Raw genomic sequence first — 56,557 nt, 5'->3', positions numbered from 1 at the left:
GCGCTTGCGGCGGAGACGCCCGCATCGTCCGATTATGATCTCAATCCCGAGGTCACCCTGCCTGCGGGGCGCGTTCTGCGTCCCGCGGGCGTTTTGGTTCCGGTGATCGAGGCTGATGGCGCGTTGCAGGTCATCCTGACCAAGCGCTCCTCAAAGCTCAAGCATCATCCGGGCCAGATCGCCTTCCCAGGTGGCAAGGTCGATGAGGGCGATGCGGGCACGGAGGCCGCGGCTTTGCGCGAAGCGCGCGAAGAGATTGGCCTGCCCTCGGACCAGGTCGACATTCTGGGCCCGCTTCCTCCGCACGAGACGGTCACGGGCTTCACGATGGAGCCGCATGTGGGGATCGTCACCGCACCCTTCCGCTATCGGCCCGAACCGGGCGAGGTTGCAGAGATCTTCACCGTGCCACTGAGCCATGTCTGCGACGTGTCGCGCTACGCGGTGCAATACCGGCGCTGGCGGGGCACGCGGCGGCATTATTACGCGGTTCCCTTCGGCCCCTATTACATCTGGGGAGCCACCGCGCGGGTGCTGCGCGGCCTCGCGGACCGAATGGTCTCCGCATGAGGCATATCTCGGGCCCATGGCTGAGCAACCGGGACGCGCAGGCGGTCTTCGATGCGCTGGAAGCCGCCGGGCACGCGGCCTACGCGGTGGGCGGATGCGTGCGTAATGCGCTGCTCGGACAGCCGGTCAGCGATCTTGACATCGCAACCGATGCTACGCCGGAGGCGACGACACGCGCGGCGGAAGCGGCGGGTCTGCGCGCGGTTCCGACCGGGGCCGATCACGGGACGATCACCATCGTCTCGGGCGGCGAAGGCTTCGAGGTCACGACCTTCCGCGCGGATGTCGAAACCGATGGCCGCCGGGCGGTCGTGCGCTTTTCTGCGGATATCACCGAGGATGCACGGCGGCGCGATTTCACCATGAATGCGCTTTATGCCGACAGGTCCGGCACCGTCATCGATCCGCTTGGCGGGCTGGGCGACCTTGAGGCACGGCATGTGCGCTTTGTGGGCAATGCAAGCGACCGCATCCGCGAGGATTATCTGCGCGCGCTGCGGTTCTTCCGCTTTTCCGCGTGGTACGGCGATCCCGAACGGGGCTTCGATCCGGACGCGCTCGATGCCATTGCGCGCAATCTCGACGGTCTGGACGGTCTGTCGCGCGAACGCGTCGGTGCGGAGATGCTCAAGCTTCTCGGCGCGCCCGATCCCGGACCCGCCCTTGCCGCGATGCAGGCCACGGGCGCGCTTGGCAGGCTTCTGGCGGGCGCTGATCCGCGCGCTTTGGCGCCCCTTGTCCATATCGAGCAGTCGGTTGGCCTGACCGCCGATGGGCTTCGCCGCCTGGCCGTGCTGGGCGACATCGACGGCAAGGGTTTGCGCCTGTCCAAGGCGCAAATCCGCAGGCTGGAGATGCTGCGCGCCGGTGTCTCCGCAATGGATGGGCCTGCCGCCTTGGGCTACCGGCATGGGGCGGAGGCGGCGCGCGACATTCTCGTCTTGCGTGCTGCGCTGTTCGAACAGCCGCTGTCGCCCGAAAGCCTGGTCGTGGCGGAAAAGGGCGCGGACCAGACCCTGCCGATCTCGGCGCAGGACCTCATGCCTGCGCTTTCCGGCCCGGCGCTGGGCGCGGCCCTCAAGTCGCTGGAGGCGGATTGGATCGCGTCGGACTTTAGGCTGACCCGTGCCGACCTCCTGGCGCGGGCACCAAAAGCGTGACTCGCGCAGCAAATCCCGCTATCCAGACAGGGCACAAGATCGGAGCCACTTGATGGATCGCGAAAAGACCCCCGCCAGACACGTCTGACCGGCCCATTCGCACGCGCGGACCGGCTGTTCGGACCCCGCACCTCATCCATCCCGAGTCCTATCCAAGGCCGCTCCGCTCATGTTCCGTTTTTTCGAGAATCTCGTCGATCCCTTTGCCCCCTACACCGAAGCGGATCATCCGCCGCAGCGGCTTTGGCCCTTCCTGTGGGATTATACCCGGCCGTTTCACAAGGTCTTCATCTGGGCGACGCTGCTTTCGATCATCGTGGCCGGCGTCGAGGTGGTGCTCATCTGGGCGATGGGCTGGGTGGTCGATATCCTTGCGAAAGGCCCGGAACAGGTCTGGCAGGAGCACGGCGTCGCCCTGATCGCGCTCGGGTTCTTCATCCTGATCCTGAGGCCGCTTCTGCAGGCGCTCGACGTGCTGCTCTTGAACAACACGATGATGCCGCAGCTTGGCACCGTGGTGCGCTGGCGCGCGCATAAACACGTCCTGCGCCAATCCGTGGGCTGGTTCGAGAACGATTTCGCGGGCCGGATCGCCAACCGCATCATGCAGACGCCCTCCGCCGTGAACGAGGCGATGTTCCAGATCTTCGACGCGCTGACTTATTCGAGTGCCTATATTGTCGGGTCGCTGGCCCTTCTGGGCATCGCCGATCCCTGGCTGATGGTGCCGCTTCTGATCTGGCTCGTACTCTATGCCACGCTGATGCGCTGGGTCGTGCTGCGCATCCGGATCGCCTCGCGCAACGCGTCGAATGCGCGCTCGCAGCTGACGGGCCGGGTGGTGGACAGCTACACCAACATCCACGCCATCAAGATGTTCGCGCATCACGACCGGGAACTCGACTACGCCCGCGAAGCCATCGAGCACACGCGCGAGACCTTCCAGGCCGAGATGCGGCTCTACACGATCATGGATGTGGCGCTTGCCGTGCTGAACGGTCTGCTGATCGTCGGGGTGACGGGGCTCGCGCTGTGGTTCTGGGGTATCGGCATCGCCACGGTGGGCACTGTCGCCGCCGCCGTCGCACTGACACTCCGGATCAACGCCATGACCGGCTGGATCATGTGGGCACTGACGAACTTCTTCCAGCAGCTCGGCATCGTGCAGGAAGGGATGGAGACCATCGCCCAGCCCGTTACCCTCGTGGATGATCCGAAGGCAAAGCCGCTGGACCTCAAGGCGGGCGAAATCACGCTCGACGGGCTCACGCATCATTACGGGCGCGGGCAGGGCGGTCTTGACCGCATCGACCTCACCATCGCGCCGGGCGAGAAGATCGGCCTCGTCGGGCGCTCGGGGGCTGGCAAGTCGACGCTCGTGAAGCTGCTGCTGCGCTTTTATGACGCCGAGGGCGGCCGCCTACTGATCGACGGTCAGGATATCGCGCGGGTGACGCAGGCGAGCCTGCGCGCCCAGATCGGCATGGTCCAGCAGGACAGCGCGCTTTTGCATCGTTCGATCCGGGACAACATCCTCTATGGACGCCCCGATGCGGGCGAAGAGGCCATGATCGCCGCCGCCAAACAGGCACAGGCGCATGATTTCATCCTCGATCTGGAGGATTCGGAGGGCCGTCGCGGCTATGACGCCCATGTGGGTGAGCGGGGTGTGAAGCTCTCGGGCGGGCAACGTCAGCGCATTGCGCTTGCGCGGGTCATCCTCAAGGACGCGCCCATCCTTGTTCTGGATGAGGCGACATCCGCGCTCGACAGCGAGGTTGAGGCCGCCATCCAGGACACGCTTTATGGCATGATGGAGGGCAAAACGGTGATCGCCATCGCCCACCGTCTGAGCACCATCGCCCATATGGACCGCATTCTCGTCCTCGACGAGGGCCGGATCGTGGAACAGGGCAGCCATTCCGCGCTTTTGCAGAAAGGCGGGCTATATGCCGGGTTCTGGACGCGCCAATCGGGCGGGTTCCTGAGTTTCGATCCGGATGAGGAGGCTGCGGAATGAGCGATCCATACCACCGGCCCTTCCCGTGGCGCAGGCCCACGGAATGGATCGATGCGTTCCGCCCGGCCTCTGGCCCACCGCCCCGCTCGATCATGGCGTTCTTCGGCTGGACGCTTGAAGGCGCGTGGCCCGTCCTCGGCGCCGCCGCGCTGCTGTCCATTGTGGCCGGGGTCATCGAGGTTTTCGCGGCGCTCATGCTGGGCCAGGTGGTCGACGCGGCGCTTGCCTCCGATGCGGGCACGGTCTTCACCGCGCAGGCCGGTGTCCTGATCGGCGCGCTGGTGTTTTTCGTGCTCGCCCGGCCCGTGATCCTTGGCATCAACACCTTCTTTCAGTCCATCGTGGTGCAGCCGAACCTTCTGAACCTCGTGCTGTCCCGGCTGCATCGGTATACGCTGGGCCAGTCGGTGACCTTCTTCGACAACGACTTTGCGGGCCGCATTTCCCAAAAGGAGATGCAGACGTCACGCGCCCTGACGGATGTGGTGATCGAATCCATTCACACGGTGCTTTTCGCTCTCGCTTCGGTCATCGGTGCGGTGCTTCTGCTCGGCACGGTCGATGCGCGCATCGCGCTGGGGCTGATGCTGTGGATCGTCGTCTATGCGGTCTTCATCCGGGCCTTCATGCCGCGCATCCGCAAACGCTCCAAGGCGCGGGCGGCGGCGCGGGCGACAGTCACGGGGCAGGTCGTTGACACGATCACCAATATCAAGACCGTGAAGCTGTTCGCCCATGCCGATCACGAGGATCGCGCGGCGCTGAACGCGATGAGCGCATACCGTGAACGCGCGCTGGAATTCGGCTGGGTGTCGGTGACGTTCCGCTTCTGGCTGATGGCGCTGGCCGGGCTGTTGCCCGTGCTGCTGGTCGGTGGCTCGCTGTGGTACTGGAGCCTCGGGCTCGTCTCCGCGGGCGATATCGCCGCGACGGGTGCCGTTTCGCTGCGGCTTGCGCAGATGACCGGCTGGGTCAGTTTCACGCTCATGTCGCTCTATTCCAACCTGGGCGAGGTCGAGGACGGCATGCGCACCCTGTCGCCGCCGCACACGCTGCGCGATCAGCCCGGTGCCACCGAGCTTGAGGTGCATGAAGGGCGCGTGACCCTCGACAATCTGACCTTCCGCTATGGGCGTGACACGGGCGGGATCGACCATATCGACCTGAAGGTCGCGCCCGGCGAGAAGCTCGGTATCGTCGGTGCGTCGGGGGCCGGAAAATCGACGCTCGTGGCGCTGCTTCTGCGGCTTTACGATGCCGAGGAGGGCGAGATTCGCATCGACGGGCAAAGCATCGCGGGCGTCACGCAGGAAAGCCTGCGCCGCAAGATAGGCATGGTCACGCAGGAAACCGCGATGTTCAATCGCTCCGCGCTCGACAATATCCGCTACGGCAAGCCCGATGCGAGTTTCGATGAGGTGGTGGCGGCAGCCAGGAAAGCCGAAGCGCATGACTTCATCACCGGCATGAAGGATCACAACGGGCGCGAAGGGTATGACGCGCATCTGGGTGAGCGGGGCGTGAAGCTTTCGGGCGGTCAGCGGCAACGCATCGCGCTGGCGCGCGCCATCCTCAAGGACGCGCCGATCCTCATTCTCGACGAGGCGACCTCGGCGCTCGACAGCGAGGTCGAAGCCTCGATCCAAGACGCGCTCACGCGGGTGATGGAGGGCAAGACCGTGCTCGCCATCGCGCACAGGCTGTCGACCATCTCGGACATGGACCGGATCGTGGTTCTGGACGACGGCCGCATCGCCGAGGAAGGCACGCATGAGGCGCTTCTGGCCAAGGGCGGGCTTTATGCGCGCTATTGGGAGCGGCAATCGGGCGGGTTCGAGCCGCGCGCGGCGGCGGAGTAGGGCGCGCGCCAATCCCCCTCGACCCGGCCCGCATTTCCGGGCATGAGAGCGGCCATGCAACCTGTGATCATCGAACGGCTCGGACATCTTGGCGACGGCATCGCGCCGGGGCCGGTCTATGCGCCGGGTACGCTACCGGGCGAGGTGCTCGATGGCGATATCGACAATGGCTACATGCCGAACCCGCGCATCGTCACACCGTCGCCCGACCGGGTTGCGCCGCCCTGCGTGCATGGGAAAAGCTGTGGCGGCTGTCAGCTCCAGCACGCCTCCGAGGCGTTCACCGCCAACTGGAAGACCGAGATCGTGCGCACCGCGCTGGCAGCCCAGGGCCTCGAGACCGAGTTTCGTCCGATCGTGACCTCGCCACCGCAGACGCGGCGCCGCGCGAGTTTCTCGGCCCGGCGCACCAAGAAAGGCGCGTTGGCGGGCTTTCACAAGAAACGCTCCGACGTGATCGTGCCGGTGCCGAATTGCCTGCTGGTCCATCCCGACCTCGCGGGCGCCTTGCCGCTGGTGGAGGCGCTGGCCGTGCTGGGCGGCAGCCGCAAGGGCGAACTGTCGGTGCTGGTCACGACGACCGAGACCGGCCTTGATGTGTCGGTCACGGGCGGCAAACCGCTGGACAGCGAGCTGCGCGCGTCCCTCGCCGATATCGCGCGGGACTACGATCTTTCCCGTATCGCCTGGGGTGACGAGGAGACGCTGCAACGCCGCCCGCCGGTGCTGCATTTCGGCCCCGCGGCCGTGACGCCGCCGCCTGGCGCGTTCCTGCAGGCCACACCCGAGGGCGAGGCTGCCCTGCGCGATGCGGTTCTGGAAATCACCAAGGGGGCGAAGCGCAGCGCGGACCTGTTCGCGGGCTGCGGCACCTTTGCCTTGCCCATGGCGCAGCATTCCGAGGTTCTGGCCATCGAGGGCGCGCGCGCCATGACCGACGCGCTCGATCACGGCTGGCGGATGTCGCGCGGGCTGAAAGCGGTCACGACGCAGACCCGCGATCTCTTTCGTGACCCCCTGATCGCCGAAGACATGGCCAAGCTCGACGCCGTCGCCATCGACCCGCCTCGCGCGGGCGCCGAGGCGCAAATCGCGGAATTGGCACAAGCCAAGCCCGCCAAGATAGCTCATGTCTCCTGCAATCCGGTGACCTTCGCCCGTGATGCGGCCACGCTGGTGCGCGCGGGCTATGACCTCGACTGGCTGCAGGTGGTGGACCAATTCCGCTGGTCCACCCATATCGAGCTTGTCGCTTCCTTTACCCTTCGGTGAGTGCCCTGATGTCCTTCCGTTCCCGCCTGTCCGACATCCTCGACCGTGATGTCACGCGCAACGCGATCACCGGCGTGATCCTGTTCAACGCCTTCGTTCTGGGGCTTGAGACGTCCGAGACGATCATGGCCGAGGCGGGCACGCTGATCCGTGCGCTCGACATTGCGTGCCTGTCGATCTTCGTGATCGAGATCATCGCGAAGCTCATCGCCCATGGCGGGCGGTTCTTCCGTTCGGGCTGGAACATCTTCGACTTCGTCATTGTCGGGCTGTCGCTCGTACCCGGCTCGCAGACACTGTCGGTGCTGCGGGCGCTCAGGATCCTGCGGGTCTTGCGCGTGGTCTCGGTGATGCCCCGTCTGCGCCGCGTGGTCGAAGGCTTTCTGACCGCGCTGCCGGGCATGGCGTCGGTCTTTCTGCTGATGACGCTGATCTTCTATATCGGGGCCGTCATGGCAACAAAGCTCTTCGGGATGGGCTGTCCGCCCTGCACGCCCGAACAGGCCGCCCAATTCGAGGAATGGTTTGGCACGCTCGGCCGGTCGGCCTATTCGCTATTCCAGATCATGACGCTCGAATCCTGGTCCATGGGCATCGTTCGCCCGGTGATGGAGGTCTATCCCTATGCCTGGGCGTTCTTCGTGCCGTTCATCCTGGTCACGACCTTCGCGGTGGTGAACCTTGTCGTGGGTCTCATCGTCAACTCGATGCAGGACGCCCATGCGGAGGAGGCCAATGCCGCCACCGACAGCTACCGCGATCAGGTGCTGCAACGGCTCGAAGCGATCGAAGCACGGCTCACCGAGCGGGAGTCACCGCCGCGTGATCGCCCGTAAACAGGCCCTTCGCGGATCCGTGAACATGGGCTAATCTGCCAAGAAAAGAACGGGCAGAACAGTGACACTCATCAGGCTTATCGGCGTCTGCATCCTGGCTTTCGGGCTCCAGGGATGCAGCAGCAAATTCAGGACATATAGCGGTCCCGAGGTGACGCAGGTCATCGTGGACAAAAGCGACCGGCGGATGCATCTGCTGCATCACAGCAAGGTGCTGAAGACCTATCCGGTCGGGCTCGGCTTCGCGCCCGTGGGCGACAAGCAGATCGAAGGCGACGGGAAAACGCCCGAGGGCGTCTACACCATCGACAAGCGCAATCCGAATTCGCGGTTTCACCTGTCGCTCGGGATTTCCTACCCGAACGAGCGCGATATCGCGGAGGCGCTGGCGCTGGGCGAATCGCCGGGCGGCGACATCTTCATTCATGGCGGCCCGCCCAAGGGCAGCAAGGCACATCCCCGCTCCGACTGGACCTGGGGCTGCATCGCCGTGAAGAATCGCGAGATGGAAGACGTCTACGCCATGGTGAAGGATGGCACGCCCATCGTGATCCTGCCTTAAGATCTTTGGGGAAGACGCCGCCCCGGCATCGAGCCGGGACGGCGCCTGCGAGAGACGCTGTCTCTCGCGCTCTCTGGAGGTATTTCCGGTCCGGTCGTGACAGGGCCACGGCGCGCCTGTCCGAGGCAAGGCGCATCGCGGCAGATGTCGGAGCTCAGAGCGTGTCGGCCGCGTCGAGCGTACCGGAGGAGGACAGGACCGGGGCCGCGCTGTCCACGCTCTCGGGGCCGCCGGTGATCAGGGTCCACCAGATCTTGCCATTGTTTTCCTGGAACCACGAAAAGCCCATATCGCGGGCCTCGGGCGACAGGATCACGCCGCGTGTTGCGGGGTCGTCCATCCAGGCGGCAAGGGTCTGCAACTCGGTCTCGTAGGTTTCCGAGATCGCCTCGCCCTTCAGCTCGCCGCTATAGCCGACGCGGCGCACGCGATCGACCGGCGAGGAGCCGTCCGAGCCGAAATGCCAGGGGCGATTCTGCACCGACATATCGCGGGAATGAGTGGCCGCGGCAGCATTCAGCGCCGAATTGTACTGCAATTGCGGCACACCTGCTTCTGCGCGCAGGGCGTTGACCGAGTCGAGCATGCGGATCTCGATGCGGTTCTGATCGCCTGCATTGATTCGGTACAGGGTCGGCAAGGGCAGTCCATCGGGACCCAATTGCGGCTCGGCCGGCGGCGGCGGAGGCCCGCAAGCGGCCAAAGCGCCGAGCGCGAGAACGGCCATCAGATGCGTAACGCGGATCATCACAAGTCCCTATCCTTCAAAAAGAGCCAGAAAACGCTTAGATTAAGCGGCGTGGCTAATCAAACCCACATCGGCGTGTGTTTGCCGCCCCACGCGGGTTTGATTTGTGACTGCGGCATCCGCGCCATATTTGCAACGTAACTGATTATCCGCTGACGGAGTTACCCTATGAAAAACCCTACGAAGCATCGCACCTCCCGCCGCGCCTTCGTTCTCGGCGGCGTCGCCACGACGCTGGCTGCCCCGGCCCTTGCCCAAAGCGTGAACGGCGCAGGCACCACCGAGGTGGAGCGCGACCTGTCCACCGTGGTTCGCCGCAACGTCTCGAGCTTCCGCACGCTCGACTGGCAGCCCTACTTCTCGAACCTGAACAACGGCGCCATCCTCGTCGATATCCAGAGCCGGGCGCTGCATTACTGGTCCGAGGACGAGTCGGTCTACAAGCTCTACCCGACCTCCGTGCCGCTGACCGAAGATCTGACGCGTCGCGGCCGGACCCGCGTCACGCTGAAGGATCCCGAGCCCGATTGGCGCCCCACGCCTTCGATGAAGCAGCGTAGTCCCGAATGGCCAGACTATGTCGGCCCCGGCCCGGACAACCCGCTTGGAACGCGCGCGCTGCATCTCAGCTGGACCTATTACCGGATCCACGGCACCCACGATACCCGCAAGATCGGTCGCCGTTCCTCCAATGGTTGTATCGGCCTTTATAACCAGCACATCGAAGAGCTTTACGAGATGGCCAATGTGGGCACGCAGGTGTTGCTAATTTGACGACATTCGGTCAGTTGGCCTTTTCCGTCGTCTACGTTGCATTTGCATTCCCATTATGAAGCTGCTTAGAACGACTCACGAGGTTTAGTCTTGGGTGCCCCGTGTCTTTTTCGCGTGGGCAGTTATCTGGAGGATAATTATGAAGAAACTCGCACTCGCCGCCGCCATCGCCGCTGCTGGCACGTCCGCAATGGCCGGTTCCTACGCAAAAGACGACGTGGTCATGGAGCCCGTCGTGATCGTCGAAGAGACTGAGCAGCAGTCCTCCTCGGCAGCCATCATCGTTCCGCTGATCCTGCTCGCGCTCGTCGCAGCAGCTGTCGCGCACAACGACTGATAGCTTCGATACTGTTACGGGAAAGGCGGTGCTTCGGCGCCGCCTTTTCTTTTGCGCAAAGGGCATCACCGCGGTGAAGAGGGATTCGCCGCCGGGTGATCAGCCCATTCCACGGCATGATGATCGAAGCCCCGCGCAAGGTGCGGTTTCACGATCTCGAAATATGGCGAGATGTCGAAGTCCCGCGGCGCAAACAGGCTGTGATGGCGAATATGCAGGATTTCCCGCGCCGCATGCGTGCCTTCCAGCGTCTCGATCCGTGGCAGGATCGGATATTGCACGGACTGGAACGCCTGGGCGATGAGCGACGAACAGATCGCCCGCGTCGGATCGCCTGATCCCAGGGACAGCATGCGCCGCCGCCATGGCACCGGGACCGGTGGGGTCGGGATGAAGTAGCGCATCAGATCGAAGATATTGCGCAGATCGTAGGACAGGCCAATCTTGCCGATCATGAAGTCGACAACGCGCTGCCGTTCCTCGCTGTTCAGCCCGACAGGTCGGCAAATCCGCGTGTGGTAATCGCGATATTTCGACAGGGGCACCGAGATGCAGCCCGCCTCGACCACCGCTTCCACCAGCTCGTGCGCGGTGCCGTCAGGATCCATGCGTCCGGGGATGGGCCCGGTATACAGCGCGGCATGTGACCAGGTGGATTGAGTGAGGTACTTGATCGCGGTGGAAACGCGGGCCTGACCCTCGACCAAGAGGACATCGCCGGGGCGCAGGGTCTGGCGCAGAAGCGCGAAGTCGGACGGGACAGACCAATCCTGCTCGCGCTGCTGCTCAGCCAGCCATTGCGCGAAACGCTTGCCGATCTTGGGAAGAATGCTGTCCACGGGCGGCCTCCTTACCCTTTCAAGGTAAAGAGGCGGAGCGCCCGCTTCCAAGCTTTATGACCGAAACTTGATGAGCGTGTCGGTCAGCGGCCGGGCGGCAGATTTGCATCCGCCGCCGGGCGCCCTGATCTCAGCCCGCGTGCGCTTTCGCGTCGGCAGGCTCCATCACCCAGCCTGCGAGATTTTCGTTGATCACGGTGCAGAGCGCGTCGATATGCGCATCGTCATCGTTGAGGCAGGGGATGTAGGTGAAATGCTCGCCACCCGCCTCCTCGAAGCTTTCCTTGATCTCTTCGTTGATCTCTTCGAGCGTTTCGATGCAGTCGGCCGAGAAGGCGGGCGCGCAGACGGCGATGTTCTTCTTGCCGTCTTCCTCGGCCAGGCGCGCGACTTCTTCCACGGTGTAGGGCTTCAGCCATTCCTCCGGCCCGAAGCGGGACTGGAAGGTCGTGGTGATCTCCGTGTCGTCCCAGCCCAGCCGTTCCTTCAGCATGCGCGTGGTCTTGGCGCATTGGCAATGGTAGGGATCCCCCTCCATCAGGTAGCGCTTCGGCACGCCGTGATAGGAACAGACGAGGATGTCGGGCCGCGTCTCCATCTTGGCATAGGCGCGCTCGATCGACTGGGCCAAGGCCTCGATGTATTTCGGATGCTCGTAATAGGGATCGACCGTGCGCGCGGTCGGCTGCCACTTCTCCTCCATCAATGCGCGGAAGAACTGGTCATTGGCCGTGGCCGAGGTGGCGCCCGCGTAATGCGGATAAAGCGGGAAGAACAGGATCTGGCGGCAGCCGGCATCGACCATCTCGCGGACCTTGGACTTCGTGGAAGGATTGCCGTAGCGCATGCAGAAATCGACCATGACGCGGTCGCCATACTGGGCCTGCATCTGCGCGCGGATCTTGGCGGTCTGATCCTTGGTGATGGTCATCAGCGGGCTTTCGCCCTGCTCTTCGTTCCAGATCGACTTGTAGGCCTCGCCCGACGAGAAGGGCCGCTTGGTCAGGATGATGAGCTGCAGGAGCGGCTGCCAGAGCCAAGGCGAATAGTCGATCACCCGTCGGTCCGAGAGGAATTCGTTCAGATACCGGCGCATCGACCAGTAATCGTAATTGTCGGGCGTGCCGAGATTGGAGACCAGAATCCCAACCTTGTAGGCAGGAACCTTCGGGTGATCCGCCGGTGAATGCGGCGGGCGCACCGCGGACTTCGTCGCATCGAGCATGAGCAGACCCTTCGATTTAGAACGGTTGTAATTTTTGGTCTAAGTAACCTCTCCCGCGCAGGGGTCAATCTTTGAGCTTGGTTTCCGACGTTCCAAGCGCATCGGCAAGCCGGGTTGTCGCGGAGCCGGGGCGCAGGGGTTGCGGCTGGCTGTCATCGGGCGACCAGCCCGTCAGCGTGACCAATTCATAGGTCGCAAGGACGCGCCCGTCCTCCGTTGTGCTGGTCTGTGCATATAGCTCGGCGGCGCGCAGGAAGATCGCGCGTCGGCTGAAATGCCGCACCCGGCCCTCAAGCGCATTCGTCTCGCCCATGGCGCGCAGGTCGCGCATCAGGTGCAGCGCGCTTTCGTAGCTGACACGCAGGGGGGCCGCGTCTGCCACCGGAAGAGCAAGACCCGCCCGCTGCAAGAGCGCGCCCAGATCGCGGATATCGGCCATCGGCGCCACACGCGGGCTGAGCCCGCCCGTCACCTCGATCTCGGCCTGCCCGAGCGCCGCGCGCAATTCCGTCAGGGTCTGGCCGCCAAAGGCCACACCGAGGAACAGCCCGTCGGGCTTCAAGGCCCGCCGACACTGGATGAGCTGACCCACCGGATCATCGGCCCAATGCAGCGCAAGCGCGTGGATCAACAGGTCATGCGCGCCCTCTTCCAGTTGCAGGACAGGCGCGTCGGGAACGCAGGTCGCGCCGGGGATGCGGCTTTGCCAGAGCGCGGGCTCGGTCGTCACGATGGCGGGCGCGGTAAACGTCCTGTTAACCACGGCGAGACGATCCTTGATATCGTCGGCTGCGGCCTCCTGCAGGAACAATGCGGGGTTCCGGCGGGCGCGCGCGCGATGCGCCTCGAGCGCGGTACGGTCGGTCAATTTGGGTGTCTCGGACATGGAAGGCGAGATAGGGTGCAGACAGGGCTGATGCAAACGCTGCTCGATGCGGTTTATCCGCCCTCCTGCCTGACCTGCGGTGGTCTCGTTGCCGAAAACGGCGCCCTCTGCGGGCCCTGCTGGCGCGAGACGCCCTTCATCACCGGGCTTGGCTGCGATGCCTGCGGCGCGCCGCTTTCGGGTGATGTGCAGGACGGCGCCTCGCTCTGCGATACATGCCTGACCATCGCACGGCCCTGGGCAAAGGGACGCGCGGCGCTTCTTTATTCCGGGCGTGCGCGCGATCTGGTCCTGAAGCTGAAACACGCGGACCGGCACGATATCGCGGGCCCTGCCGCGATATGGCTCGCGCGTGCGGCGCAGGGGCTGATTGTGCCCGAGACGCTGATCGTGCCGGTGCCCTTGCATTGGACGCGACGGCTCAAGCGGCGGTACAACCAGGCGGGACTTCTGGCCGCGGCGCTGGGCCGCACGGTGAACCGGCCCGTCTGCCATGACGCGCTGGTGCGGACCCGCCGGACGCCCAGCCTTGACGGTGCGCGTCGCGAGGCCCGGTTCGAGACGTTATGCGGTGCCATCGCGCCCAATCCGCGCCGCGCGGGCGTTCTGGAAGGCAAACCGGTGCTGATCGTCGACGATGTGATGACCTCGGGCGCGACGCTGGCCGCGGCGACCGAGGCCGCGCATGTGGCGGGCGCACAGCAGGTCTGCGTTCCCGCGCTGGCACGCGTGGCAAAGCCTGCTTAAGTTCAGGGCAAACGGAATTCAGGAGAAGATCCATGCCCGCAATCGAAATCTACACATCGCCGCTCTGCGGCTTCTGCCATGCCGCCAAACGGCTTTTGACCCAAAAGAACGCCAGCTTCACCGAGATCGACGTGATGGTGCATCCCGATCGCAAACCCGAGATGATCAAGCGCGCCAATGGCGGCCGCACCGTGCCGCAGATCTTCATCGGTGACACCCATGTGGGCGGCTGCGATGAGCTTTTCGCGCTCGACCGGGCGGGCAAGCTCGATCCCATGCTGGCACAGTGAAGGCGGCGCTGCTTCAGATCTGCGCGTCGGACGATCCGGCGGAGAACCTCGCGACCGTGCAGCGCATGGTCGCGCAGGCGGCCGGGCAGGGCGCCGACATGGTCTTCACGCCCGAAGTGACGAATTGCGTCTCCGCCAGCCGGACGCACCAAAACCAGGTGTTGCAAACCGAAGCGGACGATCCGACCCTGTCCGGCCTGCGCGAGGCTGCCGCGCAGCATGGCGTCTGGGTCAATGCAGGCTCTCTCGCGCTGAAATCCGACCCGCCCGAGACGCGTTTCGCCAACCGCTCCTTCGTGATCGATACGACCGGCGATATTCGCGCGCGCTACGACAAGATGCACATGTTCGACGTGCAGGTATCCGAGGCGGAGACGTATCGCGAAAGTGCCGGCTATGCGCCGGGCGACGCCGCCGTGCTGGCCGAGACGCCCTTCGGCACGCTGGGTCTGTCGATCTGTTACGATCTGCGCTTTGCCTATCTCTATCGAACGCTGGCGCAGGCCGGTGCCGAGATTCTGACCGTGCCCTCCGCCTTCTCGACAGCCACCGGCCCCATGCATTGGGAGCCGCTTCTGCGCGCCCGCGCAATCGAGACTGGGTGCTTCGTGATCGCCGCCGCGCAGATGGGCACGCATCCCACGTCACACGGCAAGCAGCGCAAGACCTACGGGCATTCCATGGTCGTGGCCCCTTGGGGCGAGGTGCTGCTCGATGCGGGCGAGGAGGAGGGCGTGTTCCTCGTCGATCTCGACCTCCCGGCTGTCGCGGAGGCGCGCCGCAAGGTGCCTTCGCTGACCCATGACCGGGAGTTTTCCGGGCCGCGCTTCAGCCCGGTTTGATCGCCGCGACCGCGTAATTGACCGCAAGGTCGCGATCCGACAAGGACCAGTCCCACCGGATCGGATCGAAGACCATGCCCTTGCGATCTACCGTTTCGAGGCCGGTCGCGTCGATCATCGCCGTCAATTCGTCGGGCGTGATGAATTTCGACCAGTCATGCGTGCCTTTGGGCAGCCAGCGCATCACCCATTCCGCCCCGACTATCGCCGCGGCAAAGGATTTCGGCGTCCGGTTCAGTGTGGAGCACAGAAACAGCCCGCCCGGACGCACGAGCGACGCGCAGACGCCCAGAAAGCCTGCCGGATCGGCCACATGCTCCACCACTTCGAGCGACAGAACCACGTCGAAACTCGCGCCTTCGGCGACCAGCGCTTCGGCGCTCATGTGGCGGTAATCGATGGTCAGGCCCTGACCCTCGGCATGGGCGCGGGCCACTGGGATGTTTCCACCGCCCGCATCGATGCCCGTGACCTCCGCACCGAGACGCGCCATCGGTTCCGAAAGAAGCCCGCCGCCACAGCCGATATCGAGCACGCGGAGCCCCGCAAAAGGCGCAGGGCCCGACAGGTCGCGATCGAACTCGCCCGCGATCTGGGTCGTGAGGTAGTCCAGCCTGCAGGGATTCATCTCGTGCAGGGGCTGGAACTTGCCGTTCGGATCCCACCATTCGGCGGCCATCGCCTCGAATTTGGCGATCTCGGAGGGATCGACGCTGGCTTGGTCCGCGGGAGCATTCATCGGCAAAATCTCATGGTCTTTCGGCGTTCTTCTCTCATATAGGTGGGGTATGGATAAAGACCTGGGTCAAAAGCGCGCCGTCCAGTACCTATACCCGCCGATCGACGCGTTCGACCAGCGGATGTTGAGCGTGTCGGGCGGTCACACGATCTATGTGGAGCAATCCGGCAAACCCGATGGCGTGCCGGTCATCGTGCTGCATGGCGGTCCGGGCGGTGGCTGCAGTCCGGCGATGCGGCGCTATTTCGATCCGGACGTGTACCGCGTCGTCCTGTTCGATCAGCGCGGCTGCGGGCGGTCGCGGCCCCATGCCAGCGTGAACGACAACACCACCTGGGACCTCGTCCGAGATATCGAGGTGATCCGCGCGGAGCTGGGCATCCCGAAATTCATCGTCTTCGGCGGCTCCTGGGGCGCGACACTGGCGTTGATCTACGCGATCTCTCATCCCGAGGCCGTGCGCCATCTCGTGCTGCGCGGCGTCTTCCTGATGACGCAGGTCGAGCTGGACTGGTTCTATGGCGGGGGCGCCGGGCAGTTCTGGCCGGAGACCTGGGCGCGGTTCCGCGACCTCGTGCCGCCGGACGAGCAGGATGACCTCATCGGTGCGTATCATCGGAGGCTCTTTTCCGGCGATCTCAGGATCGAGACGCAATTCGCACGCGCCTGGTCCGCGTGGGAGAACGCGCTCGCCTCCATTCATTCGAACGGGTCGGGCGGCGAGGCGCCGGGCGAGTATGCGCGCGCCTTCGCCCGGCTCGAGAACCATTACTTCACCAATCGTGGATTCCTGCCCGAAGACGGCTGGATCCTGAAGAATATCGACCGCATCCAGGACATCCCCGGCGTGATCGTGCAGGGCCGCTACGACATGATCTGCCCGCCCATGCGCGCCTGGCAACTGGCCCGCCATTGGCGCGGCGCGGACCTTCGGATGATCCGCAATGCGGGCCACGCCCTGTCCGAGCCCGGCATCAGCGCGGAGCTGGTGCGCGCCATGGACGACCTCGCCCGGTAGCGCGACCGGAGGGCGCAGAGGGGCCCACAAGGGTTTACATCACTCAGTATAACGTTACGTTTGCGGTAACGTCCGCGACAGGAAATTACCCGGATCTGTGTCAAGCCTCGTAAAAATCATCGCGCAGCGCCTCGCATTGGGTGTGCTGACCCTCTTCATCGTCTCCATTATCATCTTCACCGCCGTGAACATGCTGCCCGGCGATTTCGCCGAGGCGATCCTCGGGCAGGGTGCGACACCTGAAGCCGTGGCCTCCATCCGGCGGGATCTGGGCCTCGATCAGCCGCCGCTGGTGCGCTACTGGGAATGGCTGTCGAGCACGCTTCAGGGCGATCTCGGAAGATCCTTCGCACAGGCCAATTTCGCGAGCTTCACCGGAACTGATACCGGCAGCAGCGCCACGGTGATGTCGCAGATCGCGCCGCGGTTCGAGAACACGCTGTTTCTTGCCGGCGTGACGGCATTGATCGCGGTGCCGCTCTCCGTGGGTCTCGGTATTCTGGCTGCCCTCTTCCGCAACTCGGCGTTCGACAAGGGCTCGAACATGTTCGCGCTGACGTCGATCTCGAGCCCGGAATTCTTCGTGGCCTATATCCTTATCCTGTTTCTGGCGGTGCTGAATCCGATCCTGCCGTCGCTGTCCAATATCTACGAGGGCATGGGCTTCGGTGAGCGGCTGCAGAAAACGATGCTGCCCGCGCTGACCCTGACGCTCGTGGTGATCGCGCATATGATGCGGATGACGCGGGCTGCGATCATCAACCTGCTGGCCAGCCCCTATATCGAGATGGCGCGCCTCAAGGGCATGAAGCCCATGCGCGTCATCGTGCATCACGCGTTGCCCAACGCGCTGGCACCGATCATCAACGTGATCGCGCTGAACCTCGCCTATCTCATCACCGGCGTGGTCGTGGTGGAGGTCGTCTTCGTCTATCCCGGGATCGGGCAGCTCTTCGTCGACAGCGTGAAGATCCGCGACATCCCCGTTGTGCAGGCCTGCTGCCTGATCTTCGCCGCTGCCTACATCCTTCTGAACCTGATGGCGGATATCATGTCGATCATATCGAACCCGCGCCTGAGGCATCCGAAATGAGTACGCTTCTCTGGTTCGCCGTTCTTCTGGCTGGCTTGCTGGCGGGAGGCTGGGTCTTCCGGTTCGCAGGCCAGACCGCAACAGGCAACAAGCCCTATTTCCGCGACATGCCATTCGCGGTCGCCTTCGGGTATGTCGTGGCGACGGCCGCGGTTCTGGGCGGTATCTGGCTCTGGTTCCAGCCGGGGGCGGTGTTCTTCCGCTGGGCGGTGCAGGGCTTCGTCATCGCGGCAATCTCGGCCTTCCTGTTCCGCATCGCGGGACGCCACATCGGCACCGAGGGCACGCGCAAGGCGTTCCGGTCGATGCCGCTGACAGCAGCGTTCGGCATCCTCGTGATCCTGATCTATGCCATCCTCGCGATCTTCGCGGGCGCCCTCGCACCCTACGGACAGGCGGAGGTCTTCGATGGCGTCAATGTCCTGCCCGGTGGCAACCCGGCGACGGGCGGCGATCCCGCGCATCCGCTGGGCACTGACCAGATCGGGCGCGACCTACTGACCCGCCTGATCTACGGCGCGCAGAACACGGTGGGGATCGCCTTCGCGACCACCTGCCTGGCCTTCTTCCTGGGCGGCTCCTTCGGATTTCTGGCCGCGGTGATCGGAGGGTGGCTCGATAACGTGCTGAGCCGCATGGTCGATGTCCTGATGGCCATCCCGTCCCTGATCTTCGCGCTCCTGCTGATGACGATCGCGTCTGCCTGGGCGGGGTCGCAGCAATGGCTCCTGACCGTCTACATGGTCATCATCATCGCCGTGATCGATTCGACGCGCGTCTTCCGGCTGGCCCGCGCCGTGGGGCAGAACATCGTCGTCATGGATTACATCGAGGCTGCGAAGCTGCGCGGCGAAGGGTTGTCCTACCTGATCTTCAAGGAGATCCTGCCCAATGCCACAGCCCCCCTGCTGGCCGAGTTCGGGCTGCGCTTCTGCTTCGTGTTCCTGACGATTGCAGCTTTGTCCTTCCTCGGCGTCGGCATCCAGCCGCCGCTGGCCGATTGGGGCACGATGGTGCGTGACCTGTCGCAATTCATCAACTTCGCGCAATTCTCGCCGCTGGCAGCCGCGCTGCCGCTGATGGCCGCGGGCGCCATCGCGCTGCTGACCGTCGCGGTCAATTTCGTGGTGGACTGGATGTTGCACCGGTCCTCGGGCTTGAAGGATTGAGCCGATGAGCGATGTGCTTCTGAAAATCCGCGATCTGAAGATCGAAGGCCGCTCCGACGAGGAATGGATGCCGATCATCAACGGCGTCGACCTCACGCTGCACAAGGGCGAGGTTCTGGGCCTCATTGGGGAGTCCGGCGCCGGAAAGTCGACCGTTGGCCTCGCTGCGATGGGCTTCACACGGGACGGCGTGCGCATCTCCGGCGGGTCGGTGGAATTCGACGGTGTCGATCTGGTGAACGCGCCATTGATGAAGAAGCGCGCACTTCTCGGCAAACGCATTGCCTATGTCGCGCAATCGGCAGCGGCGAGCTTCAATCCCGCGCACAAGATCATCGACCAGCACACGGAAGGCCCGGTGCGGCACGGCGTGATGAGCGAGGGCGAAAGCGCGCGTGACGCCATGGATCTCTACGAGCGGTTGCGCCTGCCCAACCCCGAAGAGATCGGCTTTCGCTATCCGCATCAGGTCTCGGGAGGGCAGCTGCAGCGGGCGATGACGGCGATGGCGATGTCCTGTCGACCGGACCTCATCATCTTCGATGAGCCGACGACCGCGCTCGATGTGACCACACAGATCGAGGTGCTGGCTGCGATCCGCGACATCGTCGACCAGTTCGGCACGGCGGCAATCTACATCACCCATGACCTCGCGGTCGTGGCGCAGATGGCTGACCGCATCAAGGTGCTGCTGCGCGGTGATGAGGTCGAGGAGGCCCCGACGCGCGAGATGCTCGATGCGCCGAAGGAAGACTATACCAGGTCGCTCTGGGCGGTGCGCAGCTTCAAGCGGCCCGCGAAGCCCGCACCGGCCACCGACGCGACACCTGTCATCTCCGTGCAGAATGTCGACGCCGCCTACGGCAAGATCCCGGTCCTGTTCGATGTCAGCTTCGACATCCACGAAGGGCGCACTGTTGCCGTTGTCGGCGAATCGGGATCGGGCAAGTCGACCACGGCGCGCTGCATCACCGGGCTGTTGCCGCCCACATCGGGGCTGATCCAGCTCGACGGTCAGGACCTTCCCGCCGATTACCGCAAGCGTAACAAGGATCAGCTGCGGCAGGTCCAGATGATCTACCAGATGGCCGATACGGCGCTGAACCCGCAGAAAACCATCGGCGAGATCATCGGACGCCCCGTGGAATTTTACATGGGTCTCAAGGGCAAGGCGAAGCGCGACCGTGTGGCCGAGCTCCTAAACCAGATCGAGCTGCCGCCCGAGCAATATATCGATCGTCTGCCCTCCGAGCTTTCCGGCGGGCAGAAGCAACGCATCGGGATCGCGCGGGCGCTGGCCGCGGAGCCCAAGTTCATCATCTGTGATGAGGTCACCTCCGCGCTCGATCAACTTGTCGCGGAAGGCATCCTGAAACTCTTGGCAAGACTGCAGGATGACCTCAAACTGTCATACATGTTCATTACCCACGATCTTGCGACAGTGCGCGCTATCTCGGACGAGGTGGTGGTGATGAAGGATGGCGAGGTGGTCGAGCAGGGTCCGAAGGACGCCATGTTCAAGCCGCCGCACCATCCCTACACCGACCTTTTGCTGAGTTCGGTGCCCGAGATGGACCCCGATTGGTTGACGAACCTTCTTGAGGAACGCGGCCGCGAAAATCTCGGGGATGCCGCCGTCGAGAAAATGAACGACTAAAAATGCCTCGAACGAGGCTCATCAACAGGGCGTAAGCCCGGATACGATAGGGAGACCAATATGACACGTATCTCAAGACGCGGACTACTGCGCACAGGTGCCGCCGCCGGTGTTCTGGCCGCAACCGGACTGCCGCTGCGCGCGCAGGAAGCCAAGCGGGGCGGTCGCCTCGTTGCGGGCCTTTCGGGCGCCAATACCTCGGATAGCTGGGATGGCCGGACCCATTCGGACATCTTCATGCTGGCCGCAGCGCAAGGTGCAGTCTTCGACAACCTGACCGAGGTCGCCGCCGACGGCAGCCTCAAGGGTGAATTGGCGACCGATTGGGAAGCCTCGGCCGATGCGAAGGTCTGGACCTTCAACCTGCGCCAGGGCGTCACCTTCCATAACGGCAAGGCCTTCGGCGCAGATGACGTGATCGAATCGCTGCAGATGCATGTGGCGGAAGGTGCCAAATCCGCCGCCCAGCCCATCGTGGCCGCGATCTCCGAAATGAAGAAGGTCACGGAGCACCAGGTTCAGTTCACGCTGGAATCTGGCAATGCGGACTTCCCCTATCTGCTCTCCGACTATCACCTGCTGATCTATCCCGCAGGCCAGATCGACGAGGCTATCGCGAACGGTATCGGCACCGGTCTTTATCAGGCCGTCAGCCTCGAGCCGGGCGTGCGTTTCGTGGGCCGCCGTGTCGACAGCCACTACAAGGATGGCGAAGCGGGCTGGTTCGACGAGCTTGAGTACATCGCGATCAACGACAACACCGCGCGGATGAACGCGCTGCTGACCGGTCAGGTCGATGCGATCAACCGGATCGACTTCAAGACCGAGGCGCTTCTGAAGGCGAACCCGCAGGTCACCATCCAGGAAGTGTCGGGCAACCAGCATTACAGCTTCCCGATGCTGACCGATGTCGCGCCGTTCAACGACGTCAATGTTCGCCGCGCGCTCAAGCACGGCATCAACCGTCAGGAAATGGTCGACAAGATCCTGCTCGGGCACGGCAAGGTCGCCTATGACAGCCCGATTGGCCCCGCCAGCCAATATGTCGCCGATCTCGATCCGATCCCCTACGACCCGGACCAGTCGAAGTACTACCTGAAACAGGCAGGCCTGACCGAGCTCAACGTCGATCTTTCGGCCTCCTCGGCGGCCTTCGACGGCGCGGTCGATGCGGCCCAGCTTTACCAGGCATCGGCAGCCGCGGGCGGCATCAACATCAACGTGGTGCAGGAACCGGCGGATGGCTACTGGTCGAATGTCTGGATCAAGAAGCCCTGGTGCGCCTGCTACTGGTCGGGCCGCGCGACCGAGGACTGGATGTTCTCGTCGGCCTACGAGGAAGGCGTGCCGTGGAACGACACTCAGTGGGACAGCAAGGACAGCGCACGCTTCCAGGAGCTGCTGATCACGGCCCGTGCCGAGCTCGACAGCGCCAAGCGGCGCGAGCAATACGGCGAGATGCAGCGCATCCTGCGTGACGATGGCGGGGTCATCATCCCGATGTTCGCCAACTACGTGCAGGCGCTGAAGACCTCGATCGGGACGCCCGAGACGGTGGGCAACCTCTGGCAGATGGACAATGGCCGCATGGCGGAGCGTTGGTGGAACACCTGATCCAGCGGATCGACTGAACGAAGAATGCCCCGCCGATCTGGCGGGGCGTTTTTAATTTGAGGGGCGAAATGGTGGGTGGACACCCACCCTACATAGGCGCTTTGATCGTAGGGTGGGTGAAAACCCACCACGCCTATTCCCTTACAACACGTACCGGCTCAGATCCGTGGAACGGCTCAGATCGCCTAGATGCTTCTCGACGAATTCCGCATCCACCGTCACCGTTTCGCCGGACTTGTCGGGAGCGTTGAAGGACAGCTCCTCGAAGACCCGCTCCATCACCGTGTAAAGCCGCCGTGCGCCGATATTCTCCACGGAGGTGTTCACCTCCGCCGCGATCCGCGCCAGCGCCGCGATGCCCTCTTCGGTGAAGCTGACGGTCACATCCTCAGTGCCCATGAGCCCGGTATATTGCCGCGTCAGGGCGTTGTCCGTCTCCGTCAGGATGCGCACGAAATCCGCCTCGGTCAGCGGGCGCAGGTTCACGCGGATGGGCAAACGGCCCTGCAATTCCGGCAAAAGGTCCGAAGGTTTCGCGATGTGGAACGCGCCTGAGGCGATGAACAGGATATGGTCGGTTTTCACCGGCCCGTGCTTGGTGGACACGGTCGTGCCCTCGATCAGCGGCAGAAGGTCCCGCTGCACACCTTCGCGGCTCACATCGCCGCCTTTGGCATCGGCGCGCGCGCAGACCTTGTCGATCTCGTCGAGGAAGACGATGCCGTTCTGCTCGACCGACTGGATCGCCTCGCGCTTGACCTGCTCGTCATCGAGCAGCTTGTCCGCCTCTTCGGAGATCAGCACCTCGTAGCTGTCCGCCACGCGCATCTTCTTGCGGGTGGTGCGCCCACCAAAGGCTTTGCCGAAGATATCGCCGAGATTCATGCCGCCGCCCATGCCGCCCATTCCGGGCTGGCCGGGGATTTCCATCATCGGGAAGGGCGATGCGGTCTCGGCCACGTCGATCTCGATCTCGGTATCATCGAGCTCGCCCGAGCGCAGCTTCTCGCGGAAGCGTTCGCGCGTGCCCTCACGGGCATCTTCCCCGGCGATGGCCGCGATCACGCGATCCTCGGCGGATTTATGCGCCGCGGCCTTCACGTCTTCGCGCATGAAGTCGCGGGTCTGGGCGATGGCGGCATCCACGAGATCGCGCACGATCTGTTCCACGTCGCGGCCCACATAGCCCACCTCGGTGAACTTGGTGGCCTCGACCTTCACGAAGGGCGCGCGGGCGAGTTTTGCCAGCCGCCGCGAAATCTCGGTCTTGCCGACGCCGGTGGGGCCGATCATGAGGATGTTCTTCGGATAGACTTCCTCGCGCAGGTCATCGGGCAGCTGCTTGCGCCGCCAACGGTTGCGCAGCGCCACGGCCACGGCGCGCTTGGCATCCTTCTGGCCGATGATGAAGCGGTCGAGCTCCGAGACGATTTCGCGGGGGGTGAGGTCTGTCATGGGTATTCCTTTCGCAACCTTGGGACGGTGCCGCACAAACTCAATTAAGTTTGTGTGCGCCGCTCAGCCGCCGATCGTTTCGACGGTCAGGTTGCCGTTGGTGTAGACGCAGATGTCGCTGGCGATCTCCATCGCGCGGCGGGCGACCTCCTCGGCGGAGCGGTCGGTCTCCATCAGCCCGCGTGCGGCGGCCAATGCGAAATTCCCGCCCGATCCGATGGCGGCGATGTCATGTTCGGGCTCCAGCACGTCGCCCGCGCCAGTGATGACGTACAGATCGCGCCCGTCGGTGACGATCAGCATCGCCTCGAGCTTCTGGAGGTACTTGTCGGTGCGCCAATCCTTGGCCAATTCGACGCTCGCGCGCTGCAACTGGCCGGGTGTCGCCTCGAGCTTGGCCTCGAGCCGCTCCAGCAGGGTGAACGCATCGGCGGTGGAGCCCGCAAAGCCCGCGACCACGTCGTATCCGCCCGGCGACAGGCGCCGCACCTTGCGCGCGCTGCCCTTGATCACGGTCTGCCCGAGGCTGACCTGTCCGTCACCCGCAACCACCACCTGTCCGCCCTTGCGGACGCCGATGATCGTGGTGCCGTGCCAGCCGGGGAAGGTGTCGTCGGCCATGTCGCTCTCCTTTATGCCTTGCCGCCATATGGGGGCTGGACATGTGAGGCGCAAGCGGATGGCATGGCGCAAGGCCCGCGTCCGATGTCGGAGAAAAGAGAGTGAACGCCGAAAAAGCATTCGGTTCCAAGTGGTTTGACCTATGTGCCGAGGCGGGTATCGCCCCCGAAGGCTGGCAGGCCGAGGTCGCGTCCCGACGCGATGACCGCCAGCGCACACGGATCGTGTGGCGACTGACACGCGGCGATGCACGCCTCGCCGTCAAAGAGGTGCGAGCCCCCCGCGATCCGGATGCCTTTCTGGCCGACATCACAGCCCAGATGGAGGCCGCGTCCCGCTTCGACGGCTTTCCGGAACTCCTCGCCGTGGATGCCGAGGCGCAGATCTGCGTCATGCGCTGGGCGGAAGGGGAGACGCTGTTTGACGCGTTGTCCCGACCGGATGCCGACCACGCGGCGCTTCTTGCCTTGGCGGGCGGCTGGATCGCCGGGCTGCATGGCGCAGGGATCGACGCGCGGCGCAACTTCCAGCCGAAATACTCCGTCAGGCACCTGAGGCGTCTGGCGCATGAGATGGAGACCGGGGCGCGTCCTGCCCCGCCCCGCGCCCGCGATTGGCAACAAGCGGCCGCGCGCTTGGCCGACATGGCAGCCGATTTCGAGGGGCGCGAAACCGTCTCCACCTTAGGTCACGGCGACCTCAACCTGCGGAACCTGATGATCTGCGGCACGCAGGTCACCGGACTTGATCCCCGACCGGTCACGCCGGTCCCTGTCGGGCATGATATCGCCCGGTTTGCCGTGCATTACGGCGCGCTTCTGGCGCCACCGGACGCCACCGGGCGTATTCTGCCGGGCGTCGATCTCAGCGGGTTGTTTGCGGGATATGACGTGGTCGGCGTGGACGAGCCGTCCATCGGCTTCCTGTGCCGGATGCGCGTTCTGATCGATTGGCAGACCCTGCCCCCCGAGCCCCGGCAAACCGGACCGGAACGCCGCCGCTTTGCGGGCCTCCTGCGCCTGGCCCATGCCGCGTTCGAGACCCCGAAATGAAAAAGCCCCGCCAGAATGGCAGGGCTTCTTTGACTGATCCGGTCTGTTGGCTCAGATCGATTCGTCGATCCAGCCCTTCAGCGCGGCCTTCGGTGCGGCGCCTGCGCGGTTCGACACCACTTCGCCGTCCTTGAAGATGAACAGGGCGGGGATGCCGCGCACGCCCATGGCGGCGGCGGTGTTCGGGTTCGAATCGACGTCGACCTTGGCGACCTTCACCTTGTCACCATACTCGGCCGACAGCTCTTCGAGTGCGGGGCCGATCTGCTTGCATGGGCCGCACCACTCGGCCCAGAAGTCCACCACGACGGGGACGTCGGAATTCTTCACTTCCTGATCGAAAGTGGCATCGGTTACGGCAACGGTGGCCATGATCTCTCTCCAACATGCTGTGGAATTTCGGTCGTTCGCACCAGAACCTATGGAGCCGCGGTCCGATAATCAAGCAGCGCCGCACGCGCGAGGGCCGCTTCGGTCAGCGCGGCAGGCAAGGGCATAAGCGCTCCTGTCGCAGTCCAGAGGATCGCGGTCTCGATGATGTGACCGGGATAGAGCGGCTGTAACAGCGCGCGGTAGGCGCCCATCTGGCGCAGGAGCCCCTCGGGGGTCTCCTCCGGACTGCCGGCCACCTGCCGATTGGTCTTGAAGTCGATGGCGGTCACCCGATCGTCGGTCACGATCAGCCGGTCGATCACGCCGAGAAGGGGGCCGAGGCCCGGCACGGTGCCGCTGAGGCACACTTCCGCCAGCGCGGTCGGGGCGAAGACCGGGGCAAGCCGCATATCCGTGAGGATCTGCAGCGCTTCCTCGGCCAAGGCGGGGATCGCCTCCGGTGCCGCGCCATGGTCCCGCAGGAGATGCGTCGCGGCTTCTGCCCGATCCGCCGCTGGCAGCTCCGGCAGGATTTCCAGCAGGAGGTGGATCAGCGTGCCGCGCGCCTTTGCCGCCTCCGTCTCGTCGCCCGCGCCGGGCAACGCCTTCGCGCCACCAAGGTCCGACGGGCTGCGCGTTTGGGGTGCGACGGGCATCTCTGCCGGGCGCGAAAATAGCTCGGGCAAGGCGATCTCATCCGCAGGCGGCGCATCGTCCGGTGCGGCCTGACCTGCAGGCAAGGCGCCGAGACGCAGCGCGCTGCCATGCGGGGTCTCGAGGCTTTGAGCGCCCGCGCGTGCGAGCCCGGCTTCGACCTGGCCGTACCATGTCTCTTCCGGCGATTTTCCGAGATCACCGGCGGCAGCCACGACGAGCCAGGCCTCGGCTCTGGTCATCGCCACATAGAGCAGACGGTCCGCCTCCGCTTTCTGGCGCGCTTTCAGGCCTGCGATGGCCTCCGCCTGAATGGTGGGCTGCTCCGCCGCGCGGGCTTTCCAGACAGCCCCGTCCGCTGCTGGAAGCAGAATATCCTTCACGTCGTCTTTCTTCTTGCCGCAATCGGGCAGGATCACCACCGGCGCTTCGAGCCCCTTGGCGCCGTGCACCGTCATCACTCGGATCGCGGCACCTGCCGCTTCGGGACTGCGCTTGATCTCCAGATCGTCGGTCTGCATCCAGCTCAGGAAGCCCGTCAGCGAGGGCACGTTGCCCTCCTCGTAGGACAGGGCCTGCGACAAGAGCGCGTCGATGCCGTCCTCCGCCTCGTGTCCCAACCGCCCGAGCAGTCGCGCGCGGCCCGAATGCCGTGTCAGGATGCGTTCGATCAGATCGTAAGGCCGCAGGAAATCGGCCTGACTGCGCAGATCGTTCAGAATGGCGATGGTCTCCGGGTAGGTGTCGGCGCGCCCGCGCAGCGCCTCCCAAAGGCTTGGCCCCTCGCGGCGGTGGGCCAGGGTAAAGAGGTCCTGCTCGCTCAGCCCGAAGAGGGGGGATCGCAGCGCCGTGGCAAGCGACAGGTTATCTTCCTGCGTGGCGAGGAAGGACAGAAGCGCGCCGATATCCTTCACCGCAAGCTCCGCCATGACCTTGAGCCGGTCGGCCCCGGCCACGGGCAGCCCTGCGGCTTTGCAGGCGCGGATGATCTCGTGGAAGAGGCGCCCGCGACTGCGCACGAGGATCAGCACGTCGCCCGCATGCACGGCGCGCGGGGCCTTGTCGCCCAGCTGCAGGGGCTGGCCCCGGCTCACGGCGCTTTGGATGAACCCCGCGATGCGGTCTGCCAGAACGACGCTTTCATGCTGCGCGCCCGTGCGGTCCACCGGGTCGGTCCAGTCATCCTCCTCGGGTTTCTCGGGCTTGGGCACCACGGGCCAGAGATCGACCTGACCGGACATGTCGCCGTGAAACGCCAGATGCCGACCCTCGGGTGCGAAGCCAGAGCCTTCCGATCCCTCGAAGGTGGCATCCACCGCCGTCAGGATCGCCCCGGCCGAGCGGAAGGAATAATCGAGCGAGCGGACCTGAAGCGGCGTCTCGGCCTCCTTGAGCCTTTCGGCGAAACTGGCGCGCATCCGGTCGAAGGCGTCGGGATCGGCGCCCTGGAAGGAATAGATCGACTGCTTCTTGTCGCCCACGACAAAGATCGTGCGCTCCGCGTCCGGACGGGCCCCCTGACCGGCGGTCAGCTCCTGGGCCAGCAGCGCGATGACCTCCCATTGCAGCGGGTTGGTGTCCTGCGCCTCATCGACAAGAATGTGGTCGATGCCGCCATCGAGCCGGTAGAGCACCCATTGCGCCACCGCCTCGTCCGACAGAAGGCCATGCGCCTTCTCAATCAGATCGTCGAAATCGAGCCAGCCGCGCGCGGTCTTCTCGGCCTCGTAGGCGGGCAGGAAGACCTGCGCGAAGCGGTGCAGGGCGAGGTCCCGCTCCGCCGCCATCAGCGCCCGCGCGCGGTCTTGCGCATCCTCGAGGCGCGCCATCAATTGCTCCAGCGCGGTCATGGCCTGCGCATGCGCCGGATCGGTCTTCAATCCCTTTCGAGGGACCCGAGTCTTCGGGGTCCCCGCCTGCGTGAAGAAGGCCGCCATCAGCGCCTTGCGACCCGCATCGGTCGGCCCGTCGAAGGCGCGCAGGCAGTCCGCCGCCTCCTGATCGAGTTTCCCGCCAGCGTCGAGGAGCGGGATCAGTTCCGTCACGAGGTCGCCTTCGCTGCCAAGGAATATCTCGGCCAGAAGATCGTCCGGACCGAAGCCCGCGGGCAGGCCGTAAAGGGCGCGGATGGCATCGGGATCGCGCGGGGGCAGGAACGCCGTCTTGCGTGCCAGCATAGCCTTCATGAGCGCGTCGATCCGGTCGTCGCTGTCGGTGAAGTGCCCTGCGAGATCGGCGATGCGCGCGCCGTCGGGCCCTTCCGCCATCCGGTCCAGCATGTCGGCGCGCAAAAGCTCCGCCGCGCGGTCCTCGACCTCGCGAAATTCCGGGCTGACCTGCGCCTCCAGCGGGAACCGCCGCAGAAGCGACGCGCAGAAGGAGTGGATCGTCTGGATCCGCAGGCCGCCCGGCGTCTCGATGGCGCGGGCAAAGAGCGTGCGGGCACGTTGCAGGAAATCGGCCCTGAACGGACCGTCTTCGCCTAGATCCGCGAGGGCCGCGCCGAGCGATGCATTGTCCAGCATGGCCCATTCGCCGAGACGCTTGAACAGGCGGTTCTGCATCTCGCTCGCGGCGGCCTTCGTGTAGGTCAGGCACAGGATGTTCTCGGGTGCGACCCCCGACAGCAAAAGCCGGGCTACGCGATCCGTCAGCACGCGCGTCTTGCCCGAGCCCGCATTGGCCGAGAGCCATGTCGAGGCGTCGGGCCGCGCGGCGATCACCTGCGCTTCGGTGGCGTCGTTGCGGATCATTCCAGCACCTCCGCCAGTGGATCGTCGGCAAGGTCCCATTCGCCCAGGCGCGACAGGTGGTCGAAATCGCTGCGATCGGTGTCGCTGAACATAGCGCGCCGCGCGGTGAAGCCCTGGCTTTCGTCGAGATAGCGGGCGATCAGGCGCTCCAACCCGGCCCAGACCTCGCGCGGCGGGGCCTTCTCGAGCGGGGCGGAGACTTCGCCGCCCGACGCGCCGAGCCCGATGAACCGCGCATCTGCGATATGGCGCGGCTCGAACTCCCGGAACGCGCCCATCTCCACCATGGCGGCGGTGAGCAGCAGCTGCTTGTCGAAATAGAGCTGCTCCTTCTCGCCGGGCGGTTTGCCGGTCTTGTAATCGTAAAGATGCGCGCCGCTGCGATCATCGAGGTCGATACGGTCGGCGCGGGTTTTCAGCGTGAAACCGAGCGCGGGCAGGGTTGCCGCGCCGTCGATCTCGAAGCGCGCAAGCTGCGCCCGGCTTTGCCGGGCCTGCTCCTCGTCGGCGAAGCTCTTGGCGATGCGGGCGAAGCGCGCCTGCCAGAGCTGTCGTGCCAGCGGGAACGGCACGGCGCGGGCAAGCTCGCGCTCGATCGCCTCAAGGAACGACGCCGCCGTGGGCGGGACGCCGTGGTCGCGCATCACTTCGCCATAGGCCTTCAGCGCGTCATGCACGACGATGCCGCGCAGAAGCGCGTCGGGCGCCTGCATCAGCGGATTGAGCGGCTCAAGCCGCAGGACCTTGCGCGCATAGATCGTGTACGGGTCGCGGATCAGCGTCTTCACCTGCGTCAGACGCAATTCGCGTGGTCGGGCCGATGCGGGCGGCTTCGGCGAGGGACGGCGCGCGGGCGCGGACAGGATGGGGCGCTCCAATGCGTGGACCTGTGCCAGCCAGTCCGTGCCGCGCCGTCGCATCGCATCAAGCGCATCCGGCCCGCCCCGCTCGGGCAGGCCCTTCATCAGGTTCGTGACCCGGTTCAGCCACCGCGACGGCACGGTATCGGCATCGGCGGATTTGACGGCACGGGTCAGCCAGACCTCGCGCGCGGCGACCGCCTGTTGGAAGTCATGGGCCGAAAGCCCGATCCGGCGTTCCGGCAAGGTCAGCCCCGCATCGGCGCGCATCCGGCGATTGAGCCAGGGATCGGCCTTGGGCATCTCGGGCCAAGTGCCTTCATTGAGGCCGCCCAGGATCATCAGATCGGCCCCCATGACCCGCGCCTCGATCGTGCCCCAAATGCGAATATGCGGATGGACCGTGTCGGGGTTGCGCACTTCGCCCCGGGACAGGATCGCACCGAAAAGGTCGGCATAGTCGCGCGCGCCGAGCGTGGTGCCATGGGGCGCTTCGGTTTCCAGCTCCGTCATGATGCGGCGCAATTCGCGGCCCGCCTCCTTGTCCCAAAGCGCACCGGCGCCATGCCCGGCGCTGCCCGCGACCACGGCTTCGCTCAGCGCGATATGCGTGGCGACCCACTCGGAGAGGGGCCGGGTTGCGGCGTCGGGCTTGTCGCAGAGCGTCTCCGCGACCCAAGCCGTCCAGTCAGGATGCGCCTCGGCCTCGGGCCAGCGCCCGATCTGGGCAGGGTCCGGATAGGGCATGCCCTTGCGCCGAATATGCGTCTCGAGCTTGGGCACGGCGCGGGTATGGGCGCTGCGTGCCTCGGTCGGGTCGTCGCCCGCATGGCAGAGCGGATGCTTGAGCAGCGCAAGCAGCGTTTCGGCGGTCAGCGGCGTGTGCAGAAGCTGCGCGACCTGCCGCATGAGGCGTCCCGGCGGTGACATCTGCGCGGGCAGACCGGCGGAATCGTCCGCCACGATCCCCCATCGATCCAGCGCGGCCGACACTTGCCGCGAGAGGTTCCTGTCGGGCGTGATCAGCGCGGCGCTTTGCCCGGTCTCGGCAGCGGCACGCAGACGCATGGCGATGGCGACGGCTTCGCGACGCGGATCGGGCGCCTCGAGCAGGGTCACCTCCCGCGTTGCATCGCTGAGATCCGGCAGGCCGGGCCCTTCGGTCAACCATTGGTCGGTCACGGGCGCAGGCCGCAGGGCCAGCGACACGAGCGCGTTTCTGGCGGGCGCCGGGGCGGTGCCATATCCCCAATCGGCCACGTCGGGCGGGCTTGCGCCGAGATCGCGCAGCAGCCGCGCGAAGCGGAATTGCGGATGATCCTCGCCGGGCTGGGTGTGATCCTTGCGCGGCAGATCATCGGTCAGCTGGTCCCAGACATGACGCGGCATGTCGAAATCGAAGCCGGGCAGGATCACCGCGCCTTGGGGCAGACGCGCAACGGCCAGCATCAACGCATGGGTGGTCCCGCGCGAGCCGGTGGATCCCGCGACGATCACGGGATGCTCGGGCGGGTTGTCCTGCCAATCCGCGATCCGCATCTCGACCGCACGGCGCTGAAGGGCTGCCGCATCGGGGGCCGGACCGGCTGCGTCGAAATAATGCTGCACGATCTTCAGGAATTGCAGCGCGCGCTCCCAATGGCCCGACTGGTCCGTGACATCGAGCGCGGCGATGGTCTCGGGCGCCACGTTCTCGATCTGCATCTCGTCCATCAGCCCGGCAAGGCTGTCGGCGAGGTCATACAGGGCCGCGCGTGGTGCCAGCCCCTCCGCCTGGTCGAGCAGGCCCGAGACGAGACCCGTCAATTCCAGCCGCCTGCGCAGCGACGGCACCGGGCGCGGCAGGCGCGCGCGAAGACGCGCATCGGCAGGGTCGGTGACCAGCGTGATGCGCGGCAGAAAGCCCGAACCGGCTTCGGCGAATATGAGCTCCAGCCTGCGCTTCATGCGCTGCGTGTTGACCATCAATTCGGTGCGGGCAATCGCCTCGGCAGGGTGACCCGCGAACCGCGCGCGTAGCCCGGCCGCGAGCGCTGCCGGAAAATCCGCCCCCGGAGGCAGGGCGAAAAGGCGCGGGGATTGCGCGTCGTCGAAGATCATGTGGCGAGCATCTCCTCGGCGCGCGAGATCCCGTCGGGATGACCCACATCCGCCCAGCGTCCCGGATATTCGAACCCGTAAAGCCGCCCCTCGGTGGCCATGCGGTCCCACAGCATGTTCAGCGAAAAGGCCTCCTCATGAATGTCGGACAGGCCGTCTGTTTTCACGATCTGAACGCCGGTATAGACATGCGCGCCGCCCCGGCTGAGGCGTCCATCCTCCCCGATGGCGAAGTCTCCGCCCCCATTGCGCCCGATCGCGCGCGGCAACGGCACACAGAGCAGAAGCGCATCCATCCGGTCCGGCTGCCAGGCGGCCTCCAGCGCACGCAGCGGGTTCGGTCCGGCAAAGACCGCATCGGCATTCATGGTGAAGACGGGACCTGCGCCCAGAACTGATGCCGCGTTCTTCAGCCCGCCGCCAGTATCGAGGATGGTCTCTTCCTGCACCACTGTGACGTCCTGACCGGCGAGGTGATCCGCGATCATATGCCCGAGGTAATGCGCGTTCACCACGCGCCGGGGCACATGGGCCGCAAGCGAAAGCGTGCGGTCCAGAAGGCTGCGGCCCGCGACCTCGATCAGCGGTTTGGGCCGGTTCGCGGTCAGCGCGCCCATGCGCGTGCCGAAACCTGCGGCGAAGATCATCACGGCGTCGGGCATGGCGCTTTCAATCGGCTGAGGTGTGCGGCGGTCGGGGCGGGCAACGCCTCGGTGACATGGGGCGCGACGGACGACAAGGCGGGATGGCTGAGATCGCGCATCAGGTGCCCCCAGACCCGCGGTATCAGGTCGATGTAATGCGGCTTGCCGCGCGTGGCGGCGAGACGGGCGAACACGCCGAGGATGCGCAGGTTGCGGGCCGCGCCCTGCACGGCGAGGGCGGCATTGAACGCCTCCTCGGTCATTCCGGTCAGATCGAGGTAGTGCCGGATGGTGCTGGTGCGTGTTTCCTCATGCACGTCGCGCCGGGCATCCTCGATCAGGGAGACGATGTCATAGGCCGGATGGCCCACCAGCGCGTCCTGGAAATCCAGAAGACCGGCGCGTCTGGCCCCGGAGCGGTCGGGCAGCCAGATCAGGTTCTCCGCATGAAAGTCGCGCAGGATCGTGACACGCGTCTCGGGCGTGTGTCGGGTCAGCGCGTCCTGCAGCGCCCCGATCGTATCTGCCTTGCGGGTTTCGTTCGTCTCGCCCGTGGCACCCGGCAGGTACTGATCGAAGGCCAGATCGGTCATGGCGGCGAGCGTTGCGGGATCGGCGGTGCTCAAACCCTCGGGCGGTTTGGCGCGGTGCAGGAGGGCCAGCGCCTCGATCGCGGATTTGTAGAGCGTCGCCTCATCGCCCGGCGTGCGGGTGGCGCAGATGGCGAAGGAGGCGTCGCCCAGATCTTCGAGCAGCAGAAGACCCGGCTCTCCGGCATAGATCTCGGGCGCGCTGAGGCCGAGGCCCGCGAGATAGCGGGCGAGCCGTGAAAAGAGAAAGACATCGCCGTCCGGGTCTTCCATCAGGATGCGGCTGGACCCGTCGCCTCGCACCAGTCGCGTGTAGCGCCGGGCCGAGGCATCGCCCGCGATGGGAACCCGGTCGGCGTCCTGCCAATCGGCGGAGGCCAGAAAATCGGCGACGCTCATGCGGCCTCGCTTGTGAAAAGCGCGTCCCAGCGCGCATCGCGCCACTCGGCGGACAGGTGGCGCGTGTCGGGATCCGGCCCGTCCGAAAAGGTCAGCGACAGCGCGCTTTCGGGCGTCATGTCGCCCAGGCGTTCCGGCCATTCGACAAGGCAGATGGCGGTCTCGAACGCGTCGAGCAGGCCCAGCTCCACCACGCTGTCCGGATGATCCAGACGGTAGAGATCGGTGTGCCAGAGCTCACCGGCGTCCGTCTCGTAGACCTGCACCAGAGTGAAAGTGGGCGAGGGGACATCTTCCGGCTCCGAGAGCCGCGATTGGATCAACGCGCGGGCGAAATGCGTCTTGCCCGCACCGATCCCGCCGGACAGCAAGATGACGTCGCCGGGACCGATTTCGGCGCCGATCTTGCGGGCGAGATCTTCCGTGGCGTTCGGGGACGGAAGCGCGAGAGAGGCATGTCGGGATTGCATGTGGCGAGAGTAATCGCCACCGCGTCATCTGCAAGCGGAACCCGGCGGGACCTTCCCGGTGGCGGTCCGGTTCGGATGTGGTGTTGCATGCGCGTGAAGTGCGGGTCTATCCGACCAGTGCGGTGCGTGGCGGGGCCGGTTCCATCGCGTCGCTTGGCATCTCGTTGAAGCGCACAAGCGTGGCGCTGCCGGGCAGCGGGTCGCAACGGACGCAAAGCTTGCGGCCATCGGTCAACCGGACCTCCTGGCGCCATGGGGTGCGGGCGCCGAAGCTGGTCACGAAGCTGCGCACCTCCGCCCAGACGCCGCAAGGCTCCGAACTCGATTGCCAGAGGCGGGTTGCGTCAACCACCGTGACATCCGCGAAGGTACTGTCCGGATCGGTGCCCCAAAGCCCGCGATACCCCGCGTTGCAGAAGGTCAAGACGCCTGTGGCGCTGAAGGTCGCGACAGCCTCGCCCATCGTGTCGATGACCGACTGACAGAGGTTCAGTTCCGCCCGGAAGCGCCGGGTCAGGGCGATTTCGGAACTGATATCCTCGATCAGGAAGGCGACAGCGCCGTCAGGGTGTGGGCGGCCTGCGATGCGGTAGGTCAGTCCGCTCGGCAGGCTCCAGGTTTCGCAGTACCGGTCATTGGTGGCGGCGGCGACCAGCTCCGCAAGCTGCTGTCGCCAGCCGTCATAGCTTTTGGGCTCGGGCATGACCCGGTTTTCGCGTAGCTGATCGAAAAAAGTCATCAGATTCGGCCGCCCGGACAGGAATTCTACGGAGAGTTGCGTGAGATCCAGAAGCGCCGGATTGAACAGGACCAGCTGGCGGTTGCGGTCAAAGATGGCGAGTCCGATGGGCAGGTGTGCAAAGGTCTTGGCGAGCGTCTGGACGAAGTTGCGCCGCGCGGTCTCCGCCTCGACAACGGCGTCGATATCGACCGCGTAATGAAACCAGGTATTTGCTGCGCGCACGCTTGTGACCTCGAACCATTCCGGCAGATCCGGATGGTGCGCGGTGATCTGAACCCGCTCCCGCAGAACGGGTTTTCCGTCCGGGACGGTAACCTGAAAGAGGACCTCATCCTCCGCAAGCGCGGCGAGCTTTCCGAAACCTTCATTGGACCACAGGATGTCGCCCGCGGGATCCGTCTGCCACATCGGGTAAGGGGCGAGGCCCGCAGCCCGGCGCAGACGCGACAGCTGGGAGAGCTCCCCCAAGGCGGAAAGGCTCGCGCTGAGTTTCGGCGGTGGACCGGTCAGACCGATGCGCAATCGTTCGCCATCCGGGCGCAATTGCAGGTCGGGCGCGTCCGCGGTTGCGGCGATCAGGCGCAAGGGGCGTGTGGGCGGCGCGGCAGGCAGGCCCGGGAAGATCGGGGAGAGCGCAGTGCGCAGGTCTTCCCACGTCTCTCCCAGACGATCCCCCAGAAGCCGTTTTCCCGCAGGCGTGGCATCGACGATGCGGGCCTCCCTGACAAGGAAAAGCGGCTCCTCAAGGTCTGGCGTGCCGGTCCGCTTGAACAGGCCGTCCAGCAGGTTCGGAAACGCCGTATGGCGCAACAGCGCGAGGACCGAGCCGAGCCCGATCCCGATGAGGATAGCAAGCCATGTCTCCAGCGCCATGTCGTTCCTTCCAAACCGCCCGTCGATATCATCGCGGACGCTCGGAGAGTGTTGCGCCTGGCAGGTTAAGAAAGCGTTAAGATGTGCCGCTGAAAGCCTTTTTCCTCAGCTTTCAATGAGCGGATTCTGTCCCAGCGGGCGGCGTGCGGTCGTGTCGGAGACCGTGATCGCGCCGCTTTTCCAGACCACCTCCACGATGGCGCCGCGGCGCGACCGTCCGCGCGAGGCGGGCATGAGCGGGTCGGACCCGTTTGCGAAGCTGAGCTCGGCCCCGCTGCGTTCAAGAAGCGTCTTGGCGATGAAGAGGCCCAGCCCCATCCCCTCGTAGCCCGGACGGAGATGGCGGTCCCGCTCGCTGCGGCGGCGGCGCATGAAGGGATCCCCGATGCGCCCGATCAGGTGGGGCGGGAAGCCGCGTCCGTCGTCGATGATCCGCACGGTGATCAGATCATTGTCCCAGCTGGCTTCGATCCAGACCGTGGCACGGGCAAAATCGACGGCGTTCTGCACGAGGTTGCGCAGGCCGTGAATGATTTCCGGACGGCGCAGGATCTGCGGCGGCAGAGGGTCGGCCACCTCGCCCGGACCGGGCCGCTCCTCGATATGGATGACCTTGCCGCGGTTTTCATGCGGCTCGGCGGCTTCGCGGATGACCTCGGTCAGGGGGGCCTGCCGCATCTGGGGATCGTCCTTGCCCGCACGGCCCATCGAATGCAGGATATCGCGGCACCGGTCCGCCTGCTCGGCAATGAGGGCCGCGTCCTCGCGCTGCTCCGGCGCGTTCTCCAGATCCGAGACGAGCTCGGATGCGGTCAGCTTGATCGTGGCAAGCGGGGTGCCCAGCTCATGCGCCGTCGCGGCGACGACACCGCCCAGATCGTTGAGTTTCTGCGCCCGCGCGAGCGCCATCTGCGTTGCCGCCAGCGCGTCGTTCATCCCGTGCATCTCGGTGGTGATCCGCCGCGCATAGATCGAGATGAAGATGATCGCGATGGTGATCGCCGCCCATTGTCCGAAGATGAAGAGGTCGGGAATGCGCAGAACCTGCTGATCCTCGGTCTTCAGTGGCACGTGGAAGAAGACCAGCCCGGTCACGAGCAGCACGGCGAGGGCATTGAGAAACACCGTGCGGCCCAGCGGCAGCACCGCCGCCGACACCGTGACGGGGCCCAGCAGCAGAAGCGAGAAGGGATTGTGCAGGCCGCCGGTGAGGAACAGCAGGAACGCGAGCTGCAGGATATCGAAGAGGACCATGAGCAGGTTCTCGGTCTCCGACAGCCGCTTGTTCTCGGGGAAGATGAACATCGCGATCAGATTGCCGATCACGGCCACGCCCACGGCAAGGAAGCAGAGCCCGGTCTGCATATCGAGGTTGTAGAGCGTGTCGGCGACGATGATCGCGGTCAGCTGGCCCGCGGCCGCGAACCAGCGCAACAGGATCATCGTGCGCAGCCGGATCCAGTTCGAGCGGCGACGTTCGTCAAACGTCCATATGTCGGGCTGTGCCATATGCGCCAACCTGTCTCTTGCGGCTTCGGTGGCAAGTGATACGACCCTGCAGGACAAACGGCAATTGAACGAAGGAGCGGCAAATGCGCTGGGCAATGGTCATCGTGGCGGGTATCGGCCTCGCGGCTCTCATCGCGATCACGGCATTCTGGTCGACGCTCCGGGGCGATGCGGAGACCTTCGCGGCCTGCCGATCCGGCGCTGTCGCGGGCGATATCGGCGGCCCGTTCGAGTTGGTGAACAGCGCGGGCGTCACCGTGAGCGATGCCGATATCGTGACCGAACCGGTGCTTTTGTATTTCGGCTATTCCTTCTGCCCGGATGTCTGCCCCTTCGACGTGGCGCGCAATGCCGAGGCCGTGGACATCCTCGCCGAGCGCGGGATCGACGTAACGCCGGTCTTCGTATCGGTCGATCCGGCGCGCGATACGCCCGAACAGGTCGGCGCTTATGCCGAGGCGATGCATCCCGACATGATCGGTCTCACGGGCACGCCCGAACAGGTCAAGGCTGCGGCAGATGCGTTCCGCGTCTTCTACCGGGTGCCGGAAAACCCCGAGGACGAGTTCTACATCGTCGACCACACGACCTTCACCTATCTGCTGATGCCGGGCGAAGGGTTCGTCGAGTATTTCCGCCGCGAATTGTCCTCCACCGAAATGGCCGACCGGGTTGCCTGTTTCGCCGAAGCCGCCTGATATCCGGGCCAGGCTCGGGCCAATTGACGGTTAAGGAGGCCGCACTAACTTCCTGCATTCGGATGCGATCCGACGAATGACATGAGGTTGCGGAGATGCAGGAGCTGGGCGAAGACAAATCGCTGTTGCTTGTCGATGATGACGAGCCGTTTCTGAGACGGCTGGCAAAGGCCATGGAAAAGCGTGGCTTCGAGGTGGAAACCTCGGGCTCTGTCGTGGGTGGCTCTGCCATCGCGACGGCGCGGCCGCCCGCTTATGCCGTGATCGACCTGCGGCTCGAGGATGGCAACGGGCTCGACATCGTGGAGACGCTGCGCGAGCGCCGTCCGGATTCGCGGATCGTCGTGCTCACGGGATATGGCGCGATCGCAACGGCCGTGGCCGCGGTGAAGATCGGCGCCACGGATTACCTTTCGAAGCCCGCGGATGCGACGGATATCGTCAATGCGCTTCTGGCCACGGAAGAGGAATTGCCGCCGCCGCCCGACAACCCGATGTCGGCGGATCGCGTCCGTTGGGAGCATATCCAGCGCGTTTACGAATTGTGCGACCGCAACGTGTCCGAGACCGCGCGCCGTCTGAACATGCATCGCCGGACCCTGCAGCGCATCTTGGCGAAACGCTCGCCGCGCTAGAGCCGGGGGTGCATCACGCCGGGCCATCGAGGCCCGTCGCGCTGCATTGGAGGCGCGGCCTCCAAACCACCGGAGTATTTCCGGTCCGAACGTGACAGGGCGGGGCGCTCGAAACGGTGACGCGGGACTCTGCGGTCGCCCGAGATGCGGGGTGTCAGTCGTCCATGCCCGCCAAGTGCCGCTCACCCCGCGCTTTCGAGAGGGCGATCTGCTTCTGACGCTCGCGAAAGCGGATCTTGTCCTCCTCGCCCGTCTCGTGGACGCAAAGATGACAGGCGACGCCCTGTTCATATTCGGGGCGGTTGCGGTCTTCGGGCAGGATCGGGCGGCGGCAAGCCCGGCAGAGAAGGTGCGGGCCTTCGCGGAGACCGTGCTCTACCGAGACGCGTTCGTCGAAGACGAAACACGCGCCCTGCCAGGTGCTGTCGGCCTCGGGCACCTCTTCGAGGTATTTCAGGATACCGCCCTTGAGGTGATACACCTCGGCCTCGCCTTGTTCCAAAAGCCAGTTGGTCGATTTCTCGCACCGGATGCCGCCGGTGCAGAACATCGCGATCCGCTTGTTGTGGAAGCGGTGTTTGTTGCGCTCCCACCAGGCGGGGAAGTCGCGGAAGCTTTCGGTTTCGGGATTCACGGCGCCTTCAAAGGTGCCGATGGCCACTTCGAAATCGTTGCGGGTGTCGATCACGGCCACATCCGGGCTTTCGATCAGCGCATTCCAATCGGCCGGGTCGACATAGTGCCCAGTTCGCGCCCGCGGGTCGACGCCCGGCCGGCCCATGGTCACGATCTCTTTCTTCAGGCGGACCTTGAGCTTGGCGAAGGGCCGGTCCTGTGCCGTGGAATATTTCACTTCGAGATCGGCGCAGCCGGGCAGGGCGCAGATATGCGCCACCATCCGGTCGATGCCGCGCTTCGGACCGGCGACCGTTCCATTGATGCCTTCGCCCGCGACAAGAAGCGTGCCGGTGATCCCCTCCGCCTCGCCCAAGGCGATCATGTCCGGGCGCAGGGCGTCCGGATCCGCGAAGGGCGTGAAGTGATAGAGGGCTGCGACGGTGTACATGCCGGGCGAGATAATGCAGCCGGGGGCGCCCGCGCAAGGGGTGGGGCTTGTCCTCGGGCGTGCGCCGCGCCACCTTGGGCGGCAATTGCGGAAAGGAGGCGCGGATGCAGGCCTTGATCGTCATCGATGTTCAGAACGATTTCTGCCCCGGCGGCGCGCTGGCCGTGGCGGGGGGTGACGAGATCGTCGCACCCATCAACGCGCTGATGCCGGAGTTCGACGCGGTGATCCTGACGCAGGATTGGCACCCGGCGGGGCATTCGTCTTTCGCGTCCCAACATCCGGGCAAGGCACCGATGGAGATGATCGAGATGCCTTACGGGCCGCAGGTTCTTTGGCCGGATCATTGCGTGCAAGGCTCCGAGGGGGCCGCATTTCATGCCAGGCTCGAAACCGACCGCGCCGATCTGATCATCCGCAAGGGCTTTCGCCGCGCGATCGACAGCTATTCGGCGTTTTTCGAGAACGATCACGAAACGCCGACGGGGCTTGAGGGATACCTGCGTACGCGCGGGATCACGCGGCTGACGATGGTCGGGCTGGCCACGGATTTCTGCGTGAAATTCTCGGCCCTCGATGCGCGCAAGCTGGGCTTCGACGTCACGCTGAGGGAGGACCTGTGCAGGGGGATCGACCTCGATGGATCGCTTGGCGCGGCCATGGACGAGATGGCGGCGGCGGGGGTCGTGCTGGAATGAAGGTAGAAATGATTGAGTACGGTCGATATTTGATCCGTTACGGAAATTCAGGTGGGGAAGCGCGTGCGCTTGCGTACCGGAAGAATACTAAGTCAAAAGGGCAGATAGCCGATGCCACCGGCGCGACACCGGACGAAGCTTTGCAAACGCTCAAACAAATTCTCGATGAAAGGCATCGCGAAAGAGCGAAAGCGAGACGCCGGGCTGAAAATATCGATTTTCTGATCCCTACAGTGGAGGAATACGCTGAAGCTTTAGAGGTGCTCAAACCCGAGGGCGCCAAATTGGATATGCTTGTGGCGCACGCGAAGAGTGATGATGTGGGTTTGACAGCCGGCGAGATCGCGCGTGCCGGTGGATACGATAGCTTCGAAACGGCGAATGCGCTCTATGGGCGCCTGGGGCGCGAAATAGCCGAAGTCTTGGGCGTTTCTGCCCCGACGTCCACCATTCGAGCCGACGATGTGCAAACGGGTGTAATTGCGCAAGCCGGACCCGCGCGGGCCGAGACAGGAGCTTTTGTCTGGGTGATGTACCCAGAGCTCCGAAAAGCGGTTCTCGGAATCTGAGGAAGTCTCATGGTCGATATCGCCACCCGCGTCTGGAACCACAAGTGGAAGATCGATCCGATCGTCCGCTCCCTCATAGATACCGATTTCTACAAGCTGCTGATGTGTCAGTCGGTGTTTCGCAATCATCGCAACACGCAGGTCACGTTCAGCCTGATCAATCGCTCGGACCATGTGCCGCTCGCCAAGCTGATCGACGAGGGGGAGCTGCGCGAACAGCTCGACCACATTCGGTCGCTGTCCCTGCGGCGGGGCGAGTCGACCTGGATGCGGGGGAATACCTTCTACGGCAAGCGGCAGATGTTCCGGCCCGATTTCATGGACTGGTTCGAGAACCTGCGCCTGCCGCCCTATCACCTGGAGCGGGTGGGCGATCAATACGAGCTGACCTTCGAGGGCGCCTGGCCCGAAGTGATGCTTTGGGAAATTCCCGCGCTCGCCGTGCTGATGGAGCTGCGCGGGCGCGCGGTGCTGAACGATATGGGGCGGTTCGAGCTGCAGGTGCTCTACGCGCGCGCCATGACGAAGCTTTGGGAAAAGATCGAGCGGCTGAAGAAGATCGACGATCTGCGCATCGCCGATTTCGGCACGCGGCGGCGGCATTCCTACCTCTGGCAGGATTGGTGCGTGCAGGCGATGTATGAAGGTCTGGGCGAGCGCTTCACCGGCACGTCGAACTGCGCCATCGCGAAAAGCCGCGATCTCGAGGCGATCGGCACCAACGCGCATGAATTGCCGATGGTCTATGCAGCCCTTGCCAAGGATGACGAGGCGCTGGCGCAGGCCCCTTACGACGTGTTGAACGATTGGCAGGAGGAGCATGAGGGCAACCTGCGCATCATCCTGCCCGACACTTACGGCACGGAAGGCTTCCTGAACCGCGCGCCGGACTGGCTTGCGGGCTGGACCGGCATCCGCATCGATTCGGGCGATCCCGCAACCGGGGCCGAAACAGCGATCCGCTGGTGGAAGGCGCGGGGCGAGGATCCGACGGGCAAGCTCATCATCTTCTCCGACGGGCTCGATGTCGCCAAGATCGAGGAATTGTACCGCCAGTTCACGGGCCGGGTCCGGGTCTCCTTCGGGTGGGGCACCCTTCTGACGAACGATTTCCGGGGGCTGACCCCGGATGACCGGCTGGCTCCCTTCTCGCTGGTTTGCAAGGCGGTAAAGGCAGAGGGCCAGCCGACGGTGAAGCTTTCGGACAATCCCAACAAGGCGATGGGCCCGGATGCGCAGATCGACCGCTACAAACGGGTCTTCGACGTGGGCGCACAGGAGCGGCAGGAGGTCGTGGTCTGAGCGTCTGACTGACCGCGAGCGCCAGCTCGTAGGCCGCACCCGGCACGGATGCGCGGCCGAATGACGGGCAACGCTGCGGAAGATCGCCAATCCCTTTGTCCCGGCTATCGAAACAATCGGGAAGTATTGCGGCATCCTCGCATCCGCTTCATGGCTGCGGCGATCCGGCCCGGACCTTGGTGCTTTTCACGGGGCGGAGGGGCCGCTATAGCCGGACGCAATGGGAGCCTGAGACATGACGAAGATTGCGCCGAAACCCGGCATCATGGACATCGCGCTGTACGAGGGCGGGAAATCCGCCGTCGAGGGCGTGGCAAACGTGGTCAAGCTCAGCTCGAACGAAAATCCGTTCGGGCCGCCCGAGGTCGCGCGCGAGGCGATCCGCCGTGCGTCGCATGAATTGCATCGCTACCCGTCCGCAGATCACGCGAACCTGCGCGCCGCCATAGCGGAGGTCCACGGCCTCGATCCGGAGCGGATCATCTGCGGCGTGGGTTCGGACGAGATCATTCACTTCCTCTGCCAGGCCTACACGCAGCGGAATGACGAGGTCATCCATACCGAGCACGGCTTCGCCATGTACCGGATCTCGGCCAAGGTCGCAGGTGCCAAGCCCGTCGAGGTGCCCGAGAAAGAGCGCGTCACGGATGTGGATGCGATCCTCGCGGCCTGCACCAAGAAGACGAAGCTCGTCTTCCTGGCCAACCCGAACAACCCCACGGGCACCATGGTCGGTCTCGCGGAGATCGAGCGTCTGGCCGAGGGGCTTCCGCCGCAGGCGATCCTCGTTCTCGACGGCGCCTACGCGGAATACGTGGAAGGCTATGACGGCGGCGCGAAGCTCGTGGAGATGCGCGAGAACGTGGTGATGACGCGCACCTTCTCGAAGATCCACGGGCTGGGCGGCCTGCGCGTGGGGTGGGGCTATGCGCCGAAAGCCATCATCGATGTGCTCAATCGCGTGCGCGGGCCTTTCAATCTGTCGAACGTGGCGCTCGCCGCGGCAGAGGCCGCCATCCGGGATCGCGAGTATGTCGAGAAGTCGCGGTCGGAGAACACGCGCCTGCGGACCTGGCTCGCGGAGGCATTGATGGAGCATGGCGTGCCGTCGGACACGTCGACCGCGAATTTCGTGCTCGCGCGGCTCTCCTCGCCCGAAGAGGCGGCGGCTTGCGATCTCTACCTGCAGAAACAGGGCCTGATCGTGCGCCGCGTGTCTGGCTACGGCCTGCCTTCGGCGCTGCGTATCACCGTGGGCGACGAGCCCGCCTGCCGCCGCGTCGCGCATTGCATCGGGTTGTTCAAAGCGGGCGAGCGATGAGCGATACGCCAATCTACGGCCGGGTCGCGCTCATTGGCCTCGGCCTGATCGCGTCCTCGATGTTCTGGGCGATGAAGCGCGGCGGTCTCGCGGGTCATGTGACAGGCTATGCGCGCTCCGAAGAGACGCGGGAGACGGCACGCCGGATCGGATTGTGCGACACGGTCTGCGACAGCGCCGAAGAGGCCGTGCGCGACGCCGATCTGGTGGTGCTGGCCGTGCCTGTCGGCGTGATGGGGGCGGTGGCGGAAACCATCGCGCCTCACCTGAAGCCCGGCGCGACCGTGACGGATGTCGGGTCGGTCAAGAAGGACGTGATTGCGCAGGTCGGCCCGCATATCCCCGAGGGCGTGCATTTCATTCCCGGCCATCCAATGGCCGGGACCGAGCATTCCGGCCCCGAATCGGGCTTTTCCACGCTGTTCGACAACCGCTGGTGCCTTCTTGTACCGGTCGAGGGCAGCGATCCGGAGGCGGTCGCGCGCCTGCGCGCCTTCTGGGAAGGTCTGGGCGCGTTGGTCGACGAAATGGATGCGGACCACCATGATCTCGTCCTCGCCGTTGTCAGTCATACGCCGCACCTCATCGCCTACACGATGGTGGGCGTGGCTGACGATCTGCGTCGCGTGACCGAGAGCGAGGTCATCAAGTATTCCGCCACGGGCTTTCGCGACTTCACCCGGATTGCCGCGTCCGATCCGACCATGTGGCGCGATGTCTTTCTGACCAACAAGGATGCGACGCTCGAGATCCTCGGCCGCTTCACCGAAGAGCTCTTCGCCTTGCAGCGGGCGATCCGCAAAGGCGATGGCGCGCATCTTCACGACTATTTCACCCGCACCCGCGCCATCCGCCGGGGTATCATCGAGGCGGGTCAGGATACGGAGGCGCCGGATTTCGGGCGTGTGAAGGTGGAAAGATGAGACAAGCGGTTGCGATTATTCTGGTTTCCCTTCTCGCGATCCCGGCTCTGGCCGCTCCTGACAGCTCATTCCGCCCCGTTGCACGCGACACCGGCGCCGTGCCTGTCGCGGTCTCGGCGCCTGCGCCCGCCGCCGCATCGGCGGCCCCTTCGGCAGAGATCCGCCCGCAACTGCGCCCGGACCTGACCGAGGCCGTGATCGCCGCGCAGCTTCGCGAGAAGTTCGCCCGGTTGGAGCCCATTCCCCGCGCCGAACCGCTGGAGGAATTTCCGGGCTATGAGGGTCGCGATATCCGGGCCTTCGCCGCGGCCAGTCGGCTTGCCGTGGCGCAGACCCTGCGGCCTGCCAGGCGCACGCAGAGCCTTGTACAGAAAGCCATGGCACAGCAGGTCGAACGGGATCGCGGCGCGCTTTGCGGCGATCCGGATATCCAGGGCGAATATGTGGGCTTCGTGCCGGGGCGCATCCGAGGCTGTGGCATCGAGGATGCGGTCGAAGTGCGTGCGATCGACGGTGTGCGGCTGAGCCAGCCGTCGCTCCTGCATTGTTCCACCGCGCGGGCCACGAAAGCCTGGCTCAATCGCGCGGTGCGGCCTGCGGTGGGCAATACAGGCGGGGGCGTGTCCGGACTTCGGGTCGCGGCGCATTATTCCTGCCGGACCCGAAACAACCTGCCGGGCGCGAAAATCTCCGAGCATGGCAAGGGCCGCGCGATCGATATCTCCGCGATCCAGCTGCGTGATGGCTCCCAGATGGTCGTGCTCGGGGGCTATCGCAGCGCGAACCAGGGGCCCATCCTGCGGCGGATGTACAAGGGCGCCTGCGGGATCTTCGGCACCACGCTCGGGCCGGATTCGGATCGCTTCCACCAGGATCATTTTCACTTCGATACGGCGCAGTATCGCAGCGGGTCCTATTGCGGCCCGTGATAGGGGTGTCCGCCGGGGCGGGTCTTTCTCCAACGCAAGAAAAAGCCCGGCTTTTGGCCGGGCTTTTCCGTTCGGACAATTTCCGCGCGATCAGCCGGGCGTCTGTTCGATGGCCGCCCGCAGGATCGCCTTCGCCTCGTCGGAGGCCCAGTTGGCGTCTCCCGTCAGTCGCGCCACCTCCTTGCCCTCGGGATTGATCAGGACCGTGATCGGCAGGCCCAGAACGGCCATCTGGCGCGCCAGGGTTGATCCGGGATCGCGGTGCAGCGGCAGGTTGTCGATGCTGATCTCGGGCCGGTCGGGATCGGGCTCTGCAAAAAACGCCTCCATCGCGGGGGGCGGGTTGCGGCCCGTGGCGATGGTCACGACCTCGAATGCGTCGCCGCCGAGTTCCGCCTGCAGCTCCGAAAGTTGCGGCATCTCCTTGCGGCATGGCGCGCACCAGGTGGCCCAGAAATTCACCAGCGTCCATTTTCCTGCGTAATCGGACAGGTTCATGGGATCGCCGTCGAAGGTCTGGAAGTCGGCATCGCCCACATCTTTCGCCTCGGAATGCAGGTTGAGCTTTTTCATGTCGCCGTCGCGCAGGTCCGCCAGCGCGGTAATCTCGGCAGCCGCCGGAATTGCAAGCGAGAGTGCGGCGGTATAGACGAGCGCGCCAAGAGCTTTGATCATGTCTCCTCCAGGGAAGGCCAGGGAATGTCCGATACGACCTCGAACCAGATGTGGGGTGGCCGCTTTGCCGCTGGACCTGACGCGATCATGGAGGCGATCAATGCCTCGATCGGGTTCGACAAGCGGCTGGCGGCGCAGGACATCGCCGGATCGAGGGCCCATGCCGCCATGCTGGCTGCCACGGGCATCGTGAAACCTAGCGACGCGGAGGCGATGAGGGAAGGCTTGCTCACCGTCTTGTCAGAGATCGAAGGCGGCACGTTCGAATTTTCCACGGCGCTAGAAGACATTCACATGAACGTGGAGGCGCGTCTGAAGGCGCTGATCGGCGAGCCCGCGGGGCGGCTGCATACGGGCCGGTCGCGCAACGATCAGGTCGCCACCGATTTCAAGCTGTGGGTGCGCGATCAGCTGGATGCGGCGGAAGAGCAGCTCCTCGCGCTCTTGCGCGCGCTCCTCGCCCAGGCCGAGGCGGGTGCGGATTGGGTCATGCCGGGCTTCACCCATCTCCAAACGGCGCAGCCCGTGACTTGGGGCCATCATATGATGGCCTATGTCGAGATGTTCGGCCGCGATCTGTCCCGCGTGCGCGACGCCCGCGCGCGGATGAACGAAAGCCCGCTCGGGGCGGCCGCGCTGGCGGGCACGGGCTTCCCGATCGACCGGCACATGACGGCGGAGGCGCTGGGCTTCGACCGGCCCGCGGCCAATTCGCTGGACGCCGTGTCGGACCGGGACTTCGCGCTCGAGTTCCTGTCGATCGCCTCGATCAGCGCGGTGCACCTGTCGCGCATGGCCGAAGAACTGGTGATCTGGTCCTCCGCGCAGTTCCGCTTCGTGACATTGTCAGACCGCTTCTCGACCGGCTCGTCGATCATGCCGCAGAAGAAGAACCCCGATGCGGCGGAGCTGATCCGCGCCAAGATCGGGCGGATCTTCGGTGCGAACGTGGCGCTGACGCTGGTGATGAAGGGGCTGCCGCTCGCCTATTCCAAGGACATGCAGGAGGACAAGGAGCAGGTCTTCGATGCGGCCGATAACTGGCTGCTGGCATTGGCGGCGATGGACGGGATGGTGCGGGACATGTCCGCGAACGTGCCTGCGCTAGAGGCCGCGGCCTCGTCGGGCTTCTCGACCGCGACCGATCTTGCGGATTGGCTGGTGCGCGAGCTGAACCTGCCCTTCCGAGACGCGCATCACGTCACGGGCGCGCTGGTGGCGCTGGCCGAGAAGAAGGGCTGCGACCTGCCGGATCTGAGCCTGTCTGATATGACATCGGTTCACGATGGCATCACCGAGGCTGTCTTCGACGTCCTCGGCGTGCATAATTCCGTGGCGAGCCGCATCTCCTATGGCGGCACCGCGCCCGATCAGGTGCGGGCACAGATCGCCCGCTGGAAGGAGATCCTGGAATGAGACCTCTGGCCTGCCTTGCCTTTTTGCTGCTGGCCGCTTGCGGTGCGGATGGCGCACCGGAACGGCCCGATCCCGCTCAGGAAGAGCCGCCCATCGGGATTTCGGTTACGGGAAGCGCGTCCATCGGGGTAAGCTCGCGGTGAAACACGCCGCGGCAAGCGCGCTTCTCCTGGTGGCTGCGGGATGCACGCAGCCCGAGCCCAATCCCTTCGAAGAAGCGCTTGGCCCGCCGCCGCCCCAGACTACAACTTCAGTCAGCGTATCGGCTGGATCGAACGGTGTCCGCGTGGGCGGCGCGATCTCGCAGACGCGCGGCAATGTCACTGTCGGGATCGGATTCTGAATGCATGGTCTGAGGTTTGTCTGGCTCGCACTCGCGCTTTGGGGTGCGGTGCATCCGATGTATTACTTCCTGTCCTACATGGCGGCGAACGTTTGGTCACTCGGGCAGCTCATCGACGCGTGGTACGTGAATGATTCGACCACCGGGCTGACCTGGGACCTGACCATCGCGGCGATCACGTTGACGATCTGGGTAATCGCGGAGGTGGCCGTCCGGCGCAACTGGTCCGCGCTTCTGGCGATTCCCGCGACCTATTGCATCGGGGTCAGCTGCGGATTGCCGCTCTACCTGTATCTGCGCTCGCGCCCCGTTACCTGACGGAGCGCGCAAGCGCGCCCATGTCTGGCCCGAATGATCGTCTCGATCATCGGGCAGCTGGGGCTCTGCCCCGGACCCCGCGCGACATATCGGACAGTGACGCATTAGGGCTGCGCGCCTAAGCCCCATGTTGCGTGGGATTTCGGGGGTTCTTTCCGCCTTTGGGCTCGGGTAGAGGAGCGGGGAACTCTGAGCGGGGCCTCTGCCATGGATCATTTCGACTACAAAGACGGCGTGCTGTGCGCCGAGGACGTGTCGCTTTCGGAGATCGCGGCGGAGGTCGGCACGCCGGCTTACGTGTATTCCACCGCGACGCTTGAGCGGCATTACCGGCTTTTCGACGAAGCGCTCGATGGCCTGCCGCATCTGGTGTGTTACGCGATGAAGGCCGCGTCCAATCAGGCGATCCTGAAGACGCTGGCCGCGCTGGGCGCGGGCATGGACGTGGTGTCTGGCGGGGAGTATGCGCGGGCCATCGCCGCCGGTGTCGCGCCCGAGAAGATCGTCTTCGCAGGCGTCGGGAAGACCGAAGCGGAAATCCGTCAGGCGCTGACCGGGGGCTTGCGCCAGTTCAACGTGGAAAGCGAACCTGAGCTGCGCCTGATCAGCCGGGTCGCCGCCGAAATGGGCGTCTCGGCGCCGATCACCATCCGGGTGAACCCGGATGTCGATGCCAAGACCCATGCGAAGATCGCCACCGGAAAGTCCGAGAACAAGTTCGGTATCCCGATCTCGAAGGCGCGCGCGGTCTATGCGGAGGCCGCGGCGCTGCCGGGCATCGAGGTCGTGGGCATCGACGTGCATATCGGATCGCAACTGACCGAGCTTGCCCCGTTCGAAGCGGCCTATCTGAAAGTGGCGGAGCTGACCGAGACGCTGCGCGCCGACGGTCACGACATTCAGCGCCTCGATCTGGGCGGCGGGTTGGGAATTCCCTATGAGCGGTCGAACAGCGCACCGCCGCTGCCCACGGAATATGGCGCGCTCATCAAGAAGACGGTCGGTCATCTGGGCTGCGAGATCGAGATCGAGCCCGGGCGGCTCATCGCCGGGAATGCGGGTATCCTCCTGTCCCGCGTGATCTACGTGAAAGAGGGCGAGGGGCGGCGGTTCCTGATCCTCGATGCTGCGATGAACGACCTCATTCGCCCCGCCATGTATGACGCGTGGCACGACATCGTGCCGGTGGTCGAGCCCGCGCCCGCGCATGAGCGCACGGAATACGACGTGGTCGGCCCGGTCTGCGAATCGGGCGACACCTTTGCTAAGGCGCGGCCCATGCCCGAGCTGAAAGCAGGCGATCTCGTCGCCTTCCGCTCGGCGGGGGCCTACGGCGCGGTCATGTCGAGCGAGTACAATACGCGCCCGCTCATCCCGGAGATTCTGGTGAAAGGCGATCACCATGCCGTCATCCGGGCGCGGCCAAACTTTGACGAAATCATTTCGCGCGATAGCATTCCCGAATGGCTGTGATGTGATCCGTCTCACGGCCCCCCAATTTTTGGAGCCGTGATGGCCGATCAGATGAGCGATCCGACCCAAGTGCTGGCGCAGGTGAAGCGTCCCGCAGCCCTGACGCGCGCCGGGCTTCTGGCCGAGCGGGTGGTGCGCTGCTTCTGGCCACTCTGGTCGGTCCTTATCACCGTTGTCGCCGCGCTGATGCTGGGCCTGCAGGACTTCGTTGCGGTGGAGGCCGTGTGGGCCGCGGGCCTCGTGGCGCTGGGCGCGCTCCTCTGGACGGGATGGTGGGGCGCACGCCGCTTCCGCTGGCCCACGCAGGAGGCCGCGATCATGCGGCTCGACGCGACGATGCCGGGGCGGCCCATCGCGACAGCGCTCGACAATCAGGCGATTGGCTCCGGCGATGCGGCAAGCCAGGCCGTGTGGCAGGCGCATCAGACGCGGATGCGCGCCCGGCTGGCCGAGGCCCGCGCGGTGGAGCCGGATCTCAAGACCTCGGAACAGGACCCCTATGCGCTGCGCTATGCCGCCTTGCTGGCTCTGTCGGTGGCGCTTCTTTTCGGGTCGGTCATGCGCGTATCATCCGTCACGGGCATGGGGCCGGGCGGCGGATCGGAGCTTGCCAGCGGACCAAGCTGGGAAGGCTGGATGGAACCGCCCGCCTATACCCGCCTGCCTGCGGTCTATCTCAACGACATTACCGATCCCGCGCTGTCGGTGCCCGCCGGGGCGACCGTCACGCTCAGGCTCTACGGCACACCCGGCGATCTATCCGTGACCGAAACGGTCTCCGGCAACCCGCTGACCGCCGATACCGACAGTGCGGATGACAGCGCGGCCGAGGGCGCGACGGCCACGGCGCAGGACTTCGTGGTTGCCCAATCGGGCCGCGTGGCCATCGACGGGCCGGGCGGGCGCGCCTGGGAATTTACCGTAACGCCGGACCAGACGCCTGACGTGGCGCGCGCGGGCCCATTCGACGTGAAATACGACGGTGCCGTGTCCTTGCCCTTCACCGCCAGTGACGATTACGCGGTCACCGGCGGCTCTGCCCGGATCGAGCTTGCGTTGGACGCGGTGGATCGGCGCTATGGACGCCGGATGGAGCCCGAAGCGCGCCCCGCGATCGAGGTCATGCTGCCGCTGCCGCTCGCGGGCGACAGGTCGGACTTTGAGGAGGCGCTCGTCGGAAACTTCTCGGAACATCCCTGGGCCAACCTGCCCGTCGAGATTTCGCTGCAAGTGACCGATGCCGCAGGTCAGACGGGGGCGGCCGCGCCAGACGTTCTGACATTGCCCGGACGTCGGTTCTTCGAGCCGATGGCCGCTGCACTGATCGAGGAGCGTCAGGCTCTGCTCTGGAACCGCGAAAATGCCCGCGACGTCGCGCTCATTCTTCGTGCGATCAGCTATGAGCCGGAGGGTCTGTTCCGGCAATCCTCGCATTACCTGCGCTTCCGCACGATCCTGCGCAGGCTCGAGGCCAATCTCGAGACCGGGCTCGATGACGCGACGCGGGATGAACTGGCTCAGGCGATGTGGGATCTGGCGCTGGTGCTCGAAGAGGGGGACCTCGACGATGCCCGTGAACGGTTGCGCCGCGCGCAGGAACGGCTGGAAGAGGCCATGCGCAACGGCGCGTCCGAGGACGAGATCGCCGAGTTGATGCAGGAGCTGCGCCGCGCCACGGATGATTTCATGCGTCAGCTCGCGCAGGAGCAGCGCCGCCAGAACGAACAGAATGGCGACCAGAACGCGCAGAACATGCCGCAGGACGGCATGCAGATGTCCCAGAACGACCTGCAGGAGATGATGGACCGCATCCAGGAGTTGATGGAGGAGGGCCGCATGGCCGAGGCCATGCAGGCGCTCCAGGAGCTTCAGGAAATGATGGAGAACATGCGCATCACCGAAGGGCAGGGACAGGGCCAGCCCAGCCCCGGCCAGCAGGCGATGGAGGGTTTGGGCGAGACGCTGCGCGAACAGCAGGACCTATCCGATCAGGCCTTCCGCGACCTGCAGGAGCAGTTCAATCCCGGTCAGAACCGGCAAGGCCAGCCCGGCCAGGAAGGTCAGCAGGGCCAGCAAGGGCAACAGCAGGGCCAGGGCCAGCAACAGGGCCGCGGCGAAGGCCAGCCCGGCGAGGGGCAGGGCCAGGGTCAAGGCCAGCAACAGGGCGAGCAGGGTCAGGGCGGACAGCAATCTCTCGAAGACAACCTGGCCGAACGGCAACGTGCCTTGCGCAATGAGCTGAACCGCCAGCGCCAGAACCTGCCGGGGCAGGGCACCGAGGGCGGACGCGCGGCGGGCGAAGCGCTCGACCGGGCCGAAGGCGCCATGGAAGGGGCCGAGGACGCATTGCGCGAGAATGACCTTGCAGGCGCCATCGACCGGCAATCCGAAGCCATGGAAGCGCTGCGCGAAGGCATGCGCAACCTGGGCGAAGCTTTGGCCGAGCAGCAGGGCCAACAGGGTGAGCAGGGCCAGCAAGGTCAGGCCGAAGGGTCTGACCCCGGTCAGCAGCGCGATCCGCTGGGACGCTCGGCCGGCACGAACGGACAGATCGGCTCTGACGAGCAGATGCTGGGCGGCGAGGATGTGTATCGCCGTGCGCGCGAGCTTTTGGACGAAATCCGCCGCCGTTCGGGCGAAGGCGAGCGTCCGGAAGAAGAGCTGGAATACCTGGAGCGACTGCTCGAACGGTTCTGATGGACGGCGCTCAGCCTTTGTGCCGCATGGTTGCGGCACATTGTGCTACACGTGCGTTGCTGGCCGTCGGGGCGGGGTGCGTCGGGACTCACCGACGGGCAGTTGCGAAAGATATCGCGGCAATTGCACTTCATTCCGTCCTGCGGCATCAATGCACGATAGAGGCTCGCACCGCGTATAGCGCGGCAGGAAAAGGGCCATCCAAGGGAGGATGAAATGAAGATCACTCGCAGACTTTTCGCGGGCGCCGCGACGCTCGCGCTCGGCCTAGGAGCAGGCAGCGCCGCGCTTGCACAGGACGTCACGCTGCGCATGCACCAGTTCCTGCCCGCGCAGGCCAATGTGCCCAAGAACATCCTGATCCCGTGGATGGAACGGGTCATGGAAGCCTCTGACGGCCGGATCGAGATCGAGCATTATCCCGCGATGCAGCTCGGGGGTACGCCGCCGCAGCTGATCGACCAGGTGATCGACGGGGTTGCCGATATCACCTGGACCGTCGCGGGCTATACGCCCGGTCGCTTCCCGCGCGCCGAGGTCTTCGAACTGCCCTTCACCATGACCGATGCCGAAGCCGCCAGCCGCGCCTATTGGCAGCTCGCCGAAGAGACGATGATGGATCAGGACTTCGCAGATTTCAAAGTCCTCGGTGTCTGGGTCCACGGTCCCGGCGTGATCCATACCGACGAGCCGGTGGAGGAACTTGGCGACCTGAACGGCATGAAACTGCGCGGCCCCACCCGCGTGACCACGCAGATGTTCGAGGATCTGGGCGCCACGGCTGTCGGCATGCCGGTCCCCGCGATCCCGGAGGCATTGTCGAAGGGCGTGGTGAACGGCGCGGTGATCCCATGGGAGGTGACCGCCGCCCTGAAGGTGCCGGAGCTCGTGCAGAACCACACCGAGCTCGGCAGTCCTGCGCTTTACACCACCGCCTTCATCTTCGCGATGAACAAGGATCGATACAACGCGCTTCCGGATGATCTGAAAGCGGTGATCGACGCCGAGTCGGGGCTCGAGTTCTCGGGCCTCGCGGGCAAGACCATGCAGGCCGATGACGGCCCGTCGCGGCAGATGGCGGTCGATGCGGGCAACAACATCATCGAGATCGGGGAGGAAGAGGCGGCGAAATGGCGCGAGGCGGCGCAGCCCACCATCGACCGCTGGATCGCGGAGATGGACGAGCGCGGCATGGACGGCACCGCATTGCGCGCCCGGTCGCTCGAGCTGATCGAGGCCAACACCAAATAAGACGCCGCAGACGCGGTTGGAAGGGCGCGGCTCTGATCGCGCCCTTCTGGTTTTCGGAGACCCCGGGGGAGTTTGGACATGCTCGCGCTGATCGACCGTCTGGCCCGCCTCATGGCGCTGATCGACCGTCTGGCCCGCCTCATGGCGCTGATCGGCGGTGTCGTGCTCGTGGCGCTGGTCATCCTGACCTGCGCCTCGGTGCTGGGACGGGGTCTCAACACGCTGGGGCATTCGGCCTTTCTGACAGGCTTTGCGCCAGGTCTCGCCGAGGCGCTGATCGCGGCAGGCGTGGGGCCGATCACGGGCGATTTCGAACTCGTTGAGGCCGGTGTCGCCTTCGCCATCTTTGCCTTCCTGCCGATCTGTCAGCTCTATTCCGCCCATGCCACGGTCGATGTCTTCACCCAGATGATGCCCAGCCGGGCGAACCGCTTTCTGCGGACGTTCTGGGAGGTCGTGCTGACGCTGACGATCTTCCTCATCACCTGGCGGCTGTTTCAGGGCATGCAGGACAAGATGCGCTACGGCGAGACGACCTTCCTGCTGCAATTCCCGATCTGGTGGGCCTATGCGCTGAGCCTCGCGGGTGCCGTCGTGGCCTCTGTCGTTGCGGCCTATTGCGCGGGCGCACGGGTGGCGGGGCTGATCACCGGTGGCCGCTATATGCCCGAGGAACAGAGGGCCGACCATTGAGCAATCTCGAACTGGGATTCCTGAGCTTTCCCGTCCTCCTGCTGATGATCTTCCTGCGCGCGCCCATCGGGCTTGCGATGCTGCTCTGCGGGATGGGCGGGCTATGGCTGGTGATCGGCACGCCGAACATGTTCCTGTCCAAGCTCAAATCCGAGACCTATTCGACCTTCTCCAGCTACTCGCTGACGATCATCCCGATGTTCCTCCTGATGGGGCAATTCGCGACCCTGTCGGGCATGTCGCAATCGCTGTTCCGCGCGGCTGAATCGTGGCTTGGCCACCGCAAGGGCGGGGTCGCCATGTCCGCTGTCGGCGCCTGCGCGGGCTTCGGCGCGATCTGCGGCTCCTCGCTTGCCACGGCGGCCACGATGAGCCGCGTCGCCCTGCCCGAACTAAAGCGCTACGGCTATTCCGGGGGCTTTTCGACGGCAACGCTCGCGGCGGGCGGCACGCTCGGCATCCTGATCCCACCCTCGGTGATCCTGGTGATCTACGCGATCCTGACCGAGCAGAACATCGCCAAGCTGTTCCTCGCGGCCTTCATCCCCGGCATCCTCGCGGCCATCGGCTACATCCTGACGATCTCGATCTATGTGCGGGTCCATCCCGATGCGGCGGGCTCGCGCGACCCGGTGCCCATGGCCGAGCGCATGCGCGCGCTGGCACAGGTCTGGCCGGTGCTTCTGGTCTTCCTGCTGGTCGTCGGCGGTATCTATCTGGGCTGGTTCACCCCGACGGAAGGGGCCGCGGTGGGGGCTGCGGGCACCGGCATTGCCGCGCTCTTCTCGGGCAACCTCACATGGGGCGTCTTCCGCGAAAGCATCATCCAGACCGCCACCGCGACGGCGATGATCTTCTTCATCGTGCTGGGCGCAGGCTTTTACAATTCGTTCCTCGCGCTGAGCCAAGTACCGCAGGAATTGTCGAACTGGGTCGTGGGACAGGGCTTCGCGCCGATGACCGTGCTGCTGATGATCCTGCTCTTCTACCTCGTTTTCGGGTGCCTGATGGACAGCCTGTCGATGATCCTGCTGACCATTCCGATCTTCTTTCCGGTGATCTCGATCCTCGATTTCGGCATGTCCGCGGAGCATATGGCGATCTGGTTCGGCATCCTCGTGCTCATTGTGGTGGAGGTTGGGCTGATCACGCCACCGGTCGGCATGAACCTCTTCATCATCAACTCGATGGACCGCGAAACGCCGATGTCGGCCACCTATCGCGCGGTGATGTGGTTCGTCTCCTCGGACCTCATCCGCGTCGGTCTTCTGGTGGCCTTCCCCTCCATCACGCTCTTCCTGCTCGGGGATTGATTCCGCAATCCAGACGCGGCGTGGCGCAGACGGTCCCGTTCGTGACGACACGTTGTGCCTTGCGCGAACGGGTGCGGGGCGCATAGTCGCGAAGGCAGCTTGAAAGGGAGAGCATCATGGACAAGGACATCGTCATTCTGTCGGGCGCGCGCACGGCCATCGGCACCTTCGGGGGCAGCCTTGCCGGAACGCCGCCAATCGACCTCGGCGCCGCCGCGTCGAAAGCCGCGCTGGAGCGCGCAGGCCTTGAGGGCGGCGATGTGGGCCAGGTCTTCTTCGGCCATGTCATCAATACCGAACCGCGCGACATGTATCTCAGCCGCGTCGCCGCGATGCAGGCGGGCGTGCCGGACACCGTGCCCGCGATGAACGTCAACCGGCTCTGCGGCTCGGGCGCGCAGGCCATCGTGTCGGGCGTGCAGGCGCTGGGCATGGGCGATTGCGACGTAACTCTGGTGGGCGGCGCGGAATGCATGTCGCGCTCGCCCTACATCGTGCCGGACCAGCGCTGGGGCTCGAAGATGGGCGACATCCGCACGCTCGACATGATGCTGGGCGCGCTCAACTGCCCCTTCGGCACCGGCCATATGGGCGTCACCGCCGAAAATGTCTCGGACGAGCATGACATCTCTCGCGAGGCGCAGGATGCCTTCGCCATGGAGAGCCAGGAACGCGCGGCCCGCGCCATCGCCGAGGGTCGGTTCAAGGAACAGATCACGCCGGTCGAGGTGCGCGTGAAGCGCGACACGGTGGCGTTCGAAACCGATGAGCATCCCAAGCAGACCTCGCTGGAAAAGCTGGGCGGGCTGAAGCCGGTCTTCAAGAAGGACGGCAGCGTCACCGCGGGCAATGCCTCGGGCATCAATGATGGTGCTGCGGCACTGAT

Annotated in this window: 52 protein-coding genes (2 of these 52 only partly in view); 35 read left to right on the top strand and 17 right to left on the bottom strand. The window is 65.1% G+C overall.

Translation table 11 applies throughout. From position 1 onward, the window contains the following. The 7 genes from FIV09_RS17570 to FIV09_RS17540 all read left to right on the top strand — a co-directional run. Window positions 1-570, top strand: partial view of a CoA pyrophosphatase gene (locus FIV09_RS17570; RefSeq protein WP_152452044.1) — the 3' portion only. 36 nt of this gene lie to the left of the window's left edge; only the last 570 of its 606 coding nucleotides appear in the window; its start codon lies off the left edge, out of view; the stop codon is at window positions 568-570. Further along, window positions 567-1,730, top strand: coding sequence for a CCA tRNA nucleotidyltransferase (locus tag FIV09_RS17565; protein WP_152452043.1), 1,164 nt, complete (start codon window positions 567-569; stop codon window positions 1,728-1,730). The genes FIV09_RS17570 and FIV09_RS17565 overlap by 4 nt, the downstream gene beginning before the upstream one ends. A 169-nt stretch (window positions 1,731-1,899) precedes the next feature. Continuing rightward, the gene (locus FIV09_RS17560; protein ID WP_152452042.1) at window positions 1,900-3,750 is read left to right on the top strand and encodes an ABC transporter ATP-binding protein; all 1,851 of its coding nucleotides are present in this window, start codon (window positions 1,900-1,902) and stop codon (window positions 3,748-3,750) included. Then, window positions 3,747-5,609 (top strand): ABC transporter ATP-binding protein, encoded by a 1,863-nt coding sequence (locus FIV09_RS17555; RefSeq protein ID WP_152452041.1) that lies wholly within the window; start codon window positions 3,747-3,749, stop codon window positions 5,607-5,609. The genes FIV09_RS17560 and FIV09_RS17555 overlap by 4 nt, the downstream gene beginning before the upstream one ends. A gap of 54 nt (window positions 5,610-5,663) precedes the next feature. Continuing rightward, on the top strand, window positions 5,664-6,881 hold the full coding sequence (locus FIV09_RS17550) for a class I SAM-dependent RNA methyltransferase (RefSeq protein WP_152452040.1): 1,218 nt from the start codon (window positions 5,664-5,666) through the stop codon (window positions 6,879-6,881). 8 nt (window positions 6,882-6,889) lie between these two features. Then, window positions 6,890-7,717, top strand: a complete 828-nt coding sequence (locus FIV09_RS17545) for an ion transporter (protein WP_152452039.1) — start codon at window positions 6,890-6,892, stop codon at window positions 7,715-7,717. A gap of 61 nt (window positions 7,718-7,778) precedes the next feature. Then, on the top strand, window positions 7,779-8,279 hold the full coding sequence (locus FIV09_RS17540; RefSeq protein ID WP_152452037.1) for a murein L,D-transpeptidase family protein: 501 nt from the start codon (window positions 7,779-7,781) through the stop codon (window positions 8,277-8,279). Between the two features lie 154 nt (window positions 8,280-8,433). On the opposite strand, the gene FIV09_RS17535 is transcribed toward FIV09_RS17540, so the two are convergent. After that, window positions 8,434-9,027, bottom strand: a complete 594-nt coding sequence (locus FIV09_RS17535) for a CAP domain-containing protein (protein ID WP_152452035.1) — start codon at window positions 9,025-9,027, stop codon at window positions 8,434-8,436. 168 nt (window positions 9,028-9,195) lie between these two features. Here FIV09_RS17535 and FIV09_RS17530 point away from each other — a divergent pair, with 168 nt between their 5' ends. Both FIV09_RS17530 and FIV09_RS17525 read left to right on the top strand, forming a co-directional pair. Next, window positions 9,196-9,801 carry a L,D-transpeptidase gene (locus FIV09_RS17530; RefSeq protein WP_152452033.1) on the top strand — a complete coding sequence of 202 codons (606 nt, stop codon included), beginning with the start codon at window positions 9,196-9,198 and terminating at the stop codon, window positions 9,799-9,801. Window positions 9,802-9,940: 139 nt separating this feature from the next. Continuing rightward, on the top strand, window positions 9,941-10,138 hold the full coding sequence (locus FIV09_RS17525) for a ferrochelatase (RefSeq protein WP_152452031.1): 198 nt from the start codon (window positions 9,941-9,943) through the stop codon (window positions 10,136-10,138). Between the two features lie 65 nt (window positions 10,139-10,203). Here FIV09_RS17525 and FIV09_RS17520 read toward each other — a convergent pair whose 3' ends face one another. The 3 genes from FIV09_RS17520 to FIV09_RS17510 all read right to left on the bottom strand — a co-directional run bounded on the left by FIV09_RS17520 (window position 10,204) and on the right by FIV09_RS17510 (window position 13,088). Beyond that, window positions 10,204-10,977 (bottom strand): lipo-like protein, encoded by a 774-nt coding sequence (locus FIV09_RS17520; RefSeq protein ID WP_152452029.1) that lies wholly within the window; start codon window positions 10,975-10,977, stop codon window positions 10,204-10,206. 130 nt (window positions 10,978-11,107) lie between these two features. After that, window positions 11,108-12,202 carry a ferrochelatase gene (gene hemH, locus FIV09_RS17515; RefSeq protein ID WP_152452027.1) on the bottom strand — a complete coding sequence of 365 codons (1,095 nt, stop codon included), beginning with the start codon at window positions 12,200-12,202 and terminating at the stop codon, window positions 11,108-11,110. A 64-nt stretch (window positions 12,203-12,266) separates the two neighbouring features. Continuing rightward, window positions 12,267-13,088, bottom strand: a complete 822-nt coding sequence (locus tag FIV09_RS17510) for a methyltransferase domain-containing protein (protein WP_152452025.1) — start codon at window positions 13,086-13,088, stop codon at window positions 12,267-12,269. A 30-nt stretch (window positions 13,089-13,118) separates the two neighbouring features. Between FIV09_RS17510 and FIV09_RS17505 the strand changes: the two genes are divergently transcribed. The 3 genes from FIV09_RS17505 to FIV09_RS17495 are packed head-to-tail and all read left to right on the top strand — an operon-like array spanning window position 13,119 to window position 14,967. Then, the gene (locus tag FIV09_RS17505; RefSeq protein WP_152452023.1) at window positions 13,119-13,835 is read left to right on the top strand and encodes a double zinc ribbon domain-containing protein; all 717 of its coding nucleotides are present in this window, start codon (window positions 13,119-13,121) and stop codon (window positions 13,833-13,835) included. Between the two features lie 32 nt (window positions 13,836-13,867). Next, on the top strand, window positions 13,868-14,125 hold the full coding sequence (gene grxC / locus FIV09_RS17500) for a glutaredoxin 3 (protein ID WP_152452021.1): 258 nt from the start codon (window positions 13,868-13,870) through the stop codon (window positions 14,123-14,125). Continuing rightward, window positions 14,122-14,967 (top strand): carbon-nitrogen hydrolase family protein, encoded by an 846-nt coding sequence (locus FIV09_RS17495; RefSeq protein WP_152452019.1) that lies wholly within the window; start codon window positions 14,122-14,124, stop codon window positions 14,965-14,967. Before grxC ends, FIV09_RS17495 begins: the two co-directional genes overlap by 4 nt. Here the strand turns inward: FIV09_RS17495 and ubiG are convergent. Beyond that, a complete protein-coding gene (gene ubiG, locus FIV09_RS17490) occupies window positions 14,954-15,706 on the bottom strand; it encodes a bifunctional 2-polyprenyl-6-hydroxyphenol methylase/3-demethylubiquinol 3-O-methyltransferase UbiG (protein ID WP_152452017.1) in 753 nt (250 codons plus the stop codon). The two genes, FIV09_RS17495 and ubiG, sit on opposite strands and share 14 nt — an antisense overlap. A 49-nt stretch (window positions 15,707-15,755) precedes the next feature. Between ubiG and pip the strand changes: the two genes are divergently transcribed. From pip to FIV09_RS17465, 5 genes are all read left to right on the top strand, one after another. Next, complete coding sequence (gene pip, locus FIV09_RS17485; RefSeq protein ID WP_152452015.1) at window positions 15,756-16,724, top strand: prolyl aminopeptidase; 969 nt, start codon at window positions 15,756-15,758, stop codon at window positions 16,722-16,724. A gap of 97 nt (window positions 16,725-16,821) precedes the next feature. Beyond that, on the top strand, window positions 16,822-17,817 hold the full coding sequence (locus FIV09_RS17480) for an ABC transporter permease (RefSeq protein WP_152452013.1): 996 nt from the start codon (window positions 16,822-16,824) through the stop codon (window positions 17,815-17,817). Further along, window positions 17,814-18,986 (top strand): ABC transporter permease, encoded by a 1,173-nt coding sequence (locus FIV09_RS17475; protein ID WP_152452011.1) that lies wholly within the window; start codon window positions 17,814-17,816, stop codon window positions 18,984-18,986. The genes FIV09_RS17480 and FIV09_RS17475 overlap by 4 nt, the downstream gene beginning before the upstream one ends. Before the next feature lie 4 nt (window positions 18,987-18,990). Then, a complete protein-coding gene (locus FIV09_RS17470; RefSeq protein WP_152452009.1) occupies window positions 18,991-20,643 on the top strand; it encodes an ABC transporter ATP-binding protein in 1,653 nt (550 codons plus the stop codon). A 60-nt stretch (window positions 20,644-20,703) separates the two neighbouring features. Beyond that, the gene (locus tag FIV09_RS17465) at window positions 20,704-22,257 is read left to right on the top strand and encodes an ABC transporter substrate-binding protein (protein WP_152452007.1); all 1,554 of its coding nucleotides are present in this window, start codon (window positions 20,704-20,706) and stop codon (window positions 22,255-22,257) included. A 141-nt stretch (window positions 22,258-22,398) separates the two neighbouring features. Here the strand turns inward: FIV09_RS17465 and hslU are convergent, their stop codons facing one another. Continuing rightward, window positions 22,399-23,712, bottom strand: a complete 1,314-nt coding sequence (hslU, locus tag FIV09_RS17460) for an ATP-dependent protease ATPase subunit HslU (protein WP_152452005.1) — start codon at window positions 23,710-23,712, stop codon at window positions 22,399-22,401. Window positions 23,713-23,775: 63 nt separating this feature from the next. After that, complete coding sequence (gene hslV / locus FIV09_RS17455) at window positions 23,776-24,333, bottom strand: ATP-dependent protease subunit HslV (protein ID WP_152452003.1); 558 nt, start codon at window positions 24,331-24,333, stop codon at window positions 23,776-23,778. Window positions 24,334-24,434: 101 nt separating this feature from the next. Between hslV and FIV09_RS17450 the strand changes: the two genes are divergently transcribed. After that, a complete protein-coding gene (locus tag FIV09_RS17450) occupies window positions 24,435-25,385 on the top strand; it encodes a phosphotransferase (RefSeq protein ID WP_152452001.1) in 951 nt (316 codons plus the stop codon). 51 nt (window positions 25,386-25,436) lie between these two features. Here FIV09_RS17450 and trxA read toward each other — a convergent pair whose 3' ends face one another. From trxA to regB, 8 genes are all read right to left on the bottom strand, one after another. Further along, window positions 25,437-25,757, bottom strand: a complete 321-nt coding sequence (gene trxA, locus FIV09_RS17445) for a thioredoxin (protein ID WP_152451999.1) — start codon at window positions 25,755-25,757, stop codon at window positions 25,437-25,439. 47 nt (window positions 25,758-25,804) lie between these two features. Then, on the bottom strand, window positions 25,805-29,164 hold the full coding sequence (gene addA, locus FIV09_RS17440; RefSeq protein ID WP_152451997.1) for a double-strand break repair helicase AddA: 3,360 nt from the start codon (window positions 29,162-29,164) through the stop codon (window positions 25,805-25,807). Then, window positions 29,161-32,121, bottom strand: a complete 2,961-nt coding sequence (addB, locus tag FIV09_RS17435) for a double-strand break repair protein AddB (protein ID WP_152452715.1) — start codon at window positions 32,119-32,121, stop codon at window positions 29,161-29,163. The genes addA and addB overlap by 4 nt, the downstream gene beginning before the upstream one ends. Then, the gene (locus tag FIV09_RS17430; RefSeq protein WP_152451995.1) at window positions 32,121-32,786 is read right to left on the bottom strand and encodes a nucleotidyltransferase family protein; all 666 of its coding nucleotides are present in this window, start codon (window positions 32,784-32,786) and stop codon (window positions 32,121-32,123) included. The genes addB and FIV09_RS17430 overlap by 1 nt, the downstream gene beginning before the upstream one ends. Next, window positions 32,771-33,757 carry an aminoglycoside phosphotransferase family protein gene (locus FIV09_RS17425; protein ID WP_152451993.1) on the bottom strand — a complete coding sequence of 329 codons (987 nt, stop codon included), beginning with the start codon at window positions 33,755-33,757 and terminating at the stop codon, window positions 32,771-32,773. Before FIV09_RS17425 ends, FIV09_RS17430 begins: the two co-directional genes overlap by 16 nt. Further along, window positions 33,754-34,227, bottom strand: a complete 474-nt coding sequence (gene tsaE / locus FIV09_RS17420) for a tRNA (adenosine(37)-N6)-threonylcarbamoyltransferase complex ATPase subunit type 1 TsaE (protein WP_152451991.1) — start codon at window positions 34,225-34,227, stop codon at window positions 33,754-33,756. Before tsaE ends, FIV09_RS17425 begins: the two co-directional genes overlap by 4 nt. A 106-nt stretch (window positions 34,228-34,333) precedes the next feature. Further along, window positions 34,334-35,842 (bottom strand): PAS-domain containing protein, encoded by a 1,509-nt coding sequence (locus FIV09_RS17415; RefSeq protein WP_152451989.1) that lies wholly within the window; start codon window positions 35,840-35,842, stop codon window positions 34,334-34,336. A gap of 105 nt (window positions 35,843-35,947) precedes the next feature. Further along, window positions 35,948-37,351: a sensor histidine kinase RegB gene (regB, locus tag FIV09_RS17410; protein ID WP_152451987.1), complete on the bottom strand. Its 1,404-nt coding sequence runs from the start codon at window positions 37,349-37,351 to the stop codon at window positions 35,948-35,950. 83 nt (window positions 37,352-37,434) lie between these two features. Here regB and FIV09_RS17405 point away from each other — a divergent pair, with 83 nt between their 5' ends. Together FIV09_RS17405 and FIV09_RS17400 are read left to right on the top strand one after the other, a co-directional pair. Next, window positions 37,435-38,049, top strand: a complete 615-nt coding sequence (locus FIV09_RS17405; protein ID WP_152451985.1) for an SCO family protein — start codon at window positions 37,435-37,437, stop codon at window positions 38,047-38,049. A gap of 95 nt (window positions 38,050-38,144) precedes the next feature. Then, window positions 38,145-38,684 carry an ActR/PrrA/RegA family redox response regulator transcription factor gene (locus tag FIV09_RS17400; RefSeq protein WP_152451983.1) on the top strand — a complete coding sequence of 180 codons (540 nt, stop codon included), beginning with the start codon at window positions 38,145-38,147 and terminating at the stop codon, window positions 38,682-38,684. Between the two features lie 154 nt (window positions 38,685-38,838). Here the strand turns inward: FIV09_RS17400 and FIV09_RS17395 are convergent, their stop codons facing one another. Continuing rightward, complete coding sequence (locus tag FIV09_RS17395; RefSeq protein ID WP_152451981.1) at window positions 38,839-39,750, bottom strand: rhodanese-related sulfurtransferase; 912 nt, start codon at window positions 39,748-39,750, stop codon at window positions 38,839-38,841. A gap of 104 nt (window positions 39,751-39,854) precedes the next feature. Here FIV09_RS17395 and pncA point away from each other — a divergent pair, with 104 nt between their 5' ends. The 6 genes from pncA (at window position 39,855) to FIV09_RS17365 (ending at window position 45,492) form a co-directional block, all read left to right on the top strand. Further along, window positions 39,855-40,448: a bifunctional nicotinamidase/pyrazinamidase gene (pncA, locus tag FIV09_RS17390; protein ID WP_152451979.1), complete on the top strand. Its 594-nt coding sequence runs from the start codon at window positions 39,855-39,857 to the stop codon at window positions 40,446-40,448. Continuing rightward, window positions 40,445-41,017, top strand: a complete 573-nt coding sequence (locus tag FIV09_RS17385; protein WP_152451977.1) for a hypothetical protein — start codon at window positions 40,445-40,447, stop codon at window positions 41,015-41,017. The genes pncA and FIV09_RS17385 overlap by 4 nt, the downstream gene beginning before the upstream one ends. 9 nt (window positions 41,018-41,026) lie before the next feature. Beyond that, a complete protein-coding gene (gene pncB, locus FIV09_RS17380; RefSeq protein WP_152451975.1) occupies window positions 41,027-42,319 on the top strand; it encodes a nicotinate phosphoribosyltransferase in 1,293 nt (430 codons plus the stop codon). Between the two features lie 235 nt (window positions 42,320-42,554). Beyond that, window positions 42,555-43,640 carry a histidinol-phosphate transaminase gene (gene hisC / locus FIV09_RS17375; RefSeq protein WP_152451973.1) on the top strand — a complete coding sequence of 362 codons (1,086 nt, stop codon included), beginning with the start codon at window positions 42,555-42,557 and terminating at the stop codon, window positions 43,638-43,640. After that, a complete protein-coding gene (locus FIV09_RS17370; protein WP_152451971.1) occupies window positions 43,637-44,563 on the top strand; it encodes a prephenate/arogenate dehydrogenase family protein in 927 nt (308 codons plus the stop codon). The genes hisC and FIV09_RS17370 overlap by 4 nt, the downstream gene beginning before the upstream one ends. After that, window positions 44,560-45,492 carry an extensin family protein gene (locus FIV09_RS17365; RefSeq protein ID WP_152451969.1) on the top strand — a complete coding sequence of 311 codons (933 nt, stop codon included), beginning with the start codon at window positions 44,560-44,562 and terminating at the stop codon, window positions 45,490-45,492. Before FIV09_RS17370 ends, FIV09_RS17365 begins: the two co-directional genes overlap by 4 nt. A gap of 90 nt (window positions 45,493-45,582) precedes the next feature. Here the strand turns inward: FIV09_RS17365 and FIV09_RS17360 are convergent, their stop codons facing one another. Further along, window positions 45,583-46,167 carry a TlpA disulfide reductase family protein gene (locus tag FIV09_RS17360; protein ID WP_152451967.1) on the bottom strand — a complete coding sequence of 195 codons (585 nt, stop codon included), beginning with the start codon at window positions 46,165-46,167 and terminating at the stop codon, window positions 45,583-45,585. Between the two features lie 24 nt (window positions 46,168-46,191). Here FIV09_RS17360 and argH point away from each other — a divergent pair, with 24 nt between their 5' ends. The 9 genes from argH to FIV09_RS17315 all read left to right on the top strand — a co-directional run. After that, a complete protein-coding gene (argH, locus tag FIV09_RS17355) occupies window positions 46,192-47,583 on the top strand; it encodes an argininosuccinate lyase (protein WP_152451965.1) in 1,392 nt (463 codons plus the stop codon). Further along, window positions 47,580-47,726 carry an argininosuccinate lyase gene (locus FIV09_RS17350; protein WP_152451963.1) on the top strand — a complete coding sequence of 49 codons (147 nt, stop codon included), beginning with the start codon at window positions 47,580-47,582 and terminating at the stop codon, window positions 47,724-47,726. The genes argH and FIV09_RS17350 overlap by 4 nt, the downstream gene beginning before the upstream one ends. A 200-nt stretch (window positions 47,727-47,926) precedes the next feature. After that, window positions 47,927-48,244 (top strand): DUF2834 domain-containing protein, encoded by a 318-nt coding sequence (locus FIV09_RS17345; RefSeq protein WP_152451962.1) that lies wholly within the window; start codon window positions 47,927-47,929, stop codon window positions 48,242-48,244. Between the two features lie 207 nt (window positions 48,245-48,451). Then, complete coding sequence (gene lysA / locus FIV09_RS17340) at window positions 48,452-49,717, top strand: diaminopimelate decarboxylase (RefSeq protein WP_152451960.1); 1,266 nt, start codon at window positions 48,452-48,454, stop codon at window positions 49,715-49,717. A gap of 39 nt (window positions 49,718-49,756) precedes the next feature. Then, on the top strand, window positions 49,757-52,414 hold the full coding sequence (locus FIV09_RS17335) for a TIGR02302 family protein (protein WP_152451958.1): 2,658 nt from the start codon (window positions 49,757-49,759) through the stop codon (window positions 52,412-52,414). Between the two features lie 216 nt (window positions 52,415-52,630). Then, window positions 52,631-53,665 carry a TRAP transporter substrate-binding protein gene (locus FIV09_RS17330; RefSeq protein ID WP_152451956.1) on the top strand — a complete coding sequence of 345 codons (1,035 nt, stop codon included), beginning with the start codon at window positions 52,631-52,633 and terminating at the stop codon, window positions 53,663-53,665. Between the two features lie 78 nt (window positions 53,666-53,743). Continuing rightward, a complete protein-coding gene (locus FIV09_RS17325; RefSeq protein ID WP_152451954.1) occupies window positions 53,744-54,358 on the top strand; it encodes a TRAP transporter small permease in 615 nt (204 codons plus the stop codon). Continuing rightward, complete coding sequence (locus FIV09_RS17320) at window positions 54,355-55,671, top strand: TRAP transporter large permease (protein ID WP_152451952.1); 1,317 nt, start codon at window positions 54,355-54,357, stop codon at window positions 55,669-55,671. The genes FIV09_RS17325 and FIV09_RS17320 overlap by 4 nt, the downstream gene beginning before the upstream one ends. Before the next feature lie 116 nt (window positions 55,672-55,787). Further along, a protein-coding gene (locus FIV09_RS17315) for an acetyl-CoA C-acyltransferase family protein (RefSeq protein WP_152451950.1) crosses the window boundary here: on the top strand, window positions 55,788-56,557 show its 5' portion. It continues 409 nt past the right edge of the window; only the first 770 of its 1,179 coding nucleotides appear in the window; it begins with the start codon at window positions 55,788-55,790; its stop codon lies off the right edge, out of view.

This window comes from Roseivivax sp. THAF197b (genome assembly GCF_009363255.1).
In the GTDB taxonomy this organism is placed as follows: Bacteria; Pseudomonadota; Alphaproteobacteria; order Rhodobacterales; family Rhodobacteraceae; genus Roseivivax.
This window is presented reverse-complemented; position numbering and strand designations above follow the sequence as displayed.

Excerpts from the sequence above, each read along its gene's own strand:
- FIV09_RS17565 (WP_152452043.1), top strand. The coding sequence starts at position 567 with ATGAGGCATATCTCGGGCCCATGGCTGAGCAACCGGGACGCGCAGGCG.
- FIV09_RS17560 (WP_152452042.1), top strand. The coding sequence starts at position 1,900 with ATGTTCCGTTTTTTCGAGAATCTCGTCGATCCCTTTGCCCCCTACACC.
- FIV09_RS17555 (WP_152452041.1), top strand. The coding sequence starts at position 3,747 with ATGAGCGATCCATACCACCGGCCCTTCCCGTGGCGCAGGCCCACGGAA.
- FIV09_RS17550 (WP_152452040.1), top strand. The coding sequence starts at position 5,664 with ATGCAACCTGTGATCATCGAACGGCTCGGACATCTTGGCGACGGCATC.
- FIV09_RS17545 (WP_152452039.1), top strand. The coding sequence starts at position 6,890 with ATGTCCTTCCGTTCCCGCCTGTCCGACATCCTCGACCGTGATGTCACG.
- FIV09_RS17535 (WP_152452035.1), bottom strand. The coding sequence starts at position 9,027 with ATGATCCGCGTTACGCATCTGATGGCCGTTCTCGCGCTCGGCGCTTTG.
- FIV09_RS17530 (WP_152452033.1), top strand. The coding sequence starts at position 9,196 with ATGAAAAACCCTACGAAGCATCGCACCTCCCGCCGCGCCTTCGTTCTC.
- FIV09_RS17525 (WP_152452031.1), top strand. The coding sequence starts at position 9,941 with ATGAAGAAACTCGCACTCGCCGCCGCCATCGCCGCTGCTGGCACGTCC.
- hemH (WP_152452027.1), bottom strand. The coding sequence starts at position 12,202 with ATGCTCGATGCGACGAAGTCCGCGGTGCGCCCGCCGCATTCACCGGCG.
- FIV09_RS17510 (WP_152452025.1), bottom strand. The coding sequence starts at position 13,088 with ATGTCCGAGACACCCAAATTGACCGACCGTACCGCGCTCGAGGCGCAT.
- FIV09_RS17505 (WP_152452023.1), top strand. The coding sequence starts at position 13,119 with ATGCAAACGCTGCTCGATGCGGTTTATCCGCCCTCCTGCCTGACCTGC.
- grxC (WP_152452021.1), top strand. The coding sequence starts at position 13,868 with ATGCCCGCAATCGAAATCTACACATCGCCGCTCTGCGGCTTCTGCCAT.
- ubiG (WP_152452017.1), bottom strand. The coding sequence starts at position 15,706 with ATGAATGCTCCCGCGGACCAAGCCAGCGTCGATCCCTCCGAGATCGCC.
- pip (WP_152452015.1), top strand. The coding sequence starts at position 15,756 with ATGGATAAAGACCTGGGTCAAAAGCGCGCCGTCCAGTACCTATACCCG.
- FIV09_RS17475 (WP_152452011.1), top strand. The coding sequence starts at position 17,814 with ATGAGTACGCTTCTCTGGTTCGCCGTTCTTCTGGCTGGCTTGCTGGCG.
- FIV09_RS17470 (WP_152452009.1), top strand. The coding sequence starts at position 18,991 with ATGAGCGATGTGCTTCTGAAAATCCGCGATCTGAAGATCGAAGGCCGC.
- FIV09_RS17465 (WP_152452007.1), top strand. The coding sequence starts at position 20,704 with ATGACACGTATCTCAAGACGCGGACTACTGCGCACAGGTGCCGCCGCC.
- hslU (WP_152452005.1), bottom strand. The coding sequence starts at position 23,712 with ATGACAGACCTCACCCCCCGCGAAATCGTCTCGGAGCTCGACCGCTTC.
- hslV (WP_152452003.1), bottom strand. The coding sequence starts at position 24,333 with ATGGCCGACGACACCTTCCCCGGCTGGCACGGCACCACGATCATCGGC.
- trxA (WP_152451999.1), bottom strand. The coding sequence starts at position 25,757 with ATGGCCACCGTTGCCGTAACCGATGCCACTTTCGATCAGGAAGTGAAG.
- addA (WP_152451997.1), bottom strand. The coding sequence starts at position 29,164 with ATGATCCGCAACGACGCCACCGAAGCGCAGGTGATCGCCGCGCGGCCC.
- FIV09_RS17430 (WP_152451995.1), bottom strand. The coding sequence starts at position 32,786 with ATGCCCGACGCCGTGATGATCTTCGCCGCAGGTTTCGGCACGCGCATG.
- FIV09_RS17425 (WP_152451993.1), bottom strand. The coding sequence starts at position 33,757 with ATGAGCGTCGCCGATTTTCTGGCCTCCGCCGATTGGCAGGACGCCGAC.
- tsaE (WP_152451991.1), bottom strand. The coding sequence starts at position 34,227 with ATGCAATCCCGACATGCCTCTCTCGCGCTTCCGTCCCCGAACGCCACG.
- FIV09_RS17415 (WP_152451989.1), bottom strand. The coding sequence starts at position 35,842 with ATGGCGCTGGAGACATGGCTTGCTATCCTCATCGGGATCGGGCTCGGC.
- regB (WP_152451987.1), bottom strand. The coding sequence starts at position 37,351 with ATGGCACAGCCCGACATATGGACGTTTGACGAACGTCGCCGCTCGAAC.
- FIV09_RS17405 (WP_152451985.1), top strand. The coding sequence starts at position 37,435 with ATGCGCTGGGCAATGGTCATCGTGGCGGGTATCGGCCTCGCGGCTCTC.
- FIV09_RS17400 (WP_152451983.1), top strand. The coding sequence starts at position 38,145 with ATGCAGGAGCTGGGCGAAGACAAATCGCTGTTGCTTGTCGATGATGAC.
- FIV09_RS17395 (WP_152451981.1), bottom strand. The coding sequence starts at position 39,750 with ATGTACACCGTCGCAGCCCTCTATCACTTCACGCCCTTCGCGGATCCG.
- pncA (WP_152451979.1), top strand. The coding sequence starts at position 39,855 with ATGCAGGCCTTGATCGTCATCGATGTTCAGAACGATTTCTGCCCCGGC.
- FIV09_RS17385 (WP_152451977.1), top strand. The coding sequence starts at position 40,445 with ATGAAGGTAGAAATGATTGAGTACGGTCGATATTTGATCCGTTACGGA.
- pncB (WP_152451975.1), top strand. The coding sequence starts at position 41,027 with ATGGTCGATATCGCCACCCGCGTCTGGAACCACAAGTGGAAGATCGAT.
- hisC (WP_152451973.1), top strand. The coding sequence starts at position 42,555 with ATGACGAAGATTGCGCCGAAACCCGGCATCATGGACATCGCGCTGTAC.
- FIV09_RS17370 (WP_152451971.1), top strand. The coding sequence starts at position 43,637 with ATGAGCGATACGCCAATCTACGGCCGGGTCGCGCTCATTGGCCTCGGC.
- FIV09_RS17365 (WP_152451969.1), top strand. The coding sequence starts at position 44,560 with ATGAGACAAGCGGTTGCGATTATTCTGGTTTCCCTTCTCGCGATCCCG.
- FIV09_RS17360 (WP_152451967.1), bottom strand. The coding sequence starts at position 46,167 with ATGATCAAAGCTCTTGGCGCGCTCGTCTATACCGCCGCACTCTCGCTT.
- argH (WP_152451965.1), top strand. The coding sequence starts at position 46,192 with ATGTCCGATACGACCTCGAACCAGATGTGGGGTGGCCGCTTTGCCGCT.
- FIV09_RS17350 (WP_152451963.1), top strand. The coding sequence starts at position 47,580 with ATGAGACCTCTGGCCTGCCTTGCCTTTTTGCTGCTGGCCGCTTGCGGT.
- FIV09_RS17345 (WP_152451962.1), top strand. The coding sequence starts at position 47,927 with ATGCATGGTCTGAGGTTTGTCTGGCTCGCACTCGCGCTTTGGGGTGCG.
- lysA (WP_152451960.1), top strand. The coding sequence starts at position 48,452 with ATGGATCATTTCGACTACAAAGACGGCGTGCTGTGCGCCGAGGACGTG.
- FIV09_RS17335 (WP_152451958.1), top strand. The coding sequence starts at position 49,757 with ATGGCCGATCAGATGAGCGATCCGACCCAAGTGCTGGCGCAGGTGAAG.
- FIV09_RS17330 (WP_152451956.1), top strand. The coding sequence starts at position 52,631 with ATGAAGATCACTCGCAGACTTTTCGCGGGCGCCGCGACGCTCGCGCTC.
- FIV09_RS17325 (WP_152451954.1), top strand. The coding sequence starts at position 53,744 with ATGCTCGCGCTGATCGACCGTCTGGCCCGCCTCATGGCGCTGATCGAC.